This is a genomic window from Rubrivivax sp. A210, from assembly GCF_904426505.1.
In the GTDB taxonomy this organism is placed as follows: Bacteria; Pseudomonadota; Gammaproteobacteria; order Burkholderiales; family Burkholderiaceae_C; genus Rubrivivax.
Genome location: NZ_CAJGBN010000006.1, coordinates 57,672 through 114,110 on the forward strand (window position 1 = coordinate 57,672; position 56,439 = coordinate 114,110).

Genomic DNA, 56,439 nt, shown 5'->3' on the forward strand with positions numbered 1-56,439 from the left:
CATCCAGGCGCCGAAGGCCACCAGCAGGATGTAGCTGAACTGCTGGAAGGCGCCCATCATCTGTTGGTACTGCTCGCTCAGGCGACGTGAATCCATCTCGGCCTGGCGCGACTGGTCGGTGCTCTTGAGCCAGCGGCCCAGCATGCGCCAGCCTCCCTGGCCGGACTTGATGGTCTCGGCGCCTTCGATGGTTTCCACCAGCAGGCCGGTCTTGAAGTTGCCGGCCGCGCTCGCCGCCTTGGCAGCACGCTGCATGCGGCCGTGCATCCAGAGACTGGTGCTGACCGCGGCGACAAAGAAGAACAGCGGAATGGCCGCCAGCATGCCGCCCAAGGCTGCGATCAGCGCCAGGAACACCAGCATGAAGGGCAAATCGATCAGCGCACTGCCCGCGGCCTGGGTCAGAAAGGCGCGCACCATCTCGTAACCGCGCAATTGCCCGGAGAGCGTGCCCACGCTGCGGGGCATCTGATCCAGCCGAACCGACAACAGGCGCAGGAACACCGTGCGGGCCAGGCGCTGGTCCATGCGCTCGATCAGTTGATCATGCAATTGCGAGCGGGCACGCCTTGCCAGCCAATCCAGGCCGACGGCAGCCAGCGCTCCCAGGCTCAGCACCAGCAGCGTCTGCAAGGCACCGGCCGGAATCACGCGGTCGTACACCTGCATCGAGTAGAACGAGACAGCAATGCCCAGCACGCCGATGACCAGACCGCCGAGCGAGGCTTCCAGCAACAGCGCACGGTGGCTCAGCACCTCGGCCTGGATGATGGCCAGAACCGGACTTGCGCCCGCCCGAAACGGCGCGGAAAGGCGCAGGCTCGCCAAGGCAAATTCATCCAGTGTGCTGCGCGCTTCCTCGGTCCACTGCTTCTGGTCGCCCTGCCATTGGCTGAGAATCCAGAGCCCCTGGCCGTTGCGGCCCAGGATGAGGCCGAATTCACCCGCTGCCCCACAGGCCAGCATCGGCAGCTGCGAGCCGTCGGGCTCCTTGATCCAGCGCGGCGCATCGATTCCCAGGTGGGCCGCGAAGGACTTGAACTGTTGCTGCACCGGAGTACCCGCGGCTTGTGCGACGGATACGGCCTCCTGCAGGGCCAGGCGATCCACACTTTCCCGCTGAAGCTCACTCAGGCGGATGAGGGTGCGGAGCAAGGCGCTTTCGGTCATGGCGGCGTCAACAGGTGTTCGTAGTCGGTGACGGCCAGCAGGCGCCAAAATGCCACCAGACGGGTGGCCTCCAGATCTGCCATCTGCGTTTCGAGTTGAATGTGTTCGCGCGCAGAGTTCATCAGGTCTTGCCAGGTCTTGCGGCCCGACAGAAATTGCCGGTCCCATGATTGCTGAACCAGTTGGGACTTGGCTGCCCCCTGCTGCAACGCGAGGCGGCGCGCATCGGACTGCACAAGCACGGTGTGGTCCACCATGACCTGCTCTTGCAAGCCCAGTCGTTGCACCTCGATCTCAGCCAGGGCGGCGTCCTGCTGACCCCGGGCCTCGGCAATCGAGGATTGGGTCGAGAGGCCCGCGCCGAAACGGGTGCTCAGGCCGATGAAAGCGCGCGTCACCGGCGCCCGCCCGGGCGCGCTGTAGTTGCCGAACTGACGCTCCAGTCGGGCATAGACTTCGGGCCACTGGTCGGCTTGACGCTCGGCAACCAGACTGGCTTGCGACTGTGCGATGGCGCGATACCGGGCCAGCGTAGGGGAACTGTCCTGCGCCTGCCGCAGCAACTGTTCCAGCGTGTGGGCCAAAGGGTGGGCCGTGGCCGCCCGCTGCGCCAACTCCGGCTCGAGAACCGGGCGCCCGGCCAACTGGGTGAGCTTGAGCATGGCGGTCTGCTTTTGCGTGCCGCTCGCCAGCGCATCCGCTTCCAGCATGGCCAGCCGTTCTTCCGCCAGGATCTGGTCACTCGGTGCGGACTGTCCTTCCTGCACCCGGCGAACCACCATGTCCTTCATCTGCTGATGCAGCACCAGGCCCGTGGCATAGATCTTCTGCTTGTCATGGGCAGCCGCCCATTCGCCATACGCCTGAATCACGCGCATCACAAGTTGCAGCCTGGACTCCGCCAGGAGCGCACTGTTGAGCAACACCGTGGCACGCGCTCTGTCCAGATTGGCTGACAAGCGGCCGGCATTCCACAGTGACTGGCGCAAGCCCAGAATGGTGACTTGCTTGTCCCCTGTGTAGCTGCTGTCACCGGCGCTGACCGCCGCGTTCTCGACGCTCAGTGAAGGCGTCGGGTAGAACTGCCACCGGGCACCTTCAACACCGGCTTCGGCCGCGCGCAGGGATGCGCCTTGCACCGCCAGTTGCGGATGGCGTGCCAGCACCTCCGCAATGAGAACCTGGAGCGAGCTTCCGGTCTGCGGAGCGGCCCAGGCGGCCCATGGCAGACTGCTGCCGATGGCGACGAGCCAGGCTGCAAGCACAGCGCACAAGCCCTTGCACCGCCACCCCTGGGGTGACCGACAAACCGGATTTCGAGCCCCCGGAATCATGACTGGCACAGAATTGATGCAATTGACTTTCAGCTTCACCATTTTTGCCGTGCCGGTGAAGCCAGTCTTTGCTGCAGCGCTGCTTGTGTTTGCAACAGAGACTATTTCCGTGCCTCAGAAAAAGTCACTCGCTGAAATGCCGTGCTTTCGCTGGCAAAGTTTTGCTGCAGCACCCAGCATCATTGCCGCGGAGAATTGGGGCCGAAATTCACCCTTTCAATCAATGTTTTCCGACGAGAATCAGCGTAGCGCAACCATTGCCGAGAACGCACTTCCCAAGTAGGACATCACCCATGCCGCGGATTCTTGTCATTGACGACTCGATCGCAGACTTGCGTGTTCTGATGGAAATGCTGAATGCGCAGAAGTGGCGCATCGCTGTGGCCTTTGACGGCAATGATGGCTACCAGAAGGCCACGCTCAACCCACCGGACCTCATCTTGCTGGATGTCCGCATGCCCGGCCTGGATGGCTTTGGCACCTGTCGGCTCCTGAAGGCCGATGCGAGAACCCGATCTGTTCCCGTCATCTTTCTGTCCGCAGCCAAGGCACAGGGTGACCGGCTGGCGGGCCTGCATCTGGGCGCGGTGGATTACATCCTCAAGCCCTATGCGTCAGAGGAGGAGGTGGTCGCGCGCATCGAGATCCACCTGAACCTGGCCAGAAACCGCAGATCAGGGGACCGCCCGGACGGATCCGGACAACTCGCGCTGCCCGACGGGGCTGCAGTCGCGAACCACACGCCGCTTTTGCGTGCAGCCACGGCCTTGTTGCTGGAGAACATTGCCCACCCGCCCTCGCCCGAAGCGCTGGCCCGGCGACTGGGCACCAATGAGAAGCGGCTCAATGAGGCCTTTCAGCTCACTTTCTCACAGCCGGTGTTTGGTTGGCTGCGGCAACAACGCATGCGCATCGCATGTGAGTTGCTGGAGCAGACCGACACCCCGATTGGCGAAATTGCCCTGCACTGCGGCTTCTCGACCGCAGCGAACTTTTCCACCGCGTTCCGAGAACGCTACCAGGCAAGTCCGAGGGATTTCCGCCAGCGCCAGAGAGGACCAGCGCGCCTGGCGGAGGACGGCACCTAGCGAAAGAAGCCATGCCCAAACTTGAGCACTGTCTTCGGTTCTGCAGCTGCGCCTGCTTGTGCTGCCTGCTGAGCGCCCTGCTGTGGGCTACCCCTGCCGCTTCCGCGGCGCGTGGAGCGGTGGATGTGTCGGCGGACATGACATCCCTGGTTCCGTTTGTCGAGGTGTGCGAAGACACCAGCAATCAGTTGTCATTGGTCGACATCGAGAACGGCCGTTGCGCTTTTGACGCCGCCAATGCCAGCGGCATGTCCAAGGGGTTTACCGCCAGCGACTGGTGGATGCGCGTGCGCGTACACAACAGTCGCCCAGAGTCGATCGACCGCTGGTTCAGCGTTGGCCACCCAAAGGTTTCGCTGGTGCAGTTGTACTCCCGCGGCGCCGGCACGACGCAGTGGCAGCAACAGGCCAGCGGCCTGCTGATTCCGGCGGCACAGCGCCCTGTGCTGGCCACAACGCCTGTGCTGCCTGTTCGCCTCGAGGCGGGGCAGGAGCTTGAAATTCTGGTGCGCGTGAGTTCAAAGGCGGCGCTGGACATCTCCCTGCACGCATGGGAGTCCCACAAGTACATGGCCGCCTACCAGAAGATGCAACTGGCCAATGCGGTGGCGCTGGGTGGACTGCTGCTGACCGGCTTGTTTGCGCTGGCCATCTTCTTTCAGTACAAAGACCAAACCTTTTTGTACTACGGACTGGCGATGTGGTGCGAGATTGGTGTGGAGCTGGTCAATAGCGGCGTGTGGCCGCAATACCTCTGGCCAGAAGGACGAGCCTTTGCGCTGGAAGTATTGCCGGTTTGCGTGGCGGGGGCTGTGGTCGGGTTCACGCTCTTCCTGCACAGCTTTATCGGCGACTTGAAGCGCTTTCCGGTCACGTTGCATCTGTTTCATGCCAGCGTGGCCGTACTGCTTGCCGGCTTGCTCTGGGCCGCGCTGGTGCAGTACCGCCAGGGCGGACTGGTATGGAGCCTTTCTGTTGTTGTCATGTTGTTCTTCAGTCTGGCGCTCATTGCGCAGGCCGCCTGGAACGGTTCGCGCCAGGCGCGTCTGCTGATGGTCACCACTTTGGCGATCTGCTTGCTGGAATTGTTTCGCCTGGGCGTGACGCTGGGGCTCAAGTCCATCACCATCACCATGATTGCCAGCGCGCCATGGGCCTTCGTTCTGACAGCCCCGGCGGTGCTGGCTGGCATATCGCGCCATTCGCGTGATATCCACGAAAAGTACCTGCGGGAAAAGCAGACTACTGAAATCCGATCCCAGTTGCTGGCCCGGGTGGGCCATGACTTGCGCGCGCCCTTGACCACGATCCTGGGCTTCTCGCGGATGCTGGAGAACAACTCCGCTCGCACCACCCCCAGGGAGGCGGGCGCCGCAATAGCGCGCAGCGGTCAGATCCTGCTGAGGCAGATCGACGACCTCCTGGATCTGGCCAGATTGGAAGTGGGCCAATTGCGATTGCTGCCGCAGCCGGTGGTGTTGGCCACCTGGCTGGAGGAGATGCGAATCAATGCGGAATTGATGTCGCTGCACGCGGGCAACAGGTTCTGCCTGGAGGCAGAACAGTTGCCGCGCAGGGTGCTGATCGATGCTGATCGCTTGAATCAGGTACTGACCAATCTGCTCAGCAATGCCAATCGGGCCACGAGCCATGGCGTGGTTACCCTGACCTGCGCTGCACGGACGAATGGCGTCCAGCAAAGCAGGCTTTTCTTCGCCGTTGCAGACACCGGGGTTGGCATTGCTGCTGAGGATCAGGCCAGAATATTCGCACCCTTTGAGCAGGGTGGCGGCCCTCGCAACCAGCAGGCTTCCGGCATCGGCCTGGGCCTGGCCATCGTGCGCAATTTGGTGGAAATGATGGGCGGGCACATTACCGTGACGAGTGCGCCGGGCGCGGGCACCCAGTTTGAATTTTCCATTGACTGTGCTCTTCTTGCAGACGCGGACGGCAGTCAACCGCTGCCCATCACCCCACCAGAAGTTGTCACATTGCAGGCAACGGGCAAGGGCAAATGCATCCTGGTTGCTGACGACAATGCAGAGGACCGCCTGTCGATGCAAGGCATGCTCAAGGATGCGGGCTATCGGGTTGTGCTGGTAGAAGGCGCCCTGCAGGCGACAGAGGCAAAGGATCTGGCACTGGATGCCGTGGTCACGGATCAATACATGTCTGATGGCAGTGGCTGGCAGGTTCTGGAAGCGCTCAAGCAAAGCCACCCCAACCTGCCGGTCATCTTGGTGTCCCAGGCACCGGCACTGGCACCCAGCGGATGGAAGGATCGGATACGCTTCGATGCCACGCTGACCAAGCCGGTCGATCCAAAGTCCCTTCTGGATGTCCTTCAAAGGGTTCTCGACCCGCCCGCAGCAATGCGACCGCCCGACTCAAAGCTTGCCGAATTGCGCAAGCTGATTCAGGCTGGGGAGATCACACTAATTGATCAGTGGGCGCGGGCGCTGAAGGCATCCCATCCAACATGCGGCCCCTACGCAGAGCAAGTGTCGCAGGCACTGTTGCAGTTGGACTTTGATCGCTTGCGCGAACTCTCCTTGTCACCTCCTTGAGTGAACCGAGCGATTGCCATGCCTTGCAGGTGCGCGCGAGCAGCACGGCAGCATCCAGTTGTGGAGGCGCCAGTGCAGTTGGACGGTGAGGCTCTGGGGTGCTGCTCACGGCAGAGACCGCTGGTCGCTCGCACCGACGCCTTCGTTCGCCATCCCGCCGGCCGCGTCTATGCATAGTTGAACGATATGCCTGGGGGTTGTGGCGATGAGTTCGCCAAGGGCGGGTCCGCTCATTCGACCCGTGCCGCCTGGGGTCTGAAGGCATCTCTGCTGAACCTTAGGTGACCGGCGGCTACCTGGGCAACTGCTGACATCGCGGTGGAGCGCCAGCCAAAGTCAGGTATCGGCGACCGCGATCATTGGCCTGCGCATCCTGGCCGACCGCACCCAGTCTCAAGCGGGTCCAGACCGGGATGCAGTCTTCAAGGGCCGGCGCCGATCGGGCCTACCGCCGGCCACTCGTTCGTGAACCCTGGCGCCCGGCCAGCCTGCACTTGGTAGCCGTTGCGCACCGAATCCGCACGTGGGTCAGCGCTCGCTCAACGTAGGGCACTGGCAGGCAGCAGCCTCCTCCCGTCGCGGCGCGCCAGCCAGCCGAAGGCCACGGCCGCCAGCAACCAGGCGATCGCGAACATGCGCTCGGCGCTGCCGTCGCCGCCATCGGGTGATTCGTCGAAGACCAACTCGATCCAGTCCGGCCAGATCAACGTGACGAAGGTCAGCAGGCAGGCCAGCGCGGACAGCGCGGCTTCCATCCACATGCGGGTTCTCAGGCTCATGGGAGCTCCTCTTGGTCAGCCATAGAAGCGTGGCAGCGACAGCAGGTTGTTCGAAGTCGTTCCATCGGGAGCCGTGGAGAGATATTCCTGCGGATGTGCGGCGTCGGGCATCAAGGTGCGCACCCGCGTGCGGGTGCCGTCGGGAGCCAGCGTGTAGACCTCGGTTCCGGCCTGGATGCGGCGGATGACCTCCAGGCGCGTCATCGTGTAGGTCCGTGCGCCGTCCGTCAGCCGCAGCTTGAGGATGCCCATCGGCTGCGGGAACTCATGGGCCAGCCTCACATGCGTGGCACGCATCGAGATGATGCCGCTGGCCTGCGTGTAGTAAAGCCCGCGGCCCATCGTCGCGGCGTAGAGCCGGTGCGTGCCGGGGTGCAGTCCAAGCTGGGTGACCGGCACGCGTGGGAGGTCGAATTCCTCGAAGCTGTCGTTGGCCCAGTACCAGGTCGCACCACGGTCGTTGCTGCGGAAGACGCCGATGTCCGACGCAACGTACAGCACATCCGGGCTCTCGGTATCCACCAGCACGTCCAGCAGCGCGATGTCCGGCAACTGCATGGCCGGATCGCTGCCGTTGCAAGGATTCCAGGTCGCACCGCCATCGGTCGAGCGGTAGATGTGCGGGTTGACGCCGCCGTAGGTGATGTAGACGCGGTTCTTGTTGAACGGATCGACCGCGATGGAGGTGATTCTTTGCGCGGGCGGCCGGTTCGCCGCCGACGCCGGCTCGGTCCAGCCGCCGCTGCCCGACGACGAACTGCGGTACACCCGCCCCTGGGAGGTCGCGACATAGACCCGGCTCGGATCACTGGGCGAGAAGGCGACTCGGGAGCCTCGGTGTGGCAAGTCGAGCGCGATGCTCCAGTCGACGCCGCCATTGGTGCTGTAGTAGATGCGATGCTTGGCGGCGTATGTCGCCGTGACGTTGTCGTTCGCATCCTTGACTTCGTCCGAGACGGTGGCCACACCCACGATGACCGATCCGTCTCCGGGCTTGACCGCCACATGGGCGAAGGATGCGGCCACCGTGTTGCGGCCCTGCGCGGCCCACCAGTCGGTCAGTCCGTTCGTCGGCAAGCTGTAGCTCACACCCCGGTTGGTGCTGCGCCGCAACTGCCCGCCGCCCGGCGAGATGAAGATCTTGGCCGAGTCATTGGGGTCGACGACGAACATGCCCCATTCGTTGCCGCCACCGTGGTCGACCCAGTTCATCGAACCGTCGGTCTGGATGATGCCCTGGTCCTGCGTGGCGCTGCCGACCACCAGCGGGCCGTCGGCCGACACGCCCAGGCTCATCAACTGGGTGGCGGTGAGGTTGCGGCTACGCAGCTGCCAACTGGTGCCGTTGTCGGTGGTTCGATACACGCCGCCATCGCAGCAGACGTAGGCCACGTTGTCGTTGGTGTGGTGGAACACCATCTGGTGGTGATCGGAATGCGTGCCGGGCGAATCGGCATAGTTCCAGCCGTCGAAGGAGTGCTGCATGCCGACACTGGCCAGATAGATGTGCTTGAGCTGCCGCGGATGCACGGCCACCATGCTGCACCATTCGTCGTAGCGCACGCCAACGCTGCCGGGGGTCTTGAGCCAGCCCTCGCCCATGTCCCCGCTGATCAGCGTGGTGGCCGAATTGGGCCCGAGCTTGGCGACCACGAAGTCCGCCCCGCCTTCGCCGGACTGTCCCAGCGCGAGCTTGATCCAGCCCGCGTCGCCACCGGTTGGCATGTTCTCGCGGAAGGCGATGATGATCGCGAATACGGCTACCCGGTCTCCTTCGAGTCGGGCCCAGGTCTGGCCGCCGTTGGTCGACTTGAAGATGCCGCTGTTGTGAATGCCGGCCAGCATGACGCTGGGATCGCCGTGCTTCACCACCAGGTCAGTCGCCCGGCCCGTCAGCTGCTTCGTCCAGACGTACTCCCACAGGCCTATCCCGACTTGCGTCCGTACGCCGTAGTGCACGCCCGTATCGCTGGCGACCCAGAGCTTGCCGCTGCTGCTGGGGTGAATCACGATCTTGTTGCAGGCGGTACCCACCTGCGCCGCGGTGGCGACCGACTCCCAGGTGCCTCCACCGTCGCTGGACTTGAGCACGCCGATGCCGCCGTAGGAAGGGCCATAGCCCGGCGTGTCCTCGCCGGTGCCGGCATAGACGACATTGCCGTTGCTGGGTGCGCAGGCCACGGCGCCAATGGCCAGGCTCCCTTCGAACTTCCAGGTCGCCCGCCAGGAGTCGCCGCCGTTCGTCGACTTCCAGACCCCGCCGTTGGCGGCGCCTGCGAACAGGACGTCGCTGTTGGTGGGGTGCATCGCCAGCGACTTCACGCGGCCGTTGATGTTGAGCGGCCCCATGGGGAACCAGGGACCGACGCGGTTGGCGACCCGTGCGATGACGGGCCAGAACGGCAGCAGCTGTTCAATGGCGAGCTCAGCGCGGAGGTCGGTGAAGCGCAACAGCACATCGTCCAGCACGGCCCACTGCGGGTTGCCGCCCAGCGGCTCTGCCTCCCAGTCGCGCCCGAGTTCGCGCAGCGCGGCGCGCTGGGCTTGCTGGGCCATGTCGAGCCGGCGCGCGCCCTCGGTGGTCTTCACGTCCAGGTGATGGCGCTCGACGTAGTAGTCGCGGAAGGCACCGCGGCCGGCGAAGTCGAGAACGCTGGCGAAGTGCCCGCCCGCGACGGCGTCGCGCACCGCGCGGCGGGCGAACGACTCGAGCCCCAGCCGCCGCAGGGCAGTCGGCTCCTTGGGCAGGGCGACGGCGGCATAAATGCCAGGCCTGTCGATTCGGCCCCACACGTACTTGTCCTGGGCGTTCCAGCCCGAGGCGTCCACCAGCACCCAGGACTCGCGCTCCGGGTCGTGGCGGAACAGTCTCGCCGTTCGCGGGTCAAGCTTGGTCTGCGCGCCGCGCGCCAGACGCTGTTTGAGGGTGACTGCAGCACCTTCGGCGACGCGCGACACACCTACGGCCGATGTGACAAAGCAACCCGCTGCGTATCCCGGCCACTTGGCCTCGGTAATTTCGGCCTGCGCTACGTCGCCGACGAGGACCGCGGCCTTGGCAATCGCCCCACCTCCCGGGTCCAGACAGGTGGTCCGGCCTTGGCGCATGAGTTCCACATGCTCGAGCGCGCGATCTCGCAACTTCTCGAGCACCACCCGGTCTTCGGAGCCGTGGATTTCCCGGAACCACTGCGCCTTGCGGCCCATGTCTTCGTAGTAGCCAGAAGCCATTGCCAACTCCCTCGGGGATCGTGCGTGGGACACGGGGCAGGCCGCAGTTGTTGTGCGGGAACGCCGCCACCGTGGACAGGGCAGTGTCGGCGCCAGGTGCCTGCCTGTCCAGATCGCCCGGGCCTCAGCCAGTCAAGGAAAAACTCTGATCTAGGGGGGCAGGAAGCGTGGGTCCTGATCCAGTATTGACGACCTGAACCCACGGCGAACGGCACGCTGACCGCCCTGAAGGTTCTCGCGCAAGTGCCAACCTGGATGTGTCGAGGGATCCTGACGATGAAGCCCTTCAAGAGAACCTGGTTCCCTCTGGAGGACCATCGACCGGCGCCGAGGACGGCCACCAGGGCTGTACCCACACCCATCGATCCCCTGACCGGACCCAGGTTGGCCCTGGCCGGCCGGGTGGTCACGATGGACAGCGCGTTTGCGGTCCGGCCGGACGCGGTGGTCTACATCGACAGGGGCGCCATCGTCGCCGTGCAGGACCGGGCGGCCCCGCGACCGGCCGGCTTCGAGGCCGTGGCCATCGTGAACAGCGGCGGCACGATCTATCCCGGCCTGATCGAGTTGCACAACCACCTGGCCTACAACGCCCTGCCGCTGTGGAGCCCGGTGCCCAAGCGCTTCGACCACCGCGGCCAGTGGCCCGACCACCCCGACTACCGCAAGCTGATCAGCGGGCCGATGTCCGTCGTCGGCGACTACCGGGATGCCCTGGGCCAGCCCGCGCTGCTCGCGCCGCTGGTGCGCTACGTGGAATGCAAGTGCCTGATGGGTGGTGTCACTACCAGCCAGGGCATCATGCTCAACAGCAATGCCGGTATCCAGCGCTACTACCGCGGCATCCTGCGCAACGTCGAGAGCACCGACGACCCGGATCTCGCCGAAGCCCAGGGCCGGATTGCCGACGTGGTCGCCAAGGACGCCCAGTCGTTCTGGGGGCGCCTGAAGAAGGAAGACAGTTGCTTCCTGCTGCACCTCAGCGAAGGGGTGTGCCGGGACGGGCAGTCCGATTCGATCGCAAGGCGGCATTTCTTGTCGCTACAGGTGGCGCCGGAGGAATGGGCGCTCAACGACCGGTTCGCTGGCATCCACGCCGCCGGGCTGCTACCCGAGGATTTCGAGGTTCTGGGGCGCCACAAGGCGTCGATGATCTGGTCGCCGTTGAGCAATCTGCTCCTGTATGGCTCCACCGCACGTGTAGGCGCCGCCAGGGCGGCCGGCGTGCGCATCGGGCTGGGCAGCGACTGGTCGCCTTCGGGGAGCAAGAACCTGCTGGGCGAGCTCAAGGTGGCCTGGCTGTATTCGAATCATCTGCTCGACGGCCAGTTTAGTGGCCGCGACCTGATGGCCATGGCGACCCGCGACGCGGCGTCCATCCTCAAGTGGGACAAGGCGTTGGGCAGCCTGGAAGCCGGCAAGCGTGCCGATCTGGTCGTGGTGACCGGCAAGACCGGGGACCCCTACGAAGCGTTCATCAAGGCCAAGGAGACCGACATCCGACTGGTCATGATCAATGGTGTGGCGCGCTACGGCATGCCGGCGGCAATGAAGTCACTCGGCTCCAGTGGCGAGAAGATCGCTGTGGGTGGCAGGGACCGCAGCATCTTCCTGGAGCAGGCGACGGCAGACCCCGACGTGGCCAAGGTCACGCTCGGGGCGGCGCGTGTTGCACTGCGGCAGGCATTCTTGAATCTTCCGGCCCTGGCCCTGGAACTCGAGCAGCCCAAGCCTGCGAAGGCTAGGCGGGCCATGCTGGATGAGCCCGAACCCCTTACCTGGTCCCTGGCGCTGGATGAGATCAAGTACAGCGGCATGGGCATGCGGCCGCGCCTGCCGCTGAACGGGCCTGCGGACTTCACCGGGCCGAAGCTGGTGGCCAGTCGTGCGGTATCGGTGCCGCTGTCCTCATTGCTGCGGCCTGTGGAACTCGATCCCCTGACGGTGGCGGACGACCCAAACTATTTGAGCCAGATCGCCGCCCAACCCAATGTGCCAGAGGCCGTGCGCAATGGGCTTGCGGCCCTGTATTGAAGAGGTGAGGTCGGCGTGTTGTCAGTGGGCTCCAGATCGAATGCGGTAGCCGCCCTGGTGTCGGCACTGCAGCGTGAGGAGCCGGCCACCGCCGCTGGGCGTAAGCCGGGTCAGCATCGTCAAACCGACATCCAGTCCGGAAGCCAGTGCCGCCGTGAATGTCAGCAATGCGTTGGCCAGCTGACCCTCGTGCTGCCACCGCGCAACTGCGGACAGCGCACGACTGGTCCTCCTTGGCCCGGTGGGCTCGAATCGACCCTCAGGAGCCGTTGACATCCCTGAACTCGATGCCTCGCAGCGGTCGTTCCCACGGCCACAAATCCCGTGCGAGCCCCTCCGCACGCCAGAGCCGGCGCATCGACTCAGACAGGCCCTGTATCGCCAGCGCAGGTCGCGGCGTGCCGATCGGTCACCCCCGAGGGACGAAACAATGACTTCCATGCCGCGGGCATTCCGATTCTTCGCGGACTGATCGACAGTCTCGTCAACCGCCGACGAAGCCGCAAGGTCAGCGAACCCTCCATCCCCGGTTGGGTTCCGAGTGGGCGCGCCATCGAGGCAAGGCCATGCTCCCATCTCCCTTCTTTACCGAAGTGCCAACGGATCTCGGCGATGACCGAACCTGGGTGCGCGAAGCCGCCAGCGAACACCAACGCGACGAGTTCACGCAGCGACCCCGTACTGGTCTGCGTGCGATCGTCGGCGACAGGGTCGCCGCAGGCACACTGAGGTTCGTCAGCCGGTTGCGCAGCGCGCTGGCACTCTGACCGCCGGGCGCCTGCCCCGGATCAAAGCTCCTACCGATGGAATCGCACCGTCGCGCAACAGCGGTGCCGCGAGTCGGATGTCATGCACCCGCATCCGCCATCGACTCGTGCGGCAGGTACCTGGACGCCCAGCTCGAAATGATGCTCGCGGCGAATCGTGCATCGGCCGCGCGGTTCAGCAAGTGATCGGCACCGTCGAGAGCAACGAAGGACTTCGGGTGCAGCGCCGACTCGAAGATGCGCCGTGCGTTGTCCACCTCCACCACGGTGTCCTCGGGTGAGTGCATCACCAGCAGCGGACGCCGCAGCGCGCGGATTCGCTGCTGCTGCGCCTGCCCGTTGACGTCGTCCAAGAAGCTGCGCCGTATCGTGAACGGGCGCCCGCCGAGACGGACCTGGGCCTGGCCATCGGTTTCGATGACCTGAAGGGCGGCGCCGAACTGGTGGGTCACATGGGCCGGATCGAAAGGCGCACCGAGCGTGACCACGGCACGCGCATCGTCCACGCGGCCGGCGGCTGCCAGCACTGCGGCGCCGCCCAGCGAATGGCCGATCAGCAGCGTCGGCGCACCCTGGTGGCCGCGCAGCCAGTCAGCCGCCGCCACCAGGTCGTCGACGTTCGAACTGAAGTTCGTGTTGGCGAAGTCGCCTCCGCTGCCGCCGAGCCCCGTGAAGTCGAAGCGCAGCACGCCGTATCTGGCTGCGGCCAGCGCCTGCGCGATGTAGGCCGCGGCCTTGGTGTCCTTGGAGCAGGTGAAGCAGTGGGCGAAGACGGCCCACGCGTGCGGGGCATGGTCGGGCGTGTCCAGGCGACCCGCCAGCAGGTGGCCCAGGCTGCCCGGGAAATCGACGCGTTGGCTCGGCATGAAGGGGCTCCTCGGCGGGATCGTGGAAGACGAAGTGCGAGCCTACGGCCACGTTGAAGCGCGATTGTTTCCAGGCGCGCAACACACCCTTGGCAGCCGGAGCGATTCTCCTTTCGGCGAAGCGCGTCGACAGTAGCGGCATGCGCTGCGGCCCACCGGGCACTGCGCAGAACCTCATCAACCCACCGACCAGAAAGGTCCTTCATATGTCCCGCCTTGCCATCCCTTCCGTCGACGACGTGCCCGCCGCTTCCAAGCCCCTGCTGGCCGCCGTTCAGAAGCAACTGGGCGTCGTGCCCAACATGATGAAGCTGCTCGGCAGCGCGCCGGCCGCTCTGGAGGGCTACCTCTCGCTGAGCGGCGCGCTGGCCAAGGGCACGCTCGACGCCAAGCTGCGCGAGTCGCTCGCGCTCGCGGTGGCCGAGTTCAACGGCTGCGACTACTGCCTGGCCGCGCACAGCTACATCGGCAAGAACCTGGTCAAGCTCAGCGACGACGAGATCGGCCTCGCCCGCGACGGCCAGGCGAGCACCGCGCGCAACGCCGCGGCACTGCGCTTCGCGCGCCGCGTGGCGACTGAACACGGCCGCGTGACCGATGGCGACCTCGGCAGCCTGCGCAGCGCCGGCTTCGGCGACGCCGAGGTCATCGAGATCGTGCTCAACGTGGCGCTCAACGTGCTGACGAACTACGTCAACAACGTGGCCCACACCGACGTCGACTTCCCCCGCGTCAGCACCCATCTGCATGGGTGAGCTGCGGCTGCCGCTCGAAGCGGCAGCGCGTCTGACCACGTATGCGGAGCACATGTTTCCACTGGTGCCGGGGCTCGCAACGCGATGGTCAGCGGCGGCCCTGCTGGCGGTGACGCTGGTGATCGGGGTCTTCGTCTTCCCGTCGGACTGGTTCACCGACCCGGCCGGCTCAGCGCAGCGCGGCCAGCCCCTTCTGCACTCCAGGCCGCTGGTGCATCCGCTCGCGCCAGGCGCTGACCGCGGGGTAGTCCGCCAGACTCACGCCCGCGTAGTCCGGCGCATCGAGCCAGCCGAAGTTCATGATGTCGGCCACCGAGAACTCGCTGCCGGCCAGCCAGGGCACCTGTTGCAGCCGGGCCTCCAGCACCGTAGTGAGGCGGTTCGACTCCCTGCGGTAGCGCTCGATCGCGAAGGCCACAGGCTCCGGCGCCGAGCGCGTGAACCAGCCGGCCTGGCCGAACATCGGGCCGATGCCGCCGATCTGGAAGCAGGTGTATTCGAGGGCGCGTATGCGTGCGACCGGGTCTTTCGGCACGAGCCCGCCGAACTTCTCGGCCAGGTACCAGAGGATGGCGCCGGACTCGAACACCGACAGCGGCACGCCGCCCGGCCCGTCGCCATCGACGATGGCGGGGATGCGGCCGTTGGGGTTGATGCGCAGGAAGTCGGGCTGCTTCTGCTCCAGCGCGCCCAGGTTCACGCGGACGATGCGGTAGGGCACGCCCAGCTCTTCCAGCGCGATGGGCACCTTGACGCCGTTGGGCGTGTTGGCGGTGTAGACGTCGATCATGCGTTGCACTCCAGGCAGTGTTCGGGGGCGGGCGCGGGCAGCTGCAAGGCGCGCTGGGCGTCGCGCAGCGCGGTTCTGAGCCCTTCTTCCACCACCGGGTGGTAGAACGGGCTGTCGAGCATCTGCTGCACCGTGTCGCCGCGCTGTACCGACCACGCCAGCAGGTGCCCCAGGTGCTCGGCGGCCGGGCCCAGCATCTCGGCACCCAGCAGCCGCCCGCTGCCCCGCTGCGCATACACCTGCAGCGCACCGTGGTTGCGCGCCATGACGCGGCTGCGGCCCTGGTCGGCGAACGACACCTCGCCTGTCTCGAAAGCCGTGCCCGAGGCCACCAGCTCGGCATGCGTGGCACCCACCAGCGCCATCTGCGGCTCGCTGAAGACCACGGCCAGCGGCGCGCGGCGCGGCCGCAGGCGCACCGCGGGCCAGCGGCCGGCGTTGTCGCCGGCGATGCGCCCCTCGTCGGCCGCCTCGTGCAGCAGCGCGCGGTCGTCGGCGGCATCGCCCGCCATGAAGACGGCGCTGTCGCCGACCTGGCCGGTGCGGCGGTCGAACACCGGCACGCCCTGCGGGTCGAGCGGCAGCGCCGTGTGTTCGAGGCCCAGGCGGTCGACGTTGGGGCGGCGGCCGGTGGCCGCCAGCAGGAAGTCGAAGCGCTCCTCCTGCACCGTGCCATCGGCCAGCTCGGTGCGCAGCACCACGGCATCGCCCTCGCGCCGGGGCTTCAGGTCTCGCACGTTCAAGGTCAGCGGCAACTCGGCCGCGAACACCTCGCGGGCCAGCGCCTGCAGCGCCGGATGGGTCAGCGGGCCGATGCGACTGCCGCGGCCGAAGAGCCGCACCCTCACGCCCAGGCGGTGCAGCGCCTGCGCCAGCTCGAGCCCGACCACGCCGGTGCCCACCACCGCCACCGAGCCCGGAAGATCGGTCCAGTCGAACACATCGTCGTTGACGATCAGGCGCTCGCCGAGTGCAGCCCGCCAGGCCGGCGGCACCGCAGGGCGCGAACCGGTGGCGATGACGATGCGCTCGGCCTGCAGGCGCCGCGGGCCGGCGAGGCCGTCGACCACGAGCGTGTGGGTATCGACGAAGCGGGCGTGTCCCAACCAACGGTCAGCGACAGGCCACTGCTCGACCGTGTCGACGACGAAGCCGACGAAGCGGTCGCGCTCGCTGCGCACGCGCGCCATCACGGCGCGGCCGTCGATGTCGATGGGCGGCACGTTGACGCCGAACCGGTGCGCCTGCCGCGCCGAGTGCGCTGCCTCCGCCGCCGCGATCAGCAGCTTGCTGGGCATGCAGCCCACGCGCGCACAGGTGGTGCCGTAGACGTGGCTCTCGATGAGGACCACGCGCTCGGTGTGGCGCAGTGCCGCGCGGTACGCGGCCATGCCCGCGCTGCCGGCGCCGATGATGGCGACGTCGGTGCTGGCCGTGGGTGCGGGGTGCGTCATCGGTGGCCTCACAGTCCCAGCGCGCTCAGGCCGGGGTGGTCGTCGGGGCGGCGCCCCAGCGGCCAGTGCATCAGCCGCTCGGCGGCGGGAATCGGCTTGTCGTTGATGCTGGCGAAGCGCAGTTGCATCAGGCCGTGCTCGTCGAAGGCCCAGTTCTCGTTGCCGTAGGAGCGAAACCACTGGCCGGCGTCGTCGTGCCACTCGTAGGCGAAGCGCACGGCGATGCGGTCGCCGTCATGCGCCCACAGCTCCTTGATCAGGCGGTAGTCGATCTCGCGCGCCCACTTGCGCTGCAGGAAGGCCTGGATCGCTTCACGCCCCACCGGGAACTCGGCGCGGTTGCGCCACACGCTGTCGTGGGTGTAGGCCAGGGCCACACGCAGTGGGTCGCGGGAGTTCCAGGCGTCTTCGGCCAGGCGCACCTTCTGCGTCGCCGTTTCACGGGTGAAGGGGGGCAGGGGCGCGCGGGTTTCGTGGGAGTGGTTCATCGGGTTCCAGAGGGTCGGGTGCGGTGACGGGCGCGAACAGCAGGATCAGGGGGCCACTGTGGCGCGCCCCCCGCCCGCTGTGAATCACCGGGGCTGCGAAGACAGTCTTGTGGGTCGCGCAACAGTCCGCACACCGGTCGCCCCACCAGAATGGCGGCTTCGACAGCCAACCGCAGGGGCGCCGGATGGACAGGCTGCAGGCGATGACGACCTTCGTGGCGGTGGTGGAGACCGGCGGATTCGCCAGCGCGGCGCGCAAGCTGGACCTGTCGCCGCCAGTGGTGACCCGCGCGGTGGCCGAGCTCGAAAGTCACCTCGGCCTGCGGCTGCTGACACGCACCACCCGCATCGTGCGCGTCACCGAGGCCGGTGCGCGCTACGCCGACGACTGCCGGCGCATCCTGGCCGAGGTCGACGAAGCCGAGCAGGCTGCCCAGGGCGAGCACCAGGCGCCCAAGGGCACGTTGACGATCACCGCGCCGGTGATGTTCGGCCAGCTCTACGTGACACCCTTGCTCGCGCGCTACCTGCTGCAATGGCCGCAGGTCGACGCCGACTGCCTGTTCCTGGACCGGGTGGTGAACCTGCTGGAAGAAGGCGTGGACGTGGCGGTGCGCATCGGCGAGCTGCCCGATTCGTCGCTGCATGCGGCGCGCGTGGGCCGCGTGCGCCGCGTGCTCGTGGCGTCGCCCGAATACGCAAAGGCCCGCGGCCTGCCGGCCCATCCGCGCGGCCTGAGCGACCACGCCCTGATTTCGGCCGCCGGCCTGACCGCCCAACCGGAATGGCACTTCGGGGCCGGCGAGCATGCCTTCTCGCAACGCGTGCAACCGCGCATGCGCAGCACCTCCAACGAGGCGGCCATCGCGGCTGCCATCGCCGGTCTGGGCATCGCGCGTGTGCTCAGCTACCAGGTCGCGGCGCAGCTGCAATCCGGCGCGCTGGTGCCCGTGCTGGCCGCCCACGAGACCGCCGACCTTCCGATCCACGTGGTGCACCACGGGGGGCGCCGGGCCACGCAGCGGGTGCGGGGCTTCATCGACCTGGTGGTGGAAGGCCTGCGTGCCGATCCATCGCTGACCTGAGCCCGCGACGGCATCGGCGGCGCCGTTGAGCGTTCCGATCGGGTTGAGCTAGAGCTCCAGTTCGATGCGTTCAGCGCCACCGGCCGCCGGCCGCGCGCAGCACAGCAGCACCTCGCCTTCGCCGGGCTTCCAGGCCGTCGGCCCGGCATAGGTCACGCGGCCGGCGCGCAGCGGCGTCAGGCACGAACCGCAGTGCCCGGCACGGCAGGCGTAGGGCGGCGACAGGCCCTTGCCTTCGGCGAACTCGAGCAAGCTGCCGTGCGAAGGTGTCCAGACCGCGGTGTCCCCGCTGCGCAGGAAGCTCACCGTGGCTTCGGTGGCCGCGGGCAGCGGCGGTGGTGCAGGCGCGGCGGTCGCGCCGTCCGGGCGCCGCTTCAGCGAGGCCGGCCCGAAGGCCTCGGCCTGGATGCGCTGGTCGCGCACGCCGAGTTCGCGCAGGCCGTCGTACAAGGCCTGCATGAAGCCGGGCGGGCCGCAGAGGAAGAACTCGTGGTCGTCGAACGGCAGGACTGACTTGAGCGTGTCGATGCTGAGCGGGCCGGGCCGGGTGCCGGGCGCGCCGTCGTCCTGCACGATGTGCAGCTTCAGCGCGCCGCCGGCCCGGGCGGCCAGCGCCTGGAGTTCGGATGCAAAGGCACGCACCTGGCCGTCGCGCGCCACCTGGATCAGGTGCGTGGGGCGCGTGCGCCGCAGACGAAAGCCTTCCGCCACCAGGTGCCGCGCGAACGAAACCATCGGCGTGATGCCGACGCCGGCGCCGATCAGCACCGCGCTGCGGCGCAGCGTGGCGTCGAGGGTGAAGTGGCCGCGCGGCCCGAGCGCCTCGAGGGTGTCGCCGACCTTCACCTGCTCGTGCAGGAAGGTCGACGCCGCGCCTTCGCGCTTGACGCTGATGCGCAGGCCCGTCTCGCCCGGCGCGCTGGACAACGTGTAGGTGCGCTGCAGCGGCGCGGCACCAGCGCCCGGGTGCAGGCGGATCGGCAGGTACTGGCCCGCTTCGAAGGCGGGTTGCGCGTGGCCGTCGGCCGGCTCGAGGTGGAAGGAACGGATGACGCTGCTTTCGTCGACCACGCGCGCCACGCGGTAGGGCCGCCAGGTCTGGGCCAGGCGCTGCACCTCGAGCCGCCGCGCCGCTTCTTCCCAGCTGCCGGTGATCAGCGAGTTGGGTGACCAGTCGCGGAAGCGCCAGCGCAGCGGCAGCGCCGCGCTCAAGCGCCAGCCGGCTTCGATGTGGAAGCGCCAGGCGCGCTCGGCGCCTTCGAAGGCCTCGAGTTCCGGGCCGTCCCACACCACTTCGGCGCGGCCGGTCAGCGTGAGCAGGTCACCGGTGCTGAAGTCGATGAAGATCACGCCGGCCCGCGGGTCGAGCTGCAGGTTGCCGAGCGTCATGAACAGGAAGTTGCCGGTGAAGTCGGGAATCAGCAGCGTGCGCCCGTCTTCCACGCGCACAAAGCCGCTGCGGCCGCCGCGGTGCGACACGTCGGCGCTGCCCGGGTGTTCTCCTTCGGCCGGTGCGCGCGTGGCGACGAACAGCGTGTCCGCCGTGCGCACCAGCGCCAAGGCCGCGTCGTCCAGGTGGTCCAGCGCGACCGTGTCGCGCGGCGTGTTGTCGCCCGCTTCGCGCGCCCACTCGGTCTCGCGGCCCTGGATGTACTGCGGGCAGTTGCCGACGGTCTGCTCCACCGCCACGCTCAAGTGACCATCGGCCACGGACTCGACGTGCCCGTTCATGCGGTTGCGCCGCCGCGTGTGCAGCTCGATGCCCAGGAAGCCGAGCGGCGCGCCCGGCACCAGGCCTTGAGCCAGCGGGTCGCCGGGCACCGGCCGCGCCTGAATGTGCAGGTGCGTGGGATCGGGCGAGCGCATGAAGCCGGGCTCGCCGACCAGCACCGAAGCCCACGGGCGGCCGACCGCGTCGACCGAACCCACCAGCACAAAAGGCAGCTGGGCGTAGAACTCCCGGTGCTGCTCGGGCAGGTAGGCGCGGATCACGCGCCGCCCCACATCGAGCATGCGCTCCTGAACGCCCAGGCGGGCTTGCACGGCCTTCTCACCCGAGTGGAACGGGTCGGGGCTGGAGACGGAACGGTTCATGGGCGCTGCTCGAAGGGGGTGACTGGCGGTCGCCGGCTCAGGCCGCGAGGCCGACCGCCGTGCGCTTGAACGGCACGAACCCGGGCAAGGCTTCCACACGGGCCAGCCAGGCGCGCACTTGCGGGTAGGCCGCCAGGTCGACGTTGCCTTCGGGCGCCGCCGAGACGTAGCTGTAGACGGCGATGTCGGCGATGGTGGCGTCCGTGCCGGCCAGGAAGGCCCGCGCGGCCAGCTGCGCTTCCATCACCTTCAGCAGCTGGTGTGCGCGGCCGATCACGTCTTCCGCGTTGTACTTGGCGCCGAACACCGTGATCAGGCGCGCGGCGGCGGGGCCGAAGGCGACCAGACCGGCGGCCACCGAGAGCCAGGCCTGCACGGCGGCCTGCTGCCGGGCATCGCGCGGCAGCCAGCGGCGGTCGGCGTCGTAGGTGCTGGCCAGGTAGACGAGGATCGCGTTCGAGTCGAACAGGATCGTGCCGCCGTCGTCCAGCACCGGCACCTGGCCGAAGGGGTTCATGGCCAGGAACTCGGGCCGCTTGTGCGCGGCCTTCATCAGGTCGACCTCGATCAGCTCGTAGGGCAGCCCCAGCAGCGACAGCGCCAGGTGTACGCGGTGCGAGTGGCCCGACAACGGGTGCTGGTAGAGCTTGAGGGTGTGGTTCGGCTTCATGGCAGGGTCCTGGTTGGATCGGTTGGGGAAAGCAGGCAAAGGGTGCGACCCGGCGGGCCGCGAGCGTCAGTCCTGGGGCTGCCGTTGAAGCGCCTTCAGACGTGATTCGAGGTCGGCGATGCGGGCATCGCGCTCGTCCAGCGCGCGCTGCACGTCTTCGGCGTCCAGCCGCAGGGGGATGTGCTGCGGGCAGTTCCAGTCGAAGCCTTCGACCGTGACCACCATCGCGCGCTGCGGCCGGGCGCGGTTGCCAGGCGTTGCGAGGCGGGCGGCCAGCGCCGCGTCGTCGGCCAGCGGCCGCACGGCCATCGTGCCCAGCAGCTTCAAGCGCACGCGGTGCACATAGTCCACCGCGATCAGCGCCACGCGATCGTTACCCGCCAGGTTGCCGACGCTGATCAGCTGCCGGTTGCCGGCGTAGTCGGCAAAGGCGATGTGCTGGTCGTCCAGCACCTGCACGAACCCCGCCGGACCGCCGCGGTGCTGCACGTAGGGCCAGCCGGTCTCGGACACGGTGGCCATGTAGAAGCTGCGCAGCTGGGCGAGGAACTCGGTCTCGGCCTGACCCAGCCGGTCGTTGAAGGTCTGGGCATCGGCCTCGAAGCTGCGCGCGTAGCTGGCACGGCTGCCGTCGCGCTGCTGCTCGGCCTTCACGCGCGGCGTGAAGGCGATCTGGGCGAAGGCGTGGGGCATGGCGGCATCTCGAAGTGCGATGCCGAACTGTCGTGCCGCGCGCCGCCCGCGAGAAGCCGCGCCGGCGCTAAGGGACTGTTGTCGATCCTGGAACGATCGGCCTGGCCGGCGGCGACCGATGTGCCGCCCGTAGGCCGCTAGGCCTGCAGCTCCGGCAACGCGCGCAACCGTTCGATGGCCAGGTCGAGAAAGGCGCGCACGCGCCGCGAGGCGTAGCGCCCCTCGCGGTGCAGCACATGCACCGGCAAGGCCGGCGGCTCGAAGTCGCTCAGCACCTCCTGAAGCTCGCCGCGGGCCAACGGTTCGGCCACCTTGTAGAGCATCTGCTGCGTGAGCCCGAAGCCCGTGACCGCCGCCGCCACGGCCGACTCGTTGGTGGTCGTCGCGAGCCGGGGTTGCATCTTGAGGACACGCGACTTGCCTTCGTGGTTGAAGCGCAATTCGTGTCCTGGCGCGACGGCCCCCGCCGACACGATGTTGTGCGACGCCAGATCGGCCAACGAGCGCGGCATGCCGTGCCGCGCCAGGTAGTCCGGGGACGCGCAGGTCACCACCCGCATGCGGCCGACCGAGATGGCCTGCAACGACGAATCAGGCAGATCCGCAATGCGCACGGCCACGTCGACGCCCTCTTCGACCATGTTGACCAGGCGGTCCAGGAACCAGCAGGTGGCGCTTACCTTCGGGTGCTGGTCCAGGTACTCGGTGACGATAGGTGTGATGAACTTGGCCCCGAACCAGCCGGGCGCCGTGATGGCGATCTGGCCTTGCGGCATGCCGTGCTGTCCGCTCGCGGACTCGTCGGCCTCGGCCAGTTCCGCCAGGATGCGGCGGCAATCGTCGGCATAACGCGCACCGGCCTCGGTGACGCGCACCACGCGCGTGGTGCGCATGAGCAAGCGCACGCCCAGTGTCTCTTCCAGCTCGTTGATCGCCCGCGTCACCACGGGCGGCGACACCTTCAGCTTGCGTGCGGCACCGGCGAACCCGTTGGCATCGACCACGGCGACGAAAACGCTGATCAGGTGATGCTTGTCCATGCCGCTCTTCTTGCCTGTGAGGTCGGCGGAGTTTGCATCAACGGCGGGTCCGCCTCGGCCGGGGCGCGGTCGGTCGCCCGCGTTGCTCCCGTCCGGAGCGAACGGGCCTCACGTTGCAGCCCGATTGCTCCTGCATGCGGAACAGTTAATTGCGCCCGGGGTCGATTCCCCGCGCCGGGCCCCGCGAACAGACTGCGGCACCGCACCGTGTTGCGGCCCTCGACATCCAACCCCTTGCTCGGAGAGACCCATGACCCAACCCTCTGCTCCTGACGGTTCAACCTCGGAGCAAGCCGGCTCCGACCCATCCGACCGCCGCGGCTTCGTCACCGCCGTCGTCGGCGCCGCCGCCGGTATGGCGGCCCTGGCCCACACGTCGGCCGACGCCCACGCGGGCTCGGGCCAGGGTGACGCGCTCGCGGCGCTCGACAAGCAGGCCGCCAAGCCCACGAGCCTGGCGTCGCCCGTGCGCGTGACCTATCTCGGTGGGCCCACCTACCTTCTCGAGATCGGCCGCTTCCGGATCATCAGCGACCCCGGGTTCGACCCCCAGGGCACGGAACGCAACGAGGGCCCGGGCCACCTGCTGACCAAGGTTATGGCGCCGCCCATTCCGGCCGACGCCATCGGCCGCATCGACATCGCGCTGGTCAGCCACGCCCAGCATCTGGACAACCTGGACAACGAAGGCCGCCGCCTGCTCCGCAAGGTGGGGGTCACGCTCACCACGCCGGCCAGCGCGGCCATGAACCTGCCCGGCAAGAACGTCAAAGGCCTGGCGCCGTGGGAGACCACGGTGGTCAGCAACGCCCATGGCGAGCAGTTGAAGATAACGGCCATGCCGGCGGTCCACACCAGCAACCCGGCCCTGCGCGAGATCGTCGGCGAGGTGACGGGCTTCATGCTCGAATGGGCAGGCCAGACGACCGGCGCCTTCTACATCTCCGGCGACACGGTGTGGATCGACGAGATCAACGAGATCGCACGGCGCTACAAGGTCAACGCGGGCATCCTGCATCTCGGCTCGGCCAACGTGCCCGCCGTGGGTGACAACTTCCTGACCATGAACGCCGTCGACGGTGTGCGCGCGACCAAAACGCTGGGGCTCAAGAACGTCTATCCGGCGCACTTCGAAGGCTGGCGGCACTTCAGGGAAGGCGCGTGGTTCATCGAGCGCGAGTTCAAGAGTGCCGGCCTGACCGAAGAGCTGCACATGCTGCGGCCCGGCGAGGCCACCAACGTGACCTTGTAGTCCCAGGCCGGCACCCAGCGGAGTCCTGAAGATGGAACTCGCAACGGCCCCCTTGACCGAGGCGTGGGTGCGCGCCTCGTGCCGATCGCTCGAGGCAGCGCGCCACCCGATGCTGGCTCGGCGCACGCGCCGCGAGATCTACGATGACGGGCGCTGGATGGCACCGGGCGGGCTGTTGCTCGCCGAGCGGCTCGCCGATGCGTTGCAACTGCAGCCTGGCGATCGGGTGCTCGATATCGGGTGCGGGCGCGGGCAGTCCACGGTCTTCTTCGCCGCGAATTGCGGCGCCAACGTGATCTCGCTGGACCTGTGGATCCCGGCGCCCGAACGGCTGGCGGCCGCCGCGATAGCGGGCGTGGCCGATCGCGTCACCGCGCTGCAGGGTGACATTGCCCGCGGTGTCCCGGTCGAAGCGGGGAGCCTGGACGCGATCGTGTGCCTCCAGGCCTTCCATTGCTTCGGGACGGCCCGGTGGTTGCTGCGCTACCTCACGTCGCTGCTCAAGCCCGGGGGTCGCCTGGCCATCGCGCAGGGCTGCTTCAGCCAAGAGAACGAAGAGTTCCCCCCGCTCTTCCGTGCCACCGACGGCTGGAACGCCGAATACGACAGGTACCACAGCCCCGGTTGGTGGCGGCGTCACTTCGAAGTGAACGGACCGCTGGCCGTGCGCGTGGCGATGGAGGTCCCCGACGGGGACGTCCTCTGGGAGGACGACGTGCTGTATCGCGGCGACCGCGCTGGCTGGAGCCCGCAGTTTCTCGAGCACTCCGGCTGGCTCATCCGGCAGATCGTTCACGGTCGCACGGCGCAGCCCTCTCTGACGCATTGCCTCGTCATGGGCGAGAAGGTGACGGGCCTGCGCACCGACGGCTCGGGCTCGGCCGAGCGTGGAGACCCCTCATGACCCTGGCGTACATCTTGATGGCCACACTGACCGGCGGCGTGCTGTCGGTGCTGATTGCCGCTTCGTTGACGGTCGCGTCGATGAAGGTGCTCTGCCATGGCCTGGTCAGCGTGTCGGCGGGTCTGCTGATGGGCACGGCCCTGTTGCACCTGCTGCCGGAGGCCTTCGAGAGCGCGGCGGACCCGCACCCGCTGTTTCTGACACTGCTGGGCGGGCTGATCTTCTTCTTCCTTCTGGAGAAAGCCGAGCTGTACCGGCACCGCCACGATGGCGACTCGCCGACCCTGCCGACAGCCGCGCGCGGCAGCTGGAGCGTGCTGCTCGGCGACAGCATCCACAACCTGTGCGACGGCATCATCATCGCTGCCGCGTTCCTCACAGACGTTCGACTCGGGATCACGACCTCCATCGCGATCATCGCCCACGAGATACCGCAGGAGGTGGGTGACTACGTGGTGCTGCTCGGCCTCGGCTTGTCGAGGCGCCGCGCGCTGTTCTACAACCTGATCTCCGGCCTGGCATCGGTCGTGGGCGGCATCCTCGGCTACCTCGTCGTGGCGCCCTGGCAAGCCGTGTTCCCCTACCTGCTGGTCGTGGCCGCGAGCAGTTTCCTGTACGTGGCCATGGCCGACCTGCTGCCCAGCCTGCAGCGACGCTTGCCTTGGCGGCAGACAGCCATGCAACTCGGTTGGTTGACCAGCGGCCCGGCCCTGGTCGTCATTGCTCGAAGCTTCGCGCACGCAGGCGCTTGAAGGCTGACCGGAGCCGTGACTTTCGGCCACGACTGAGGAACACGACAGGCCCATCGAAGCCCTTCGCGTCGCACGTGCCACGGACAACATCGACGCGCTGCTACCGTTCTATCGAGACGGACTGGGTCTTTCGGTGCGGGGGCGCTTCGAGGACCACGCCGGCTTCGACGGGGTGATGCTCGGCGAGCCCGACGCACCCTACCACTTCGAGTGATACCTCTGCGTGCAAGGCGGTCGCGCAGGTGTGCTTGTCCGCCTTGCGGCCGGACATATTCGACCTCACACGCCACCCAGGCAATACCGCAGGTCGGCTGACGGCGAACGGGCGGCGCAAGGCGGGTCGTGGTCCTGCTCAGCCCAGCTCCCGGCTGGCCAGTGCGGCTGCGGCGGCGCGGGTCTCCACGCCGAGCTTCTCGAACACATGCTCCAGGTGCTTGTTCACCGTGCGCGGGCTCATGCCCAGGATGTCGGCCACGTCGCGGTTGGTCTTGCCCTTGGCCACCCAGGACAGCACCTCGGTCTCGCGCGGGGTGAGCGCCGCGGTGGACAGACGCGAAGGCGCCGCGTCGCCCGCCGCCTGCAGGCTGAGCAGCCACATGGTCTCGCCCAGGCCCACCTCGCCCAGCCGGCGCGCCACCAGCAGGCGGCCGTCGACCCGGGTGTGGCGACCCAGGGCGGCGTCGGCGCCGGGCGCGGCCAGGCCCGCCAGCCAGGCCGCAGCGGCCTGTTGCACGCTGGCAGGGGGACTGGCAGTGGCGCCGGCAGACAGGTCTGCAAAACAGTCGGCCAGCCAACGCTGCGCCTGCGGCGACTGCCAGGCGATGCGGCTGCGCGCGTCGACCACAAGCACGCCGTGGCCGCCCACGTCCACCGCGTCGCGCGCCAGCCGCACCGCGCGGGCATTGCGCACATGGGTCGCCAGCCGGGCCTGCACCTCCTGGGCGCGCAGCGGCTTGACGACGTAATCGACCCCGCCGGCGTCGAAGCCCTCGACCACATGCGCCGTCTCGGACAGCCCGGTCATGAAGATGATGGGAATGTGCGACCAGGCCGGCTCAGCCTTGATGCGGCGGCAGGTTTCGAAACCGGACCAGCCGGGCATCAGCGCATCCAGCAAGATGGCGTCTGGTGTGACGAGATCGAGCCGGGCCAGCGCCGCCTCGCCACTGTGGGCCACCAGCACGGTGTAGCCGTCGGCTTCCAGTTCTTGCTCCAACGCGCCCAGGCTCTCGGGCACGTCGTCCACCAAAAGCACGATGTCGCCGGGCCGGCCCGGCGGCGGCGTGGCGGGGGGCGGGGTGGCGGTCATGCGGCTTCTTCCTCGCCCGCATCATCGGCGCCGATGGCGCGGCGCAGGCGGTCGGCCAGGTCGGTGAATGCGTAGCGCTCGGCCAGACCGCGCAACACCGCTGCCTCGGCTGCCAGGGTCGGCTGTGTGGACGCCAGCGTGTCCAGCGCTTGGTGCAAGCCTTGGGCGTGACCCAGGCGTGCCAGCCGCAGAAGCGGCGCGGCATGCAAGGCAGGCAAGGCGCAGGACGACGGCACCGCCACGGGCGGCGCCCAGCCGGGCACAGTGAGCTCGGCCACCCACTCCAATTGCAGGTGCTTCTGCAGCGCCACCAGCAGTTCGCTCTCGATCACCGGCTTGTCGACAAAGGCCTGGGCACCCGCCGCCTCCAGCTTGTCGGCGCGGTTCTCGAAGGCATTGGCCGAGACCATGATGATGGGCATGGCCGGCAGCGCGGCGCCGGCCAGCTCGGCCAGCCGCTGATCGTGGGTGCGCAGCCGGTGCGCGGTTTCCCAGCCGTCCATGTCGTCCATGGTGATGTCCAGCAGCACGGCATCGGGCCGTTGGTCGGCTACGCTCTCCAGGCACTCGCTGCCGCTGGCAGCCTCGCGGATCACAAAGCCCAGCGGCAACAGCATGCCCGCCAGCATCTGCCGTTGCGTGGGATGGTCGTCCACGACGAGCAAACTGCGCCGCGCACCGATGTAGCCGGTGACCGGCCGGTGGTGGGTGACGCTGCGCTGCGCCGGCGCCGCGATCTCGCTGAGGTACAGCCGCACGGTGAAGGTGCTGCCCTCGCCCGGCTTGCTCCGCACCGTGAGCTCGCCGCCCATCAACTGCGTGAGCAGGTGGGTGATGGTCAGGCCCAGGCCGGTGCCGGCGTCGCCGCTGCGCCGGCCGGCGCTGCCGCGCTCAAAGGGCATGAAGATTCGCTCCAGGTCCTGCTCGGCAATGCCGATGCCGGTGTCGATGACATTCAGGCGGGCCACCTCGCGGCTGAAATCGATGCGCAGGGTGACGCTGCCGGCGTCGGTGAAGCGGATGGCGTTGCCCAGCAGGTTGATCAGGATCTGCCGCAACCGTTTGGCATCGGCGCGGATGTATTCGGGCACGCGGCCCTCGGTCTGCAATGCAAAGGCCAGGTGGCGGGCGGCCGCCTGCGGCGCCACCATGCGCACCAGGTCGTCGAGGAACTCGCGCATGGGCAGCGGTGCCGGGTCCAGCCGCAGGCGGCCAGCCTCGATGCGGGCCAGATCGAGCAGGCCGTCGATGAGTCCGTGCAGGTGCTCGCCGCTGCGGTGGATGGTGGCCACGGCGCGGCGCGGCTCGGGCGTGAGCCGCTCGTCCTTCAACAGGATCTGCGCATAGCCCAGGATGCTGTTGAGGGGCGTGCGCAACTCATGCGTGATGCCAGCCACATAGCGCGTCTTGGCCTGGTTGGCGGCCTCGGCCAGGTCTTTGGCAGCCTGCAAGGCGGCGTCGGTGCGGCCGTGGGCCTCGATCTCGCGGGTCAGCAGCAGGTTCTGGCGGTTGCTCTCGTCTTCGGCGCGATGCCGGCTCTCACTGGCCAGCACCATCCACCATGCGCCCACGGCCAACGCCAGCGTGAGCAGCGCAAATGCCTGCAGGAAGGGCGCGCGCAAGGCGGCCTGCTCCAGCGTTTGCAACCCAGCCTGCTGCTCATACACCACGCCAAGAATCACCGCCAGCAGCGCCACCAGCGAGACCACCACCACCAGGTAATGCGCGACGCGGAAGTTGATGCGTGCCGCCAGTTGCGCCGGCAGCAACCGGGCCAGCGCCGCGCGCACCTGGTCGGCGGTGCGGCTGTCGGCTTTGCAGCGGTCATGGCAGCGCGATTCAAGGGTGCAGCACAGGCTGCAGATGGGTGCGCCATAGGCGGGGCACCAGGCCATGTCGTCGGACTCGAAGGGGTTCTCGCACACCGAGCAGCGCACCGATTCCCCCGGCTTCCAGCGCGGCGGATCGGTGCGGGCCAGGTACCAGCGCCCGCGCGTCCACCAGGCCAGCAGCGGCGAAATGGCCAGGCTGGCGCCCAGTGCGATGAAGGGCGCATAGGCCTGCGCCAGCGGGCCGAAAGCGCCGGCGAATGCCACCACCGCCAGCGTGGCGGCGGCCAGCATCGCGCCCAGCCCCACCGGGTTGATATCGTAGAGGTAGGCGCGGCGGAACTCGATGTGCTTGGGGCTCCAGCCCAGAGGCTTGTTGATCACCAGGTCGGCCACCAGCGCGCCCACCCAGGCGATGGCCACGTTGCTGTACAGGCCCAGCACGCGCTCCAGCGCCTCGAACACGCCCAGCATCATCAGCAGCACGGCGATCAGCACGTTGAACACCAGCCACACCACCCGGCCCGGGTGGCTGTGGGTGAGGCGAGCGAAGAAGTTGCTCCAGGCCAGGCTGCCGGCATAGGCGTTGGTGAGATTGATCTTGACCTGCGAGACGATGACGAACAGCACCGTGGCGGCCAGCACCCAGCCAGGGCTGCTGAACACGTAGGCGAAGCCCGCCATGTACATCTGGTTGGGGTCGATGGCCCTTGCGGTGGGCATCTGCTGTTGCAGCACCAGGAAGGCCAGAAAGGCACCACCGAGCATCTTCAGCATGCCCGGCAGGATCCAGCCCGGCCCGGCCAGCAGCACCGCGGCCCACCAGCGACGCGCGCTCTGCGGTGTCTTCTCGGGCAGGAATCGCAGGTAGTCCACCTGCTCGCCGATCTGCACCACCAGCGAAAAAGCCACCGTGGCGGCGGCGCCGAACATCACCGCATCAAACCCTGCGCTGCCCGACACCTTGCCCGCCAGGCTGGTGAACTCGGCAAAGCGCTGTGGCTCCTTCCAGGCCACGAAGGCATAGGGCAGCACGAACAGCATCAGCCAGATCGGCTGCGACCACAACTGCAGCCGCGAGATGAGCGTGATGCCGTGCATCACCAGCGGCACCACACCCAGCGAGGCCATCAGATAGCACAGCCACAGCGGCCAGTGCAGCGCCATCTGCAGCGCCAGCGCCAGGATCGCGGCCTCCAGCGCGAAGAAGATGAAGGTGAAGCTGGCGTACACCAGCGAGGTGAGGGTGCTGCCCAGGTAGCCAAAGCCGGCACCGCGGGTCAGCAGGTCCATGTCCAGACCGTACTTCGCGGCGTAGTAGCTGATGGGCAGGCCGGTGAGGAAGGTGATCAGCCCCACCACCAGGATCGCCCAGAGCGCGTTGGTAAAGCCGTAGCTCAGCGCTACGGCGCCGCCGATGGCTTCCAGGGCCAGGAAGCTGGTGGCGCCGAAGGCGGTGTTGGCCACCCGGGCCTCGCTCCACTTTCGGAAGTGGCGCGGCGTGTAGCGCAGCGCGTAGTCCTCCAGTGTCTCGTCGTTGACCCAGCTGTTGTAGTCACGGCGGATGCGGAAGATCTTCTGTGGCACCAGTTTCTGCGCGGCAGACACCAATCGGGAACCCCTTGCTGCAGGTGAGACGCACACGGATGCGGGACGGTACCGAGTACGCAAGAAGCGATCCTGCCGTCAGCCGGACGAGCCTGCACCCCGGGGAACCCACCGGCGACGGGCGCGAGTCTGCACGCCCTGGCCATCGGCGGCCCTGCGTTGAATGACGTATTCGGGCTGCGCAGGGTTGACCCTAAGGTTGCACCCATGCCGCCACTGAGCACCCCGTCCCCGGTGTTTCAGCGTCGAACGCCCCGCGATGGTGCTGCATGCCCCGCTTTGCTCACAGCCTGGAGAACCCATGTCGAACCCGAATGACCGCGATCTGAAATCCGCCCAGCGCCGCCGCTTGCTACAGGCCGCCACCGCGTTGCCGCTGGCCGGCATTCCGGCCTGGGCCGCGGCCCAGCAGTTCCCCACTGCCAAGGTCAACACCACCGGCAAGGCCATCACCGACACCGAGGTGACGGTGGGCCAGCTGCACTCGGCCACCGGCACCATGGCCATCAGCGAGACCGGCTCGATCCAGGCCGAGCAACTCGCCATCGACCAGATCAATGCCATGGGCGGCGTGCTGGGCCGCAAGATCAAGGTCATCAAGGAAGACGGCGCCAGCGACTGGCCGACCTTTGCCGAGAAGAGCCGCAAGCTGCTGGTCAACGACAAGGTTGCCACCGTGTTCGGCTGCTGGACCAGTGCTTCGCGCAAGGCCGTGCTGCCGGTGTTCGAGAAGGAGAACGGCCTGCTGTACTACCCGACCTTCTACGAAGGCCTGGAGCAAAGCAAGAACGTGATCTACACCGGCCAGGAGGCCACGCAGCAGATCCTGTACGGCCTGGACTGGGCGCAAAAGGAGAAGAAGGCCAAGAGCTTCTTCCTCATCGGCAGCGACTACATCTGGCCGCGCACCTCGATGAAGATCGCGCGCAAGCACATCGAGAACTTCCAGAAGGGCAAGGTCGTCGGCGAGGAGTACTACCCGCTGGGCAGCACCAACTTCGGCAGCCTGATGAACAAGATCAAGGTGCAGAAGCCCGACTGCATCTTCACCGCAGTGGTGGGCGGCTCCAACGTGGCCTTCTACAAGGCGCTCAAGGCCGCGGGCATCACCGGTGACAAGCAGCTGCTGCTGACGCTGAGCGTGACCGAAGACGAAATGACGGGCGTGGGCGGCGAGAACTTCGCCGGCTTCTATTCGTCGATGAAGTACTTCCAGAGCCTGGACAACGAGAACAACAAGAAGTTCGTCGCCGCCTTCAAGGGCAAGTACGGCAAGGACGCCGTCATCGGCGACGTGACACAGGCGGGTTACCTGGGCCCCTGGCTGTGGAAGGCCGCAGTGGAGAAGGCCGGCAGCTTCGACGTGGACAAGGTGGTGGCCGCCTCTGAGACCGGCATCGAGCTGAAGACCGCCCCCGAGGGCTACGTCAAGCTCGACAAGAACCACCACCTGTGGAGCAAGTCGCGCATCGCCATGGGCATGCCCGATGCCACCTTCAAGGTGGTGGCCGAGAGCCCCGAGCTCATCAAGCCCGATCCCTTCCCCAAGGGATACCAGTAAGCACTGCAGCGGCCTGGCGGCCGCTGGCCTTCCAGGGCGCGCGCCAGCGGCCCGGCACTGCCGGGTTCGCGGCGTGAGCCGGCTTCGGCTTTGACTTTGCGGGTGTGCGATGAACTTCTCCGAGATGCTGAACATCGGCCTGATGCAGGGATTCGCGGGCTTGAGCCTGTTTGCCGTGCTGCTGCTCATGGGCCTGGGCCTGGCCATCATCTTCGGCCAGATGGGCGTCATCAACATGGCGCACGGCGAGTTCATGACCATCGGCGCCTACACCATCTACCTGGGCAGCACGCTCACCGAGAAGTTCGCGCCACACCTGATGGGCGTGTACTTCCCGCTGGCCATCCTGCTGGCCTTCGGCTTTGCCTTTGCCCTGGGCTGGCTGGTGGAATGGGCGCTCATCCGCCACCTGTACAAGCGTCCGCTGGACACCTTGCTGGCCACCTGGGGCATCAGCCTGGCGCTGCAGCAGAGCTTTCGCAGCTTCATCGGCCCCAAGGAAGTGAGCCCCACGCTGCCCAACTGGCTGCTGGGCTCCTGGGCGCCGGATCAGGGGCTGGACATCCCAATCAACGGCATGTTCGTGCTGGCGCTCACCACTTTCGTCACCTGTGCGGTGCTGGTGGCGCTGGCCAAGAGCCGCTGGGGCCTGCGCGTGCGCGCCACGGTGAGCAACCGGAGCATGGCGAACGCCATTGGCATCAACACCCAGAAGACCGATCGCCTGACCTTCGCCATTGGCTGCGGCATTGCCGGTGTGGCCGGCGCGGCCTTCACCACCATCGGCTCCACCGGGCCCACCTCGGGTTCGCTGTACATCGTCGATAGCTTCCTGGTCGTCACCTTCGGTGGCGCGGCCAGCCTGCTGGGCACCGTGGTGTCGGCCTTCGGCATCGCGCAGACGCAGTCGATCACCGAGTTCTTCCTGTCGGGCTCGATGGCCAAGGTGATCACGCTGTCGCTGATCGTGCTGATCCTGATGGTGCGGCCGCAAGGTCTGTTTGCCAGCAAGGTGCGACGCTAGAAACCCCCACCGGACGCCCACGCATGAACGCCCTCAAAGACCTCATCAAGCGCTACCAACTTACCAGCCTGCTGGTGCTCGTCCTGCTGCTGGCGGTGGTGCTGCCGCTCGGCCTGGACATCTTTCGCCTCAATCTGGTGGGCAAGTACCTCACCTATGCCTTTGTCGCCATCGGCCTGGTGATGGTGTGGGGCTACGGCGGCGTGCTCAGCCTGGGGCAGGGCGTGTTCTTCGGCCTGGGCGGCTATGCCATGGCCATGTTTCTGAAGCTGGAGGCCAGTGACCCGATCACCACCAAGATCCAGTCCACCCCCGGCATTCCCGACTTCATGGACTGGAACCAGCTGACCGCGCTGCCGCTGTTCTGGGAGCCCTTCCGTTCGCTCACCTTCACGCTGATCGCGGTGGTGGCGGTGCCCACGCTGCTGGCCTGGATCATCAGCTTCGCGATGTTCAAGCGTCGCGTGGGCGGTGTCTATTTCGCCATCATCACGCAGGCGGTGGCGCTGATCCTCACGGTGTTGATTATCGGCCAGCAGGGCTTCACCGGCGGCGTAAACGGCATGACCGACCTCAAGACCGTGCTGGGCTGGGACACCCGCACAGACGGCGCCAAGTACATCCTGTACTACCTGTGCGTGGCGCTGCTGGCGGCCAGCATCGTGCTGTGCCGCTGGATGCAGACCGGCAAGGCCGGCACCCTGTTGCTGGCCATGCGCGACAAGGAAGACCGGGTGCGCTTTTCCGGCTACGACGTGGCCAACTTCCGCATCTTCACCTTCTGCCTGGCGGCGGGACTGTCGGGCATCGGCGGGGCACTGTTCACGCTGCAGGTGGGCTTCATGTCACCCAGCTTCGTGGGCATCGTGCCCAGCATCGAGATGGTCATCTACGCCGCAGTGGGAGGCCGCATGAGCCTGGTGGGCGCGGTATATGGCGCGCTGCTGGTCAACGCCGGCAAGACCTTCTTCTCCGAGAGCTTCCCCGAACTGTGGCTGTTCATGATGGCCGCGCTTTTCATCGGCGTGACCATGGCCTTCCCGATGGGCCTGGCCGGACTGTGGGACAGCCATGTGGTGCCGTGGTGGAAGAGGCGCCATGCCGGCGGCGCCGTGCCCGCCGAGGCTGTGGAGCCTAGCGCCGCTGCCGCTTCCAGCGCGGCAGCGTTGCCCAGGGGCAAGGCCAACGACCAGCCACCGCTGCCGCCCGGCGTGAGCGGCCAGCAGGCTTGAACCCGGAGTCCCCCGCATGAGCAACACAGACTTCGCCCTGGCCATCGAGGATCTCACCGTCAGCTTCGATGGTTTCAAGGCCATCGACGCCCTGACGATTTACATCGACAAGAACGAGCTGCGCGTGATCATCGGCCCCAACGGCGCCGGAAAGACCACGCTGCTCGACCTGATCTGCGGCAAGACCAAGGCTGCAGCGGGCAGCATCAAGTTCAAGAACACCGAGCTGACGAAGATGGCCGAGTTCCAGCGCGTGCGCCTGGGCATCGGGCGCAAGTTCCAGACACCCTCCATCTACGAGAACCTGAGCGTGTTCCAGAACCTGGAGGTGTCCTATCCCAAGGGCCGCTCGGTGTTTGGCGCGCTGGCCTTCAAGTGCACCGGCGAGGTGAAGGCCCGGGTGCAGGGGGTGGCCGACGAGATACACCTGGCCGACAAGCTCGACACCGAGGCCGGACTGCTGAGCCACGGCCAGAAGCAGTGGCTGGAGATCGGCATGCTGCTGATGCAGGAGCCCGAACTGCTGCTGCTCGACGAGCCCATCGCCGGCATGAGCGCACGCGAGCGCGAGATGACGGCCGAACTGCTGCAGCGCATCTGCCAGAACCGCAGCGTGATCGTCATCGAGCACGACATGGACTTCGTCAAGCAGATTGCCCACAAGGTGACGGTGATGCACCAGGGAAAGATCCTCGCCGAGGGTTCGATGGACAAGGTGCAGAACGACCCGAAAGTCATCGACGTGTACCTGGGCCATTGAAGGAGCCAAACCCATGCTGAGCGTGAAGGATCTGTTCGTGGCCTACGGCCAAAGCGAGGCGCTGCACGGTATCTCGTTCGACGCGGCCAAAAAGGAAACCGTGGCCATCATGGGCCGCAACGGCATGGGCAAGACCACGCTGTTCAAAAGCCTGATGGGCGTGCTGCCCACGCGCAGCGGCAGCGTCACCGTGGCCGGGCAGGAGATCAGCAAGGACGAGAGCTACCGCCGCGTGGCCAAGGGCATTGCCTACGTGCCTCAGGGCCGCATGATCTTCCCCACGCTGAGCGTGGAAGAGAACATCCAGACCGGGCTGGAGAACAGCAAGGACCGCCGCATTCCGGAGGAGATCTATGCGCTGTTTCCGGTGCTGTGGGAAATGCGCCGGCGCAAGGGCGGCAACCTCTCGGGTGGGCAGCAGCAGCAATTGGCCATCGCGCGCGCGCTGGTGACCGAACCCAAGGTGCTGCTGCTCGACGAGCCCACCGAAGGCATCCAGCCTTCGATCATCAAGGATATCGCCAAGGCGCTCAACGAGATCCGCAAGATGCGCGACATCACCATCGTGGTGAGCGAGCAGGTGCTGAGTTTTGCGCTGGACGTGGCCGATCGCCTCTTCGTCATCGAAGGCGGCCGCCTGGTGCATGAGACACGCCGCGCCGACACCGACGTCGCCCACATCAAGCAGTACCTCTCTGTTTGAGCGAACCCCGCGCCGGGCGCTGGACGCTGGCGCGGACCACTTCCCCACCCCGCACCCCAGGAGATTCACATGGCCGAGACCCTGATCAGCGTTGACCTCAGCAAGAGCCCGCTGGAGAACGAGAACATCCACAACCGCTGGCACCCCGACATCCCGATGGCCTGCTGGGTGAACCCGGGCGACGACTTCATCCTGGAGACCTTCGACTGGACCGGCGGCTTCATCAAGAACAATGACAGCGCTGACGATGTGCGCGACATCGACCTGAGCACCGTGCATTACCTCAGCGGCCCGGTGGGCGTGAAGGGTGCCGAGCCGGGCGACCTGCTGGTGGTGGACCTGCTGGACATCGGCGCCAAGCAGGACAGCTTGTGGGGTTTCAACGGCTTCTTCAGCAAGAAGAACGGCGGCGGCTTCCTGACCGAGCACTTCCCGCTGGCGCAGAAGTCGATCTGGGACATCCAGGGCATGTTCACCAGCAGCCGGCATGTGCCGGGTGTGCGCTATGCGGGCCTGATCCACCCTGGCCTCATCGGCTGCCTGCCCGACCCCAAGATGCTCGAGATGTGGAACGCACGCGAGCAGGCGCTGATCGATTCCGACCCCGCCACCAAGGGCCTGGCCAACCCACCGTTTGCCGGCACCGCCCACATGGGCAAGATGACCGGCGACGCCAAGGCCAAGGCCGCCGCCGAGGCCGCGCGCACCGTGCCGCCGCGCGAGCATGGCGGCAACTGCGACATCAAGGATCTGTCGCGCGGCGCGAAGGTGTACTTCCCGGTCTACGTGGACGGGGCTGGGCTGAGCGTGGGCGACCTTCACTTTTCGCAGGGCGACGGCGAGATCACCTTCTGCGGCGCCATCGAGATGGCCGGCTGGGTACACATGAAGGTCACGCTTATCAAGGGCGGCATGGCCAAGTACGGCATCAAGAACCCGATCTTCAAGCCCAGCCCGATCACGCCCACCTACAACGACTACCTGATCTTCGAAGGCATCAGCGTCGACGAAAGCGGCAAGCAGTACTACCTGGACGTCAACGTGGCCTACCGCCAGGCCTGCCTGAACGCCATCGAGTACCTCAAGAAGTTCGGCTACTCGGGTGCGCAGGCCTACAGCATCCTGGGCACGGCGCCGGTGCAGGGCCACATCAGCGGCGTGGTCGACGTGCCCAACGCCTGCGCCACGCTGTGGCTGCCGACGCAAATCTTCGACTTCGACATCAACCCCAGCGCGGCCGGGCCGGTGAAGCACCTGGATGGCTCGATCGACATGCCGCTGTCGCAAGACCTCGTCTGATCCTGAGCGAACCGGAGCCGCCGCGATGCCGACCTACGACTACGCCTGTTCCGACTGCGGCGGCTTCGACGCCTTTCGCAGCCTGGCCGACCGCAACGAGCCCGCGATCTGCCCCGATTGCGGCGGCGCCTCGCCGCGCGTCTTCGCCTCCGCGCCACGGCTGGCGTTGATGGACGGCGGCACCCGGGCGGCCATGGCCACCAACGAGCGAGCGCGGCACGAGCCGCAGCGTTCGGGCGATTACGCGCGACTGCGTCACCCGGCCGGGTGCGGCTGTTGCAGCACCGGCGTGCGCAAGAAGGCCACGGTGACCGGCGCCAACGGCAACAAGGCCTTCCCGAGCAAACGGCCCTGGATGATCAGTCACTGAGGCGGCGCTTCGGGTCACTGCAGGCGCGTGCGGCAATGGCGTTGCCGCACGCATAAGGCGCTGTGTGGCTTGACGGTCTTGAGCAAGCCGGTCCGCTGGCGACAGCGGCGCCACCGATCCATCATTTCAAGAAGGGGACTCGCACCATGCACCATGGCGACATTTCCAGCAGCAAGGACACCGTCGGCGTCGCGGTCGTCAACTACAAGATGCCGCGCCTGCACACCAAGGCCGAGGTGATTGCCAACGCGAAGAAGATCGCCGATATGCTCATCGGCATGAAGGCGGGGCTGCCCGGCATGGACCTGGTGATCTTCCCCGAGTACAGCACCCACGGCATCATGTACGACAGCCAGGAGATGTACGACAACGCGGCCACCGTGCCCGGCGCCGAGACCGAGATCTTTGCCGCCGCCTGCCGCCAGGCCAAGGTGTGGGGCGTGTTCTCGCTGACCGGCGAGCGCCACGAAGAACACCCGCACAAGGCGCCCTACAACACGCTCATCCTGATGAACGACCAGGGCGAGATCGTCCAGAAGTACCGCAAGATCATGCCCTGGGTGCCCATCGAGGGCTGGTACCCCGGCAACTGCACCTACGTGAGCGACGGCCCCAAGGGACTGAAGATCAGCCTGATCATCTGCGACGACGGCAACTACCCTGAGATCTGGCGCGACTGCGCGATGAAGGGCGCCGAACTCATCATCCGCTGCCAGGGCTACATGTACCCGGCCAAGGAGCAGCAGATCCTCATCAGCAAGGCCATGGCTTTTGCCAACAACTGCTACGTGGCGGTGGCCAATGCGGCGGGCTTCGACGGCGTGTACAGCTACTTCGGCCACAGCGCCATCATCGGCTTCGACGGCCGCACGCTGGGCGAATGTGGCGAAGAGGACATGGGCATCCAGTACGCCGCGCTCAGCAAGCACCTCATTCGCGACTTCCGCAAGCACGGCCAGAGCGAGAACCACCTGTTCAAGCTGCTGCACCGCGGCTACACGGGGCTCATCAACAGCCGTGAAGGCGACCAGGGCGTGGCCGCCTGTCCCTACGGCTTCTACAGCCAGTGGGTGAACGACCCCGAGGGCACGCGCCAGCAGGTCGAAGCCTTCACCCGCAGCACCGTGGGCACCGAAGAGGCGCCCATCGAGGGCATCCCCAATCCAGACAGCATCGCCCACCGCTGAGGCGCAGGCGATGGTCCATTCCGATGCCCAGGCACTGGCGGCCTGGCGCCTGGCTGCCGAGCCGTACTACCAGCCCAGCGGCGACGAACTGGTGCGCTTCCAGGCCGCCACCGCCCAGCGCCTGCCGGTGTTGGTCAAGGGCCCGACCGGCTGCGGCAAGACCCGCTTCGTCGAGCACATGGCCTGGCGCCTGGGCCGTCCGCTGGTCACCGTGGCCTGCCACGAAGATCTGAGCGCGGGCGATCTGGTCGGCCGCTGGCTGCTGGACGCCGACGGCACCCGCTGGCAAGACGGGCCGCTGACCCTGGCCGCCCGGCACGGCGCCATCTGCTACCTGGATGAGTTGGTGGAAGCGCGTGCCGATGCCACCGTGGTGATCCACCCGCTGACCGACACCCGTCGCATGCTGCCGCTGGCCCAGCGCGACGAGTTGGTGCCGGCGCACCCCGAGTTCCAACTGGTGGTCTCCTACAACCCGTCGCCGATGGCGCGCGAACTGAAGTCCAGCACCCGGCAGCGCTTCTGCGCGCTGGAGTTTGGCTACCCCACCCCCGAGCGCGAGGCCGGCATCGTGGCGCGCGAGTCGGGCCTGGACATCGACCGCAGCGCGGCCATCGTGGCCTTCGGTGTGCGCACCCGCCGTCTGCAGGGCCAGGGGCTGGACGAGGGTGCGTCCACCCGCATGCTGGTACACGCCGCGCTGCTGGTGCAGCAGGGCCTGTACCCGGCAGCTGCTTGCGCCATGGCCGTGGCCGACGTCTTGAGCGACGAGTCCGGTGTGCGGCAGGCCCTGCACGCGGCGCTGGACGCGTCTTTCTGAGCAGCGGTGCGGCGCGCATGGACACGACGGTCCGCCCCCAGCTTCAGGCATCGGGACAGCCGCTGGCGCAGTGGCTGCGTTTGCTGTGGAATGCCGCGCCCCCCTTGCACCTGGACAGCGCGTCGCCCTTCATTGCCGATGGCAGCATCCACCTGCCGGCGCAGCCCCGCTGGCAGCTGCACTGCGCTGCCGCGGCGCATGCCGCTGCTCACCTGGTGTACTCGCCGCGCCGCTTTGCCGCCGACGGCCTGGTGCCTACCGCACGAGCCTTGCTGGCCCTGCTCGAAGACGCCCGCGTGGAAGCCCTGGCCATGCGCGAACTGCCTGGTCTGGCGCGCCTGTGGCGGCCGCTGCATACCGCCACCCCCGCAAGCGGCCACGGCTGCGAGGCGCTCATGGCGCGACTGGCGCGCGCGCTCGCCGACCCCGGCTATCCGGATCCCCACCCCTGGGTGGCCAAGGGTCGGCGGCTGTTTTTCCTGGACGAGGGCCTGGGTCTGCCGGCGTTGCGCACGCCCGCCGAGTTGCGCACGGCCGCCATGCGCCTGGGCCACGACCTTGGCCAGATGCGCCTGCCCTTCAACGCCAAGGCTTACCGCCCGGCCCCTGCCTACCGCGACGACCACCGTTGGATGTGGGCCGCCGACCAGCAGGCCGCGGTGCAGCCGCCGCCCCTGCCGCAGCCGCTGCCGGCCGATGCACGGACCGAGCCTGATCGAGCCGAAGCGCCACTGTCGCAGACCGTGACCCACCACCCGGAGTGGGACCGGCTGATCCAACGCCTGCGGCCCGATTGGACGCGGGTGATCGAGCAGGCCCTGCCGACCGCGGTGCCTCCGCCCCCGCACACCGCCCCGCGGGAGGCCGCCCCAGAGCCCTCGCAGTCACTGAGCCGGCGCCTGCTGGCACCGCTGCAGGCGCTGGCGCGGCCGCTGGCACCGCGGGGCCGTGCGGCTGATGGCGAGCGCTTTCACCTGGACGCGCTGCTGGCCTGGCGGATCGCCCGTCGTTGCGGCCAGCCCGGCGATGCCCGCCTGTACCGCGCCCGCCAGCCGGTGGCAGCCCGTTCGACCGTGTGGCTGCTGGTGGACCGTTCGGCCTCTACCGCCGCGCCCTTGGCCGGTGGTGGACCCGCCCGCCCCAGCGTGCTGCAGGTGGCGGCGCAGGGCGCGGCGGCCACGGCCCAGGCGCTGCAGGCGCTGGGCGTGCCATGCGCGGTGGCGGCCTTCCAGTCCAGCGGGCGGCAGGCCGTGCGGCTGCAACTGCTGCAGGGCCCCGGTGCGCACGACGCCGGCGCCTTGCTGCAGCGGCTGCAGGCACTGCAACCCGGCGGCTCAACCCGGCTGGGCGCGGTGCTGCGCCATGCCACCGCGCGCCTGTGCGCCGGCCGGCAGGGTGCGCGCTGGGTGCTGCTGGTCTTCGATGGCCAGCCGAGTGACGTGGATGTGCACGATCCGCACTACCTGGTCGACGACGCCCGCCATGCGGTGCAGGCCGCACGCCGCCGTGGCGTGCGCATGGCCTGTCTGACGCTGGCCGAGCACCCGGCGCCGCAAGCGCAGCGCATCTTCGGCCGCGCCGGCACCCAGACTCTGGCCGACCTGCCGGCCCTGCCGCGTGCGCTGCGGCGCCTCATGGCCTGACGCCCGTGCGCGGCGCCAGTCCACGCCGTTTACCACGCCTCACCGCGAGGGCGACGACCCGGCGCTGACGACGTTCACCCGGCAGTGCGCCGGTAGAAGCCGGCAAGATCCAGCACAAATACGGGTCGTCGGACTGCCCGCGGTGTCCCATGAAGCCTCGCTGTACCAACAGCAAGGAGCGGCGCATCTCCCGGTGGGAACACGAAGACATACTGGATGACCTTCAAGAGCGGCTTGAAGGCGCTCCCGAGGCGATGAGGCTACGCCGACAGACCGTCGAGCATGTCTTCGGCACGCTCAAGGGCTGGATGGGGTCGAATCGCTTCCTGACCAAGACGCTTCCTCGGGGTCGGGGCAGAGATGAGTTTGCAGGTCCTGGCGTACAACCTGAAGCGGGCGATCAAGCTCCTCGAAGCTGGAGTGCCAATCAATTCGATGAGGGTGTAGGGCGAGAGCCCTCTATCGCCCGCTGCGCTGGCTCGGCAGGTGCAGCAAATGAGGTTGCCCACCGCCGTGACGTACGGGTAGGCTGCGCGCAGCGGCGAATGCGGGTGTTTCCACACGGCCTCGGTCGGCAGCACCAGTTCGCGGGCGGCGGGAGTTGACGTTCGCCCCTGCGCCAGGGTCGCCTCGCAGTCCGCCCACCACAGCGTGAACCTCGGCCTGGTTTTCCAGGTACCGCTGACTCTGCCAGCTTGACGGCAACTTCGCGCCGCCCGAGCGTCTGCTGACCTCGGGAGCCAACGGGTACCGCGACCCTGACCTGCCTCGCGGTCAGTGCTGCCGAAGCGCTTGGATGTGCGCGACGCCGAGCGCGCGAACGAATTCCGCATGGCTCGTCAGGAGTTGTGGAGAGCGGAAGGGGTCGGGGCCAGAGCCTCTGATCAACTCGGCGCGAACTTGCTGGCGGCTCAATGAACCCGCAGCACCTCAAACTGCTGTCGGATTGGATCGACCTGTATCGACACCTCGTCACCCTCGCATTTACCCAACATGGCCCTGCCCAAAGGGGCTTCGCTGCTGATGACCTGAACGAACTGAGCCCCGCTGACCAGCTTCATGCTGCCCCCATCCGGGCCGAGAAAGAGCTGTTGCTGCTTGTCGTTGGAATCGAGCAGGCAGACCAGTGCGCCGAGCTGTATGCCTTTGCTGGGATCGTAGGGGCTCGGACGGAATTGGCGCCAATTGGCCATCGCCTGGCGGATGGTCTCGGCGCGACGAGCTTGGCCGGTAGCCAGGTAGGACGCTTCGAGTCCCAAAGTGTCGTACTTGTTTTCGGCGATGTTTTCTTCGTGCGTCGCCGTTTCATGGGCCGCCCGCACTGCCTGTTCGGCTTGCAGCAGGTCTTCGGCCAGCCGTTCGAGCACCTGCTGCTGTAGCAAGAATTTATCCATGATGAAAGCTGGGCATTTCAAACAAGCGGGGATCAGGTCTTGATGGTGATGGAAGCCCTGCTGGTCGCCAGTGCAGCCAGCGAGCGGCTGCACTGGCGTCCGCCCGGCTGGCCCCCTTGAGCACGGCGTTCAGGCTCAGGTGCCGTGCAGGGCGCGGGCCGTCATGGTGATGAAGCTGGCCTGGTGCGCGGGGTCCAGCCAGCGGGTCACCACCACCGCATGCAGCTCGGGCTCCACCCAGACCATGTGGCCACCGGCACCCTGCATGAACATCGCGCCGGCCGATGCGCCCTCGAACAGCCGGCCCGCGGGGTTCAGCCACACCAGCCAGCCGTAGAACGGCGCGATCACGGTGGGCTGGCCCATGCGGCGCACCCAATCCGCGGGCAGCAGCGCCCGGCCCTGGTGCGTACCGCCATCCAGCAGCAGCTGGCCTAGCCGGGCCAGGTCGCGAGCGCTGACCGTCACGCCGCCGCCCCAGTGTGTGCCACCGGGAACCGAGGGAAGGCGCCGACCGTCCAGCATGATCCAGGCGTCGTCGTAGCCTTCCCAGCGGAAGGTGTCCCGCGCGCCCAGCGGTTGCAGCAGCGCGTCGTGCATGACCTGCTGCAGCGGTTCGCGGAACAGGTGCAGCAAGGCCAGCGAGAGCTGGTTGATGCGCACGTCGTTGTATTCCCAGTACATGCCCGGCGCCTGCAGAGGGCGGCTTCCACCCTTGGGGCCGCCAGCGGGGCGCGGGTCGTGTGCGACCTTCCGCCAGCGGTCCACCTGGTCTGGCAGGCCGAAGCAGCTGCCCTCCCACTCGCTGGTCTGCTCCAGCAGATGGCGCCAGGTGATGGGCGCGTTGTGCGACGTGTCGAAGCCGATGCCGGGCAGCTGTGCGGCCACCGGCCGGTCCACGTCGGGCAGGAGCCCGCGCGCCTGCGCTACGCCGGCCAGCAGGGCCAGGCAGGTCTTGGCCACGCTGAACGTCTGGTCTGAGCGGTCAGGCTGGCCCCAGCTGGCGATCTCGACGCCGTGCTGCCACACCACGCCGCTGCAGGGCCCGCGCTCCTGCACGGGGCCGCGCAGGCGGTTCCAGGGCGGAGGGTCGTCGTGATGGACGCCGAAACGCTGGGGCTCGCGCAGCGGATCGCGCGTCCAAGGCGTCTCGTGGGCTTCGGCGAAGGCGGTCGCCAATGCCAGGGGTTGCGAAGCAGGTGTGGGCATGGGCAGCAGTCTAGGGGCCACGACGCTGTGTGCCCGTCGAACGTCCGCGTTCCGGCTGCAATCGAGATGCTTGAATGCTCGCCAAGGCCCGGGTCGAGCCCGTCGTGCCGGCTGGTCCCGGTCGTTGACCACATGAGACAGCCCAACGGGTGCGCAGACGGCCGCTGATCTGCGTTTTGCTGCCACTCATGGTGGCACCGACCGCCGTATCGAAGGTCGGCTTGGTGGCAATCGCCTTATGAGAACCAGTGCAGTGCGCCGCTCTGTTCTGTACTTATCACGCAGCTGCCACCAAGGCGGCCTTGGCGCGGGTCACCTTGGCCAGGATGTCCTTGGCGCTGGCGGTCCAGATGAACGGCTTGGGGTCGATGTTGTGATGGGCGACGTAGAGGTCGATGGCCAATTCCAACTCCTGGACGCTGGTGAAGCTGTCGCGCCGGATGCGCTTGTCCGTGATGTCGCGGAAGCAGCGCTCGACCATGTCCAGCCACGACGCGCCGGTGGGCGTGAAGTACATGACGAAGCGCGGATTGCGGGCCAGCCACTTCTGCACCTCGGGGTGGCTGTGCGTGGCGTAGTTGTTCACGATCAGATGCAGGCTCAGGTGCTTGGGCGTGCTGCGCTTGATCAGCCGCAGGAACTTCAGCCACTCGCTGTGCCGGTGCCGGGGCTGGCACATCGAGATCACGCTGCCGTCCAGCGTGTTGAGCGCCGCAAACAACGTGGTCGTGCCGTGGCGCTTGTAGTCGTGCGTGACGGTACCGGCACGACCGCGCTTCATCGGCAGGCCCGGTTGCGTGCGGTTGAGCGCCTGGATCTGGCTCTGCTCGTCGCAGCTGAGCACCAGGGCGTGCTCGGGCGGGTTCATGTACAGGCCCACCACGTCCAGCAACTTGTCCTCGAAGCGCGGGTCGCGCGAGAGCTTGAAGGTTCGGCTCAGGTGCGGCTTCAGGCCGTTGCTTTGCCAGACGCGGCGGATGGTTGTCGCGCCAACGCCCAGGTACTCGGCCAGCGTGCGGGTGCTCCAGTGGGTGGCATTGATGGGTTTGTCATGCAGCGTGGCCTGCACGATGCGCGACTCGATCTCCGCCGTGATCGTGGCCGGTCGGCCGCTGCGCGGGGCGTCTTTGCGCAGCGCCTCTATGCCGCCGGCCAGGAAGCGCTCACGCCACAGCGCCACCTGGCGCCGATCCAGGCCCGCCTCGACGGCGATGTCCTTGTTCTGCCGCCCTTGAGCCGCCAGCAACACGACCAGCGCGCGCTGCTGCAGCCGCGCCTCCACCGTGCGGCGCTTGGCAAGCACACGAAGCTCTCGCTCGGTGGGCTCATCCAGTTCAATCGTCTTGGTACTCGCACGCCAAGTCCGCAGTGCGCCGCGGTGCTCAGACGCCGGGTCGACTCACCTGCCTTCGAATTGACCCGAATCAAGCCGCAGCCCTAGCATGGCGTCGACGCGCTCTGGTGCCGAACTGGAGGATACGCAGTATGGTCGCCGACAAGCCGCACGGCGCGAAGCGCAGCCTGGCCTCGCGCCTGTTCGGGTACGACGTCTTCGTCTCATTTGCGCTCGGCCCGCCGCCGCGGGGCAGCCGAGCCTATGCCGCCGACCTCGCGCGGCGCCTGCGCGAGCTGGACCTGGCGGTCTTCTTCAGCGAAGAGGAGGCCCCCGCCGGCGGCCAGCTTGATGCCACTCTGAAGGGGGCCTTGCGGCGCTCGCGCACGCTGGTCGTAGTGCTCAACCCCGCCACAGTGAGCGAGCCGCGCTGGGTGCGAGCGGAGGTTGAGGAGTTCAGACGCGCCAGGACGGGCGGGCTGGTGGTCCCGATCAGCATCGGCGGAGCGCTGACCGACCCGGCGCTGGCCGCCGAGGCCGAATCCTGGCTGGCGCACCGCCACATCATCTGGATCGACGAGACGGAGGCCGCCTGGCAGGAGGGCGTGGTCGGCGAGGACGTTCTCCGCCGGCTAGTGACGGCGCCGCACAGCGTGCGCAGCGCGACACGCTGGCGTGCGCTGGTCTCGGTGGCGATGGCCACCTTCGCCACGCTGGCGCTGGTCGCCTGGCTGCAGCGCCAGGCCGCTGTTGTCAGCGAAGCGAATGCGGTGCGCAACGCCCGCGCCGCCGAGGACTCGGCGAGCGCGGCACGGGTCGCCGAGGCACAGGCCAGCCAAGCGGCGCGCGACGAGGCCGCGGCGGCGGCGCGGGCCGAGAGCGCCGCCTCGGCAGCCCGCACCGCGGAGGCGCTGGCCACGCGCGAGGCCGAAGCTGCGCGCAAGGCCGAGGCCCGGGCTCGCGAGGAACTGGTACGGGCCACCGCGCTGCGCCTTGCTGCCGAGTCTGACGCGATGCTGGCGGGGCTGCGCGCCGGCGGCGACCGGCGGGCCCTGCTGCAGTTGGTGGCCGCCGCCCGGCTCGCGCCCGAGCCCGAGGTGCTGGGCGTGCTGCACGGTGCATTGCAACGGCATAGCGATCTGGTGCGCCTGATCGAGCTGCCCACGGCCGGCACCCAGGTCGCGCTGGACGAGGCCGGCGGGAGGCTCTTTGTTGCGGTGCCCAGTCATGGCGTGCAGGTCTTCACCTGGCCCGGCGGCCGGCCGCTTCCGGGTCTTTCGCTGGCGCGGGGCACACTGGTGCGGGCCTTGGCGCTGAGCGACGATGGCAGCCGGCTGGCCCTGGTCATTAAGGACGGCATCGCGCGCGAGCGGCCAGCGCAGGCGCGCGTGTGGGACACCGGCAGCTGGCAGGCTATCGGCCCCGTGCTGGACGCCGGCCGGGACGGAACCGCGGCCGCCGCCTTCGGTACCGACGGGACGACACTGTGGCTCGCGGTCGACGAACTGCTGCTGCACCATGAGCTAACCGAGGGCCAGCTTCTGTCGCGGCATGTGCTGGACATCCGCACGCCCTACCCCGAGGGCAAGATGACGCTGTCGTCGCTCCATATCTCGGTCGCGCAGGGACGGGTGGTCGGAGGCGGCTTCTACGGGCCCTCGCGCCGCGCGCTGGTTCTGTGGCGGCTGCCCGACGCAGAGCTCGTCGCATCTACCCTGCTCGAAGAGCGTTGCGACACCCAGGTCGTCGGCCTGGCCCCCGACGGCCGCCGTGTGCTGACCGCGGGCGGGTATGTGGATTTCGATAACTCAATGTGCAGCTTCGACTCGGCCGGCCTGCGGCGGCTGTCGGGACCGGCCAAGCCGATGCGGCACCCGGTCAGCGCGCTGGCCGGAACTGCCGACGGCCGCTTTTACGCCATCGGCACCGAGGGCGGCGACATCGCCAGCTTCAACGTCGCGCTCGACCCGGCGATGCCGCAGGTGCTGGCGCGCGAGCCGCACCGGGGCGGGGTGCGCGCGATCGTCGCGGCGCGTGGGTCGGACCTGATCGCAAGCGTCGCCGAAGATGCGACTGTGCGCCTGCAGCGCTGGCTGAAACTGGGCGAGGGCTTGGCGACTTCGCCCGAGCGCACGACCGACGTCGTGGGCCAGATTCGCTTCGACTGGGGCGGCACGCTGCACCTGGGCGATGCCGGCGGCGGGCAGAGCGTCGACTACTTGCTGGACCCGCGCAACGGCCTACCGGGTGGCCTCAAGGCACGGGGCGACGCAGGCTTCGCGGCTTGCGTCGCTTTTCTGCCCGGCGGGCAGCGCCTGTTTGCGCTGCGGCGCGGCCGGGTCGTGCAGTGGGATCGGGCCACCGGACGTGAGGCCGGTGCCCCGCTGGCCGAGGCCCCCCAGAACCTGAGCTGTCTGACACTGGACCCCGAGGGCCGCCGGCTGGCCGCGGGGACGCAGGACGGCAAGCTGATGCTTTGGGACGTAGCCAGCGGCCGCCGCATTTGGACCAGTGCCGACCGGCACCAGAAGGCGGTCGGCGTGCTGCGCTTCAGCGCCGACGGGCGCCAGCTCTATTCCGGCGGTGCCGACGGCCTGATCGCTGTCACCGACACCGGCAGCGGCCGCGAGGCCCGCCCGCCGCTGCGGGCCGGGGCGGGCGTGGTAGGGCTGGACGTGGACCCCGTCGGGGACTTCCTGGCTTCAAGCCACGGCACTACGGTCCGTTGGTGGCACCTGCCCAGTGGGCGCCCGGTCGGAGCCCCGTTCGCGGACCCGATGTCTGAGGGCTTGGGTCCGCTTGTATTCAGCGCCGACGGACGCCGGGTGCAGATCTATGCGCGGGGCCGCTACGGAGTACGCATCTGGCCGGCGCCAGGCCAGTGGGCGGCCGAGCTCTGCGCCCGGCTGACGCAGGACATCACGCCGGCCGAGTGGCGCGACTGGATCGCGGCCGAGTTGCCCTACCGGGCACTATGCCCCTGACCCTCAGTCGCAGAACAGCCCCCCGGTGCCCGCTGGCAGGCTGAGATAGCCAGCCGCGGATATTCATCCGCTCCAACCGAACGTCAGCAGCCGCAAGCGTGGCCCGAAGACCCTCTTGGCGGAACGCTGGCAGGTCGGATGTCGACCATGTGCCGCAGCAACGAGAAGCCCAAAGGCGGCTTGGAGGGAGTGCTTCGCAGCGGGTCTGTCGCGCCCAACCACGCCCATCAAGCTGGTGATGCATTCCGCGCCGGCCAAGAACTAGCATGAGCCAGGAGGTAGACCATGCAAAGCTACCAGGCCCTCTACTACCCCTTCATCCACTTCAAGGACGACAACTGGCTGAAGCTCGCTGCGTTGTACTGGGACAAAGTGGCGCGCATCGTTCCCGAGGACTACACGACGGAAGACAGTGCCACGGTCAAAGCACTGGCACCCTGCATCGAGGCAGTACGACCCCACTGGGCCCCAGCCGACTTCGCAACAACCTTCGTCGATTTCATCGACCAATATGGTGCGAAGCTGCTTCAGTTGTACGGGCTACACCTGCGCGAGCAGTGGCCGCAACTGCCGGCGAAGGAGCGGCCGCCGCGCCCCGGCGGGCCGTCCGGTAACGACGCCCGGCTGGGCTACATCTATTACGAGAAGATCAACGACAACGTCTACCGCGTCCTGAAGGATTCGGGCCTGGCCTCGACTGATGACCGCGGCGAACGTTGGATCGGGATGCATCCGCGCCTGGCCTGGGTCTACATGACGGCGTTGGCTGAGCAGATCTCGGCCCACCGCGGGCTGCGCCCACTGACCGACGAGACGCGTGATCATCTCGCGCTGTCCAGCTTCACGCCCGAGCGGTTGGCCCAAGCGCTGCTCGGCGATGTCGATCTCGTCGACGTGGGGCCGACGCCAATGGAAGTCGAGAGCCTGATGGTCTCGGTGGCTTTCAAGGCGGTGGTTCCGAGCAACTTGGCGGCGCTCGAGCCGGACAAGATTCTCGAGTTTCGGCAGAAATACTTGCCGGAGCGCACCGCGTTCCAGCAGGCGACGGCCGATCTGCTCAAGGGCGGCGACTGGCTGAAGTCCATTGACGAGCCCGCCGTGCTGGAACAGCGCCTGCGCGATGAATACGACAAGCTCTGGAGCATCCGCCTGAAAGACCTGCACGAGAAGATGCGCGATTGCGGTGTCGACGCCGTGCTGGGCTGCTTCAACGTGAAGTCCGTGCTGCCTGCGGGCATTGCAACTGCGATGGCGGGGCTTGCGCTGAATCCGGTGGCCGCCGGAGCCGCCGGACTTGCGGTGGGCGTGATGTCGACACTGCGCGACAAGCGCAAGGAGGCACTCGGTGCGCTGCGGGGGTCTCCGGTCTCGTACCTTTACCGCATGGAGCAGGACCTGGCGCCGAAGGACGTGTGGGGCTGGGTGCGGCATGGCGCACACAGATTCGCTCTGGGCGTGTGACGCGCATTGTCGGGGTGAACAAGCGGTCGCTTCCGTACACGCAAGTGGGCGTTCAGGTTCCGGCCGAGGCCGTGTGGAAACGCGCGCACTTGAAGCTACGGCGGACATCCCTGACGTGACTGACGCGGGCGTCGCCAAAGGCTGACGATGCACCGCGAGTGCCCGAAGCAAAAAGGGCTCTCGCCCTACGCCCTCATCGCCTCGATCAGCGTTCCAGTTCCGAGGATCTTGATCACCCGCTTCAGGTTGTACGCCAGGACCTGCAAGCTCATCTCGGTTGCCACCCGAGGAAGCGTCTTGGTCAGGAAATGATTCGATCCCATCCAGCCCTTGAGCGTGCCGAAGACGTGCTCGACGGTCTGACGGCGCAGCCTCATGGCTTCAGGTGCATCTTCGAGCCGTTCTTGAACGACATCCAGTACGTCCTCGTGTTCCCACCGCGAGATGCGCCGTTCCTTGCCCGTAGTTCATCGCGGCTTCATGGGACATCGAGGGCAGTCTGACGACCAGTACTTGTGCCGGATCTTGCCGGCCTCTTCAGAAGTCATGCGGTAGATGGCAATGCTGCCGGCCGGGCCCCGGTACTGGTCCGCCTTGTCGTCGTAGACGAAGTCGCGCTTGTCGAACAAGCCGACTGCTGCCTTGTTCAATGTCATCGGCTTGGGCACCACCGCGGCAACACCCGCACGTTCGCACTCCAGGATTTCGTAGCCTTCGTAGTAGCCGCGATCCGCCAACGCGATGAGCTCGTCTTCCGCGGTAGCTGCCTTGGCAAGCTTGGCCATGTGCGCCAATTGATGGCGGTCATGGCCGACATTGGTGACCTCATGGGCCACCATCAAGTGGTGCTTGGCATCGACCACGGTCTGCACGTTGTAGCCGACGATGATCGCTCCCGCCGCAAGTGCTGGAACTACGACTCTGTCGGCGCGAAAGAGTTTCCACACGGCCTCGGTCGCCAAGAGAAATTCAAGGCAGCGAGTGGCCTGCCCGAAAGCTGCCCACCGCGCCACCCTCCCAGCGAGGCCCCAGGAAAGCGGGGCGCCCGACTCGCGTCAAGCGCCCCGCAAATCCTGGCCTGGCCCTTCATCCCTTCACGCACACCACCTGCTTGAGCGTGTGCACCACGTCCACCAGGTCGGTCTGCGCCGCCATCACGGCTTCGATGTCCTTGTAGGCCGCGGGCGTCTCGTCGATGACGTTCTTGTCCTTGCGGCACTCCACGCCTTCGGTGGCCGCGCGGTGGTCGGCCAGCGTGAAGCGGCGTTTGGCTTCGCCGCGGCTCATCACCCGGCCGGCGCCGTGGCTGCAGCTCTCGAACGAATCGGGGTTGCCCTTGCCGCGCACGATGTAGCTGCGCGCGCCCATGCTGCCGGGGATGATGCCCAGCTGCCCGGCCCTGGCGCTGACCGCGCCCTTTCGCGTGACGTAGACGTCTTCGCCGAAGTGGTGCTCGCGGCTGACGTAGTTGTGGTGGCAGTTCACGGCCTCGACGTGGCTCTGGAAGTTCTTGTGGATCACGGCCTTGGCGGCCTCGATTACGCGCTTCATCATCAGCTCGCGGTTGATGGCCGCAAACCGCTGCGCCCAGCCCACGGCGCGCACGTAGTCGCCGAAGTAGCGGCTGCCTTCCTCGAAATAGGCCAGGTCGACGTCGGGCAGATTGACCTGGTGGCGCATCGCGTCCTGCTTGGCCAGCTCGATGAACATCGTGCCGATGGCATTGCCCACGCCGCGCGAGCCCGAGTGCAGCATGAACCACACGAAGCCGGCCTCGTCCAGGCAGACTTCGATGAAGTGGTTGCCCGTGCCCAGCGTGCCCAGGTGCTGGATGTGGTTGGTCTTGGCCAGCTTGGGGTAGTCGCGGCACAGTTCGGTGAATTCGGGCTCCAGCCCGGCCCAGGCCGTGGTCACCGCGCCCGGGGCCTTGCTCCAGGCGCCGGGGTCGCGTGAGCCCGGCTGGCGGCCATGCGGCACGGCGCGTTCGATGGCGGCACGCAGCGGCGCCAGGTTGTCCGGCAGGTCTTCGGCCGTCAGCGTGGTCTTGCAGGCCATCATGCCGCAGCCGATGTCCACGCCCACCGCGGCCGGGATGATGGCGCGCAGCGTGGGGATCACCGAGCCCACGGTGGCGCCGATGCCGAAGTGCACATCGGGCATGGCCGCGATGTGGTGGTGCACGACGGGCAGGCGCGCGGCGTTGGTCAACTGGCGCCTGGCCTGATCTTCCACGGGCAGGCCGCGGGTCCACATCTTCAGCGGCACACCGCCGGGGACGTCTTCGTGGATGAAGTTGGTTTCCATGATGAATCTCCATTGTGAGTGCCCCGGCGGTACCGACGGCACCATCGGGGCCGGCGCTCAATCAGCTCAATCGCGTTCCTGCACGCGACGATCGGGGAAGACGCGCGGCCAGCCACTCGTGCACGTCGGCGCGGACGTGCCGACCTTCGAGCAGGAAGTCCTCGAATCGGCTGGGCACATACGGCAGGTACACCAGCGGCATGCCGGCTTCCTCGGGCGTGCGACAGGCCTTGCGGCCATTGCACAGGCCGCAGGCAGTGACCAGGTTCATCCAGGTCCAGCCGCCGCCGCGCGAATGCGGCACGATGTGCTCGCACTGCAGTTCGCGCTCGTGAAAGCGCTGCCCGCAGTAGGCGCAAGTCATGCGGTCGCGCCGGAACAGCTTGTTCCTGCTGAAGGCCGGCACCACGTCGAACAGGTTGACCCTGGGTGCACCGTGCAGCGCAATGATGGGATGCACTTCGATGACCGACTGCCGCCCGCGCCAGCGTTTGCCGGTCTTGGCTTTAGCCAGGCCTTGCGCTGGCCTCTCTGGCAACCTTCCTACTGCAGGTGTCGGCGCCGATGCTTCAGCGCCGGTAGTGATGCCGGTTCACGCCGTCAAAAGCAGCCGCTGCGCAGGCAGCAATGCTTGAAACGACCTCGCCGAGCCGCACGGGCAGGGGTCGTTGCGGCCGAGCTTCTCGGCCAACTCCTTGCTGCCGCGCACGATGCGATTGCCGCGCTTGACTGCCGTCTCAGACGGGAAGCCCTTGCGCCGCTTGCTCGTGACCTCGAAAGCACACGTCGTCATCGTCGTTCGGTTTCATGGCACACCTCCTGGGTGGTTGATGGACTCGAAGTCCGGGGTGGGCAAGATCCGCCGGCGTTCGCCTTGTGACGGCACCGCTGCACCGCCGGACTGGAAATTGGTTCCCTAGTCCCGAGTCGACCGGAGATGCCTGCGAAGGCTCCTGCGCCTGAGGCCGGGGGGCCTGCCGATTCCGCCACGAGGGCGGTGAGCTGGGGCGTCGCCGGGGTTCGTACCCTGACGGGCCAGGTGAGCCCGCTACTCTGCCCCGTGAGAGCGGGACGCATGAAGTTCACATGCGCTTGGGGGGGCCGGCCGGGATCGAACCGGCACCAGCGGGTTCACGACCCACGGCTCTGCCATTGAGCTACGGCCACACCCAAACACACGCTTCAAACTGGTCTCGGTGGCAGGTCTCGAACCTGCGGCCTCGTGATCCCAAATCACGCGCGCTGCCATCTGCGCCACACCAAGATGAAACTGGTTCCCCCACGTGGCCTCGAACCACGGACCTCGTGGTTGACGGCCGGGGGCTCTGCCATCTGCGCTACCGGGGAAGCGAACTGGTGCCTCGTGACCGATTCGAACGGCCGACCCGCCGGATCGGAACCGGCTGCTCTTGTCCGCTGAGCTAACGAGGCATGGACTCGACGGTTCGATTGCTCGCTGCGATCGGACGCGGGCTTTCGCCTTCGGCTTTGCAGGCCGCCGCCTTCGACCACTTGGCTACGTCGAGATGTATGAAACCGGGGCACGGGCTCGATTCACCGCTTTCTACCTAGGCCCGCGCGTTGCCTCGCTTCACGGCAGGTGCGTTCGCCTGCCCAAGTGCGCGCGTATGGTGCTGCTCTGCCAACTGGACTGGTCCGGCCGTGTTGGTACCTCGTGCGCGAATCGAACGTGCGACCTCCGGCTTCGTAGGCCGGCGCTATGAAATCCAACTGAGCCAACGAGGTTCTGTCTTGCTGGTGCCGAGAGAGGGCTTCGATCCCCCGACGCACGCGCCTTCAACGCGCCGCTCTACCTGCTGAGCTATCTCGGCAATCTGTTCTGCCGCCTCGTGCGGGCGTCGACCCTGGAACCTGTCGCTCGCAGGGCGGCAGCTGTACCAGGTGTTGATCTGCACTCCACGGGAGAACCATCCGGTCACGGGTTCCGGCGCCGCCCTATCCTTGCGGCCGATTTCCACCCGAAGCGTGAGCTCGATGGGCTTCCTGTTCCTTTGACGTCGCGTGCGGGATACGAAGCCGCGCCTCTCAACTTGAGCCGCGGAGCAGCGGCAATGCCCACACTGCTGTCTAGGGTCGTCTATTCGCACGCGACATGTCTGGTGCCCTCGGCGACGGTTCGAACGCGCGGCCTGCCGCTTACAAAGCGGCTGCTCTGCCAACTGAGCTACAAGGGCTTGTCTGAATCCACTTCGGCTGTGCCCGAGCGCGAGCATCCCGTCGGATGTGGTGTCTCGCTGCACGGGGCCTGATCACTGGCCGCGCACATCCCGTACCGCCAACACCTTGTCGCGCGGCCACGGAGTGCAAGGACACACCCGAAGTGGAGCGAATGACGGGTCTCGAACCCATGTCTTGGCCGTGGGGTGGCCTTGCTCTGCCCATTGAGCTACATCCGCAAAGATTGCAAGGCATGCCGCCGGCCTGATCCAGGTTCCCGGGGCTGCCTTGCGGCAATTTGTTAAAGAGCGTCCACCGCCAGCGGTGGTGCGATCCATCGATCGCGAGCCTGTGCCGATGCGCAAGCCGGTTGAAGCCAGAAATGAAAAGAGCCCGGATCCTTTCGGAATCCGGGCCCCTGCGTGCAGAGCTTGGAGGGTGCGAGCTATGCGCTCTCCTCTCCCGGATGAACTGGGTCCCCATGCCGCCCAAGCCGATGGCAGCTTGTCGGAAAGGTCGGGAACAGGGCGGTGCGGCAGGCGCCCAGCGATCCCATCGCCGCGGCACGTGCGAACGCGACCAGCCCCTTGATGGGTCGGGTGGTGCTGGCGACGTAGCGGGAGTTCACGATGGGATCCTTGGAAAAATAGTTGCTCACATGGAGCGGTTTGGGGTACGACAAAGCGGACTGTAAATAGTCTTTACGTCATCGTCAACCCCCTGAGAGAATGCCGGATCGAAATCGTTGCATCAAGCACAGCATCAGTGGTCAACACCACCGTCACCCGAAGACTCAACGCCCTGGCCCTCTTCCAGGCCTACGCCGAGCAGGCGCTCGCAACCGGCGCCTCGCCCAAGGGGCTGGAGCAGGCCTTTGCAGCCACGCTGGAGATCTCGCCCAGCATGTGGAGCCAGATCAAGTCGTCGCGGCCGATCGGCGACAAGCTGGCCCGGCAGATCGAGCAACACCAGGGCAAGCCGGTTGGCTGGCTGGACGAAGCCCGCGAAGACAGCTCGCCGACCGCTGCCGAGAGGGCCTTGCAGGACCTCGCGCTGGCCGCCTGGCGGTCGACCAACAGCGCCGGGCGCAAGGCGCTGCGCGCGCACCTGGAGGCGATGGTCAAGACCAGGCCGTAGCCGGACCCGTGCAAACACCCTGCAGATCCAGCCAGCCATGACATCGTCGGTCACCAGACGCAGTTGCTTCGGCCTGGTACTGCCATCGGCGGCCGTGGTGTCGGCACTGGCATGAGCCGCTCCCGCAAGCACCACCACCATGTATACGTGGTGGAGCTGTCGGACCGCGCATGGAGCGAGGCCTCGTTCCGCAAGGCGAACCCGGACTATCAGCTCAGCAAGCCGCTGGTCTACGTCGGCATGACGGGCCTGGACCCAGACCTGCGCTTCGACCGGCACAAGGCCGGGATCCAGGCCAACCGGTTCGTGCTGCAGTACGGCCTGCGTCTTCTGCCGCAGCTGTACGAGGTCTACAACCCGATGCCCCACGAAGCCGCTCGAGAGATGGAGGTCGAGCTGGCTATCGGCCTGCGCGAGGCCGGGTATGGGGTCTGGCAGGCCTGAGTTGCCGGAGATGGCGTGCACCGTGCCATGGTCTGCGGACGATCATCAGATGCGGGGCGCGCTCACGCGGTAGGCCGCTGTTCGAAGGACTCGAAGTTGCCCTCGCTTGGGTAGACCTCGACGGATTCGACCGTGGATGCAGCTGGTCCTCTTCGTGCCCAGGCGATCAGTCGGTCGATCACTTCCTGCGAACCCGCGGCTGTCGCCTCAACCGAGCCGTCGCGGCGGTTGCGAACCCAGCCACGAACGCCCAATTGCCGGGCCTCCTCGGCCATCGACCAACGGTAACCCACGCCCTGGACACGGCCGCGGACTTCGAGTCGAACAACGGTGTCGGTCATAGGCGGTCCCCGAAGTGTCTCGAGCCCAGGGTAACCGAACTGTGCACTTGCTGAGGTACTTGCCGGACAGTTCGGCCACGTCAGGAATCACTCTGCTGCATCGTCGCCGGAATCAACGCTACTCGCACCTTACCAGCCGCTGTAAGTCCTTCGAGCTTGTGAGGTACGGTCTGGCGCGGCAGGCTGGTGATCTGGGAGAGGCTGCACAGGCGCAGAGGTAGCCAAGCCCTTGTTTCCCGCTCCGCCGCTGCGTGTGGACAGCGGTCGGTGGCGCATTGACCTTCGGATCGCCGGAGGCCTACGACCGCACCACCTCGCACAGCGGCCTATCGGGCGAGCGCAGGCCGCGCGGCCCAATGACCGCTTGGTGCCAGTCAGCGCAAGTACGCCGGGCCTCGACCAGCGTCGGCTTACGCTGCGGTCCGGCCGATTGATTGCAGGCGCCTTGGTTGCCGGCTCCTCAGCATCGCTTGGCCCAGGCCTCGATGGTTCGGCG

The 56,439-nt window shown here is 67.3% G+C and carries 47 protein-coding genes, 8 tRNA genes and 1 pseudogene (1 of these 56 cut by a window edge); 26 read left to right on the forward strand and 30 right to left on the reverse strand.

Annotation, left to right across the window (positions count from 1 at the left end; translation table 11 throughout):
* Positions 1–1,170, reverse strand: the 5' portion of a protein-coding gene (locus JMV16_RS06265) for an ATP-binding cassette domain-containing protein (protein ID WP_201493334.1). The gene continues 948 nt to the left of window position 1, outside the view; 1,170 of the gene's 2,118 nt are visible here — the first part of the coding sequence; it begins with the start codon at positions 1,168–1,170; its stop codon lies off the left edge, out of view.
* Positions 1,167–2,435, reverse strand: a complete 1,269-nt coding sequence (locus JMV16_RS06270) for a TolC family protein (protein ID WP_236580389.1) — start codon at positions 2,433–2,435, stop codon at positions 1,167–1,169. The genes JMV16_RS06265 and JMV16_RS06270 overlap by 4 nt, the downstream gene beginning before the upstream one ends.
* 85 nt (positions 2,436–2,520) lie before the next feature.
* Here JMV16_RS06270 and JMV16_RS06275 point away from each other — a divergent pair, with 85 nt between their 5' ends.
* From JMV16_RS06275 to JMV16_RS06285, 3 genes are all read left to right on the forward strand, one after another.
* Positions 2,521–2,787: a hypothetical protein gene (locus JMV16_RS06275; protein WP_201493336.1), complete on the forward strand. Its 267-nt coding sequence runs from the start codon at positions 2,521–2,523 to the stop codon at positions 2,785–2,787.
* Positions 2,788–2,797: 10 nt separating this feature from the next.
* Entirely contained in the window at positions 2,798–3,592 is a 795-nt protein-coding gene (locus tag JMV16_RS06280; RefSeq protein WP_201493337.1) for a response regulator, read from the forward strand.
* Positions 3,593–3,729: 137 nt separating this feature from the next.
* The gene (locus JMV16_RS06285; RefSeq protein WP_201493338.1) at positions 3,730–6,159 is read left to right on the forward strand and encodes an ATP-binding protein; all 2,430 of its coding nucleotides are present in this window, start codon (positions 3,730–3,732) and stop codon (positions 6,157–6,159) included.
* 539 nt (positions 6,160–6,698) lie between these two features.
* Here JMV16_RS06285 and JMV16_RS06290 read toward each other — a convergent pair.
* Together JMV16_RS06290 and JMV16_RS06295 are read right to left on the reverse strand one after the other, a co-directional pair.
* Positions 6,699–6,938: a hypothetical protein gene (locus JMV16_RS06290; RefSeq protein ID WP_201493339.1), complete on the reverse strand. Its 240-nt coding sequence runs from the start codon at positions 6,936–6,938 to the stop codon at positions 6,699–6,701.
* Positions 6,939–6,953: 15 nt separating this feature from the next.
* The gene (locus JMV16_RS06295; RefSeq protein ID WP_201493340.1) at positions 6,954–10,169 is read right to left on the reverse strand and encodes a DUF3892 domain-containing protein; all 3,216 of its coding nucleotides are present in this window, start codon (positions 10,167–10,169) and stop codon (positions 6,954–6,956) included.
* Between the two features lie 276 nt (positions 10,170–10,445).
* Between JMV16_RS06295 and JMV16_RS06300 the strand changes: the two genes are divergently transcribed.
* Together JMV16_RS06300 and JMV16_RS06305 are read left to right on the forward strand one after the other, a co-directional pair.
* Positions 10,446–12,203, forward strand: a complete 1,758-nt coding sequence (locus tag JMV16_RS06300) for an amidohydrolase family protein (RefSeq protein WP_201493341.1) — start codon at positions 10,446–10,448, stop codon at positions 12,201–12,203.
* A 566-nt stretch (positions 12,204–12,769) separates the two neighbouring features.
* The gene (locus JMV16_RS06305) at positions 12,770–12,970 is read left to right on the forward strand and encodes a hypothetical protein (RefSeq protein ID WP_201493342.1); all 201 of its coding nucleotides are present in this window, start codon (positions 12,770–12,772) and stop codon (positions 12,968–12,970) included.
* An 80-nt stretch (positions 12,971–13,050) separates the two neighbouring features.
* Here JMV16_RS06305 and JMV16_RS06310 read toward each other — a convergent pair whose 3' ends face one another.
* Positions 13,051–13,836, reverse strand: a complete 786-nt coding sequence (locus JMV16_RS06310; RefSeq protein WP_201493343.1) for an alpha/beta hydrolase family protein — start codon at positions 13,834–13,836, stop codon at positions 13,051–13,053.
* Positions 13,837–14,042: 206 nt separating this feature from the next.
* On the opposite strand from JMV16_RS06310, the gene JMV16_RS06315 reads away from it, so the two are divergent.
* Positions 14,043–14,591 (forward strand): carboxymuconolactone decarboxylase family protein, encoded by a 549-nt coding sequence (locus tag JMV16_RS06315; protein ID WP_201493344.1) that lies wholly within the window; start codon positions 14,043–14,045, stop codon positions 14,589–14,591.
* 169 nt (positions 14,592–14,760) lie between these two features.
* On the opposite strand, the gene JMV16_RS06320 is transcribed toward JMV16_RS06315, so the two are convergent.
* Genes JMV16_RS06320 through JMV16_RS06330 form a run of 3 tightly spaced genes read right to left on the reverse strand, consistent with a single transcriptional unit; the run spans position 14,761 to position 17,323 of the window.
* Positions 14,761–15,381: a glutathione S-transferase family protein gene (locus tag JMV16_RS06320; protein WP_201493345.1), complete on the reverse strand. Its 621-nt coding sequence runs from the start codon at positions 15,379–15,381 to the stop codon at positions 14,761–14,763.
* Complete coding sequence (locus JMV16_RS06325; RefSeq protein WP_201493346.1) at positions 15,378–16,835, reverse strand: dihydrolipoyl dehydrogenase; 1,458 nt, start codon at positions 16,833–16,835, stop codon at positions 15,378–15,380. Before JMV16_RS06325 ends, JMV16_RS06320 begins: the two co-directional genes overlap by 4 nt.
* Before the next feature lie 8 nt (positions 16,836–16,843).
* Positions 16,844–17,323: a DUF1348 family protein gene (locus JMV16_RS06330; RefSeq protein WP_201493347.1), complete on the reverse strand. Its 480-nt coding sequence runs from the start codon at positions 17,321–17,323 to the stop codon at positions 16,844–16,846.
* 185 nt (positions 17,324–17,508) lie between these two features.
* Between JMV16_RS06330 and JMV16_RS06335 the strand changes: the two genes are divergently transcribed.
* Entirely contained in the window at positions 17,509–18,408 is a 900-nt protein-coding gene (locus JMV16_RS06335) for a LysR family transcriptional regulator (RefSeq protein ID WP_201493348.1), read from the forward strand.
* A 48-nt stretch (positions 18,409–18,456) separates the two neighbouring features.
* Here JMV16_RS06335 and JMV16_RS06340 read toward each other — a convergent pair whose 3' ends face one another.
* The 4 genes from JMV16_RS06340 to JMV16_RS06355 form a co-directional block, all read right to left on the reverse strand.
* A complete protein-coding gene (locus tag JMV16_RS06340; RefSeq protein WP_201493349.1) occupies positions 18,457–20,502 on the reverse strand; it encodes a pyridoxamine 5'-phosphate oxidase family protein in 2,046 nt (681 codons plus the stop codon).
* A gap of 37 nt (positions 20,503–20,539) precedes the next feature.
* Positions 20,540–21,172: a glutathione S-transferase family protein gene (locus JMV16_RS06345; RefSeq protein ID WP_201493350.1), complete on the reverse strand. Its 633-nt coding sequence runs from the start codon at positions 21,170–21,172 to the stop codon at positions 20,540–20,542.
* A gap of 66 nt (positions 21,173–21,238) precedes the next feature.
* A complete protein-coding gene (locus JMV16_RS06350; RefSeq protein WP_201493351.1) occupies positions 21,239–21,865 on the reverse strand; it encodes a pyridoxamine 5'-phosphate oxidase family protein in 627 nt (208 codons plus the stop codon).
* A gap of 137 nt (positions 21,866–22,002) precedes the next feature.
* Positions 22,003–22,905 (reverse strand): LysR family transcriptional regulator, encoded by a 903-nt coding sequence (locus JMV16_RS06355; RefSeq protein WP_201493352.1) that lies wholly within the window; start codon positions 22,903–22,905, stop codon positions 22,003–22,005.
* 250 nt (positions 22,906–23,155) lie between these two features.
* Here JMV16_RS06355 and JMV16_RS06360 point away from each other — a divergent pair, with 250 nt between their 5' ends.
* Genes JMV16_RS06360 through JMV16_RS24585 form a run of 4 tightly spaced genes read left to right on the forward strand, consistent with a single transcriptional unit; the run spans position 23,156 to position 26,027 of the window.
* Positions 23,156–24,157, forward strand: coding sequence for an MBL fold metallo-hydrolase (locus JMV16_RS06360; RefSeq protein ID WP_201493353.1), 1,002 nt, complete (start codon positions 23,156–23,158; stop codon positions 24,155–24,157).
* Positions 24,158–24,188: 31 nt separating this feature from the next.
* Entirely contained in the window at positions 24,189–25,061 is an 873-nt protein-coding gene (locus JMV16_RS06365; RefSeq protein WP_201493354.1) for an SAM-dependent methyltransferase, read from the forward strand.
* Complete coding sequence (locus JMV16_RS06370) at positions 25,058–25,813, forward strand: ZIP family metal transporter (protein WP_201493355.1); 756 nt, start codon at positions 25,058–25,060, stop codon at positions 25,811–25,813. Before JMV16_RS06365 ends, JMV16_RS06370 begins: the two co-directional genes overlap by 4 nt.
* Positions 25,814–25,865: 52 nt before the next feature.
* The gene (locus JMV16_RS24585) at positions 25,866–26,027 is read left to right on the forward strand and encodes a hypothetical protein (RefSeq protein ID WP_411565012.1); all 162 of its coding nucleotides are present in this window, start codon (positions 25,866–25,868) and stop codon (positions 26,025–26,027) included.
* A gap of 138 nt (positions 26,028–26,165) precedes the next feature.
* Here JMV16_RS24585 and JMV16_RS06375 read toward each other — a convergent pair whose 3' ends face one another.
* Both JMV16_RS06375 and JMV16_RS06380 read right to left on the reverse strand, forming a co-directional pair.
* The gene (locus tag JMV16_RS06375) at positions 26,166–27,122 is read right to left on the reverse strand and encodes a DNA-binding response regulator (protein ID WP_201493356.1); all 957 of its coding nucleotides are present in this window, start codon (positions 27,120–27,122) and stop codon (positions 26,166–26,168) included.
* On the reverse strand, positions 27,119–30,538 hold the full coding sequence (locus tag JMV16_RS06380) for an ATP-binding protein (RefSeq protein ID WP_236580386.1): 3,420 nt from the start codon (positions 30,536–30,538) through the stop codon (positions 27,119–27,121). Before JMV16_RS06380 ends, JMV16_RS06375 begins: the two co-directional genes overlap by 4 nt.
* 322 nt (positions 30,539–30,860) lie before the next feature.
* Between JMV16_RS06380 and urtA the strand changes: the two genes are divergently transcribed.
* From urtA to JMV16_RS06435, 11 genes are all read left to right on the forward strand, one after another.
* Entirely contained in the window at positions 30,861–32,120 is a 1,260-nt protein-coding gene (urtA, locus tag JMV16_RS06385; protein WP_201493358.1) for an urea ABC transporter substrate-binding protein, read from the forward strand.
* A gap of 109 nt (positions 32,121–32,229) precedes the next feature.
* Positions 32,230–33,144: an urea ABC transporter permease subunit UrtB gene (urtB, locus tag JMV16_RS06390; RefSeq protein ID WP_201493359.1), complete on the forward strand. Its 915-nt coding sequence runs from the start codon at positions 32,230–32,232 to the stop codon at positions 33,142–33,144.
* 23 nt (positions 33,145–33,167) lie between these two features.
* The gene (gene urtC / locus JMV16_RS06395; RefSeq protein ID WP_201493360.1) at positions 33,168–34,376 is read left to right on the forward strand and encodes an urea ABC transporter permease subunit UrtC; all 1,209 of its coding nucleotides are present in this window, start codon (positions 33,168–33,170) and stop codon (positions 34,374–34,376) included.
* A 16-nt stretch (positions 34,377–34,392) separates the two neighbouring features.
* Positions 34,393–35,136: an urea ABC transporter ATP-binding protein UrtD gene (urtD, locus tag JMV16_RS06400; RefSeq protein ID WP_201493361.1), complete on the forward strand. Its 744-nt coding sequence runs from the start codon at positions 34,393–34,395 to the stop codon at positions 35,134–35,136.
* Between the two features lie 13 nt (positions 35,137–35,149).
* Entirely contained in the window at positions 35,150–35,839 is a 690-nt protein-coding gene (urtE, locus tag JMV16_RS06405; RefSeq protein WP_201493362.1) for an urea ABC transporter ATP-binding subunit UrtE, read from the forward strand.
* A gap of 69 nt (positions 35,840–35,908) precedes the next feature.
* Positions 35,909–37,138, forward strand: coding sequence for a formamidase (fmdA, locus tag JMV16_RS06410; RefSeq protein WP_201493363.1), 1,230 nt, complete (start codon positions 35,909–35,911; stop codon positions 37,136–37,138).
* 25 nt (positions 37,139–37,163) lie between these two features.
* Entirely contained in the window at positions 37,164–37,508 is a 345-nt protein-coding gene (locus JMV16_RS06415) for an FmdB family zinc ribbon protein (protein ID WP_201493364.1), read from the forward strand.
* Positions 37,509–37,654: 146 nt separating this feature from the next.
* On the forward strand, positions 37,655–38,695 hold the full coding sequence (locus JMV16_RS06420) for an aliphatic amidase (protein ID WP_201493365.1): 1,041 nt from the start codon (positions 37,655–37,657) through the stop codon (positions 38,693–38,695).
* Positions 38,696–38,705: 10 nt separating this feature from the next.
* Positions 38,706–39,515, forward strand: a complete 810-nt coding sequence (locus JMV16_RS06425; RefSeq protein ID WP_201493366.1) for a CbbQ/NirQ/NorQ/GpvN family protein — start codon at positions 38,706–38,708, stop codon at positions 39,513–39,515.
* Positions 39,516–39,532: 17 nt separating this feature from the next.
* Positions 39,533–41,158: a nitric oxide reductase activation protein NorD gene (locus JMV16_RS06430; protein WP_201493367.1), complete on the forward strand. Its 1,626-nt coding sequence runs from the start codon at positions 39,533–39,535 to the stop codon at positions 41,156–41,158.
* A gap of 149 nt (positions 41,159–41,307) precedes the next feature.
* Complete coding sequence (locus JMV16_RS06435) at positions 41,308–41,763, forward strand: hypothetical protein (RefSeq protein WP_201493379.1); 456 nt, start codon at positions 41,308–41,310, stop codon at positions 41,761–41,763.
* 306 nt (positions 41,764–42,069) lie between these two features.
* Here the strand turns inward: JMV16_RS06435 and JMV16_RS06440 are convergent, their stop codons facing one another.
* The 3 genes from JMV16_RS06440 to JMV16_RS06450 form a co-directional block, all read right to left on the reverse strand.
* On the reverse strand, positions 42,070–42,552 hold the full coding sequence (locus JMV16_RS06440) for a GreA/GreB family elongation factor (protein ID WP_201493380.1): 483 nt from the start codon (positions 42,550–42,552) through the stop codon (positions 42,070–42,072).
* 135 nt (positions 42,553–42,687) lie between these two features.
* Positions 42,688–43,761: a serine hydrolase domain-containing protein gene (locus tag JMV16_RS06445; protein WP_201493368.1), complete on the reverse strand. Its 1,074-nt coding sequence runs from the start codon at positions 43,759–43,761 to the stop codon at positions 42,688–42,690.
* Between the two features lie 277 nt (positions 43,762–44,038).
* Positions 44,039–45,100, reverse strand: coding sequence for an IS630 family transposase (locus JMV16_RS06450; protein WP_201493381.1), 1,062 nt, complete (start codon positions 45,098–45,100; stop codon positions 44,039–44,041).
* 146 nt (positions 45,101–45,246) lie between these two features.
* On the opposite strand from JMV16_RS06450, the gene JMV16_RS06455 reads away from it, so the two are divergent.
* Both JMV16_RS06455 and JMV16_RS06460 read left to right on the forward strand, forming a co-directional pair.
* Positions 45,247–48,078, forward strand: coding sequence for a TIR domain-containing protein (locus JMV16_RS06455; protein ID WP_201493369.1), 2,832 nt, complete (start codon positions 45,247–45,249; stop codon positions 48,076–48,078).
* Between the two features lie 285 nt (positions 48,079–48,363).
* Positions 48,364–49,539 (forward strand): DUF6236 family protein, encoded by a 1,176-nt coding sequence (locus JMV16_RS06460; RefSeq protein ID WP_201493370.1) that lies wholly within the window; start codon positions 48,364–48,366, stop codon positions 49,537–49,539.
* Positions 49,540–49,724: 185 nt separating this feature from the next.
* Here the strand turns inward: JMV16_RS06460 and JMV16_RS24160 are convergent.
* The 12 genes and pseudogenes from JMV16_RS24160 to JMV16_RS06525 all read right to left on the reverse strand — a co-directional run.
* Positions 49,725–50,435 (reverse strand): annotated as a pseudogene (locus JMV16_RS24160) (transposase); the annotation flags it as partial.
* Positions 50,436–50,625: 190 nt separating this feature from the next.
* The gene (locus tag JMV16_RS06475; protein ID WP_201493372.1) at positions 50,626–51,843 is read right to left on the reverse strand and encodes an RtcB family protein; all 1,218 of its coding nucleotides are present in this window, start codon (positions 51,841–51,843) and stop codon (positions 50,626–50,628) included.
* A 61-nt stretch (positions 51,844–51,904) separates the two neighbouring features.
* Positions 51,905–52,303: an HNH endonuclease gene (locus JMV16_RS06480; RefSeq protein WP_236580387.1), complete on the reverse strand. Its 399-nt coding sequence runs from the start codon at positions 52,301–52,303 to the stop codon at positions 51,905–51,907.
* A 132-nt stretch (positions 52,304–52,435) separates the two neighbouring features.
* Complete coding sequence (locus tag JMV16_RS06485; RefSeq protein WP_201493373.1) at positions 52,436–52,636, reverse strand: SEC-C metal-binding domain-containing protein; 201 nt, start codon at positions 52,634–52,636, stop codon at positions 52,436–52,438.
* A gap of 300 nt (positions 52,637–52,936) precedes the next feature.
* Positions 52,937–53,010: transfer RNA gene (locus tag JMV16_RS06490), tRNA-His, on the reverse strand.
* Positions 53,011–53,031: 21 nt separating this feature from the next.
* Positions 53,032–53,107 (reverse strand) — tRNA-Pro (locus tag JMV16_RS06495).
* 90 nt (positions 53,108–53,197) lie between these two features.
* Positions 53,198–53,274 (reverse strand) — tRNA-Arg (locus JMV16_RS06500).
* 1 nt (position 53,275) lies between these two features.
* Positions 53,276–53,369, reverse strand: a tRNA-Cys gene (locus JMV16_RS06505).
* A gap of 140 nt (positions 53,370–53,509) precedes the next feature.
* Positions 53,510–53,589 (reverse strand) — tRNA-Arg (locus JMV16_RS06510).
* Between the two features lie 10 nt (positions 53,590–53,599).
* Positions 53,600–53,675 (reverse strand) — tRNA-Phe (locus tag JMV16_RS06515).
* Between the two features lie 286 nt (positions 53,676–53,961).
* Positions 53,962–54,038, reverse strand: a tRNA-Thr gene (locus JMV16_RS06520).
* 147 nt (positions 54,039–54,185) lie between these two features.
* Positions 54,186–54,260 (reverse strand) — tRNA-Gly (locus tag JMV16_RS06525).
* A gap of 526 nt (positions 54,261–54,786) precedes the next feature.
* On the opposite strand from JMV16_RS06525, the gene JMV16_RS06530 reads away from it, so the two are divergent.
* Both JMV16_RS06530 and JMV16_RS06535 read left to right on the forward strand, forming a co-directional pair.
* On the forward strand, positions 54,787–55,158 hold the full coding sequence (locus JMV16_RS06530; RefSeq protein ID WP_201493374.1) for a hypothetical protein: 372 nt from the start codon (positions 54,787–54,789) through the stop codon (positions 55,156–55,158).
* 111 nt (positions 55,159–55,269) lie between these two features.
* Positions 55,270–55,602 carry a hypothetical protein gene (locus JMV16_RS06535; protein WP_201493375.1) on the forward strand — a complete coding sequence of 111 codons (333 nt, stop codon included), beginning with the start codon at positions 55,270–55,272 and terminating at the stop codon, positions 55,600–55,602.
* Positions 55,603–55,664: 62 nt separating this feature from the next.
* Here the strand turns inward: JMV16_RS06535 and JMV16_RS06540 are convergent, their stop codons facing one another.
* A complete protein-coding gene (locus tag JMV16_RS06540; protein WP_201493376.1) occupies positions 55,665–55,943 on the reverse strand; it encodes an acylphosphatase in 279 nt (92 codons plus the stop codon).
* Positions 55,944–56,439: the final 496 nt, after the last annotated feature.

Bases quoted from the DNA above. Each gene is read 5' to 3' on its own strand.
- JMV16_RS06275 (WP_201493336.1), top strand. From the start codon at position 2,521: ATGCAATTGACTTTCAGCTTCACCATTTTTGCCGTGCCGGTGAAGCCA.
- JMV16_RS06280 (WP_201493337.1), top strand. From the start codon at position 2,798: ATGCCGCGGATTCTTGTCATTGACGACTCGATCGCAGACTTGCGTGTT.
- JMV16_RS06285 (WP_201493338.1), top strand. From the start codon at position 3,730: ATGACATCCCTGGTTCCGTTTGTCGAGGTGTGCGAAGACACCAGCAAT.
- JMV16_RS06290 (WP_201493339.1), bottom strand. From the start codon at position 6,938: ATGAGCCTGAGAACCCGCATGTGGATGGAAGCCGCGCTGTCCGCGCTG.
- JMV16_RS06295 (WP_201493340.1), bottom strand. From the start codon at position 10,169: ATGGCTTCTGGCTACTACGAAGACATGGGCCGCAAGGCGCAGTGGTTC.
- JMV16_RS06300 (WP_201493341.1), top strand. From the start codon at position 10,446: ATGAAGCCCTTCAAGAGAACCTGGTTCCCTCTGGAGGACCATCGACCG.
- JMV16_RS06305 (WP_201493342.1), top strand. From the start codon at position 12,770: ATGCTCCCATCTCCCTTCTTTACCGAAGTGCCAACGGATCTCGGCGAT.
- JMV16_RS06310 (WP_201493343.1), bottom strand. From the start codon at position 13,836: ATGCCGAGCCAACGCGTCGATTTCCCGGGCAGCCTGGGCCACCTGCTG.
- JMV16_RS06315 (WP_201493344.1), top strand. From the start codon at position 14,043: ATGTCCCGCCTTGCCATCCCTTCCGTCGACGACGTGCCCGCCGCTTCC.
- JMV16_RS06320 (WP_201493345.1), bottom strand. From the start codon at position 15,381: ATGATCGACGTCTACACCGCCAACACGCCCAACGGCGTCAAGGTGCCC.
- JMV16_RS06325 (WP_201493346.1), bottom strand. From the start codon at position 16,835: ATGACGCACCCCGCACCCACGGCCAGCACCGACGTCGCCATCATCGGC.
- JMV16_RS06330 (WP_201493347.1), bottom strand. From the start codon at position 17,323: ATGAACCACTCCCACGAAACCCGCGCGCCCCTGCCCCCCTTCACCCGT.
- JMV16_RS06335 (WP_201493348.1), top strand. From the start codon at position 17,509: ATGGACAGGCTGCAGGCGATGACGACCTTCGTGGCGGTGGTGGAGACC.
- JMV16_RS06340 (WP_201493349.1), bottom strand. From the start codon at position 20,502: ATGAACCGTTCCGTCTCCAGCCCCGACCCGTTCCACTCGGGTGAGAAG.
- JMV16_RS06345 (WP_201493350.1), bottom strand. From the start codon at position 21,172: ATGAAGCCGAACCACACCCTCAAGCTCTACCAGCACCCGTTGTCGGGC.
- JMV16_RS06350 (WP_201493351.1), bottom strand. From the start codon at position 21,865: ATGCCCCACGCCTTCGCCCAGATCGCCTTCACGCCGCGCGTGAAGGCC.
- JMV16_RS06355 (WP_201493352.1), bottom strand. From the start codon at position 22,905: ATGGACAAGCATCACCTGATCAGCGTTTTCGTCGCCGTGGTCGATGCC.
- JMV16_RS06360 (WP_201493353.1), top strand. From the start codon at position 23,156: ATGACCCAACCCTCTGCTCCTGACGGTTCAACCTCGGAGCAAGCCGGC.
- JMV16_RS06365 (WP_201493354.1), top strand. From the start codon at position 24,189: ATGGAACTCGCAACGGCCCCCTTGACCGAGGCGTGGGTGCGCGCCTCG.
- JMV16_RS06370 (WP_201493355.1), top strand. From the start codon at position 25,058: ATGACCCTGGCGTACATCTTGATGGCCACACTGACCGGCGGCGTGCTG.
- JMV16_RS06375 (WP_201493356.1), bottom strand. From the start codon at position 27,122: ATGACCGCCACCCCGCCCCCCGCCACGCCGCCGCCGGGCCGGCCCGGC.
- urtA (WP_201493358.1), top strand. From the start codon at position 30,861: ATGTCGAACCCGAATGACCGCGATCTGAAATCCGCCCAGCGCCGCCGC.
- urtB (WP_201493359.1), top strand. From the start codon at position 32,230: ATGAACTTCTCCGAGATGCTGAACATCGGCCTGATGCAGGGATTCGCG.
- urtC (WP_201493360.1), top strand. From the start codon at position 33,168: ATGAACGCCCTCAAAGACCTCATCAAGCGCTACCAACTTACCAGCCTG.
- urtD (WP_201493361.1), top strand. From the start codon at position 34,393: ATGAGCAACACAGACTTCGCCCTGGCCATCGAGGATCTCACCGTCAGC.
- urtE (WP_201493362.1), top strand. From the start codon at position 35,150: ATGCTGAGCGTGAAGGATCTGTTCGTGGCCTACGGCCAAAGCGAGGCG.
- fmdA (WP_201493363.1), top strand. From the start codon at position 35,909: ATGGCCGAGACCCTGATCAGCGTTGACCTCAGCAAGAGCCCGCTGGAG.
- JMV16_RS06415 (WP_201493364.1), top strand. From the start codon at position 37,164: ATGCCGACCTACGACTACGCCTGTTCCGACTGCGGCGGCTTCGACGCC.
- JMV16_RS06420 (WP_201493365.1), top strand. From the start codon at position 37,655: ATGCACCATGGCGACATTTCCAGCAGCAAGGACACCGTCGGCGTCGCG.
- JMV16_RS06425 (WP_201493366.1), top strand. From the start codon at position 38,706: ATGGTCCATTCCGATGCCCAGGCACTGGCGGCCTGGCGCCTGGCTGCC.
- JMV16_RS06430 (WP_201493367.1), top strand. From the start codon at position 39,533: ATGGACACGACGGTCCGCCCCCAGCTTCAGGCATCGGGACAGCCGCTG.
- JMV16_RS06435 (WP_201493379.1), top strand. From the start codon at position 41,308: ATGAAGCCTCGCTGTACCAACAGCAAGGAGCGGCGCATCTCCCGGTGG.
- JMV16_RS06440 (WP_201493380.1), bottom strand. From the start codon at position 42,552: ATGGATAAATTCTTGCTACAGCAGCAGGTGCTCGAACGGCTGGCCGAA.
- JMV16_RS06445 (WP_201493368.1), bottom strand. From the start codon at position 43,761: ATGCCCACACCTGCTTCGCAACCCCTGGCATTGGCGACCGCCTTCGCC.
- JMV16_RS06455 (WP_201493369.1), top strand. From the start codon at position 45,247: ATGGTCGCCGACAAGCCGCACGGCGCGAAGCGCAGCCTGGCCTCGCGC.
- JMV16_RS06460 (WP_201493370.1), top strand. From the start codon at position 48,364: ATGCAAAGCTACCAGGCCCTCTACTACCCCTTCATCCACTTCAAGGAC.
- JMV16_RS06475 (WP_201493372.1), bottom strand. From the start codon at position 51,843: ATGGAAACCAACTTCATCCACGAAGACGTCCCCGGCGGTGTGCCGCTG.
- JMV16_RS06485 (WP_201493373.1), bottom strand. From the start codon at position 52,636: ATGACGACGTGTGCTTTCGAGGTCACGAGCAAGCGGCGCAAGGGCTTC.
- JMV16_RS06535 (WP_201493375.1), top strand. From the start codon at position 55,270: ATGAGCCGCTCCCGCAAGCACCACCACCATGTATACGTGGTGGAGCTG.
- JMV16_RS06540 (WP_201493376.1), bottom strand. From the start codon at position 55,943: ATGACCGACACCGTTGTTCGACTCGAAGTCCGCGGCCGTGTCCAGGGC.